This is a genomic window from Sphingomonas sp. (assembly GCF_029239295.1).
Classification (GTDB): Bacteria; Pseudomonadota; Alphaproteobacteria; order Sphingomonadales; family Sphingomonadaceae; genus Sphingomonas.
Genome location: NZ_JAQZBC010000008.1, coordinates 56,728 through 113,415 on the forward strand (window position 1 = coordinate 56,728; position 56,688 = coordinate 113,415).

The 56,688-nt window shown below is 65.9% G+C and carries 52 protein-coding genes (2 of these 52 cut by a window edge); 18 read left to right on the forward strand and 34 right to left on the reverse strand.

Features of this window, described 5'->3' with window-relative positions; translation table 11 throughout:
- The 3 genes from secD to K0S66_RS09780 form a co-directional block, all read left to right on the forward strand.
- Positions 1-1,396, forward strand: the 3' portion of a protein-coding gene (gene secD / locus K0S66_RS09770) for a protein translocase subunit SecD (RefSeq protein ID WP_301075172.1). Its footprint begins 209 nt before the window's first position; only the last 1,396 of its 1,605 coding nucleotides appear in the window; the start codon falls outside the window, past its left edge; its stop codon occupies positions 1,394-1,396.
- A 101-nt stretch (positions 1,397-1,497) separates the two neighbouring features.
- Positions 1,498-2,481: a protein translocase subunit SecF gene (gene secF, locus K0S66_RS09775; protein ID WP_301075174.1), complete on the forward strand. Its 984-nt coding sequence runs from the start codon at positions 1,498-1,500 to the stop codon at positions 2,479-2,481.
- A 7-nt stretch (positions 2,482-2,488) separates the two neighbouring features.
- Positions 2,489-2,875: an Mth938-like domain-containing protein gene (locus K0S66_RS09780; protein ID WP_366520809.1), complete on the forward strand. Its 387-nt coding sequence runs from the start codon at positions 2,489-2,491 to the stop codon at positions 2,873-2,875.
- A gap of 161 nt (positions 2,876-3,036) precedes the next feature.
- Here K0S66_RS09780 and K0S66_RS09785 read toward each other — a convergent pair whose 3' ends face one another.
- Together K0S66_RS09785 and K0S66_RS09790 are read right to left on the reverse strand one after the other, a co-directional pair.
- Entirely contained in the window at positions 3,037-4,341 is a 1,305-nt protein-coding gene (locus K0S66_RS09785) for a sugar MFS transporter (RefSeq protein ID WP_301075175.1), read from the reverse strand.
- 67 nt (positions 4,342-4,408) lie between these two features.
- The gene (locus K0S66_RS09790) at positions 4,409-5,155 is read right to left on the reverse strand and encodes a TIGR02117 family protein (RefSeq protein ID WP_301075176.1); all 747 of its coding nucleotides are present in this window, start codon (positions 5,153-5,155) and stop codon (positions 4,409-4,411) included.
- 72 nt (positions 5,156-5,227) lie between these two features.
- Here K0S66_RS09790 and K0S66_RS09795 point away from each other — a divergent pair, with 72 nt between their 5' ends.
- Complete coding sequence (locus tag K0S66_RS09795) at positions 5,228-6,253, forward strand: AI-2E family transporter (RefSeq protein ID WP_301075177.1); 1,026 nt, start codon at positions 5,228-5,230, stop codon at positions 6,251-6,253.
- Between the two features lie 56 nt (positions 6,254-6,309).
- Here K0S66_RS09795 and K0S66_RS09800 read toward each other — a convergent pair whose 3' ends face one another.
- The 8 genes from K0S66_RS09800 to K0S66_RS09835 all read right to left on the reverse strand — a co-directional run bounded on the left by K0S66_RS09800 (position 6,310) and on the right by K0S66_RS09835 (position 12,810).
- Complete coding sequence (locus K0S66_RS09800; protein ID WP_301075178.1) at positions 6,310-6,960, reverse strand: hypothetical protein; 651 nt, start codon at positions 6,958-6,960, stop codon at positions 6,310-6,312.
- Positions 6,953-7,447: an ATPase gene (locus K0S66_RS09805; RefSeq protein ID WP_301075179.1), complete on the reverse strand. Its 495-nt coding sequence runs from the start codon at positions 7,445-7,447 to the stop codon at positions 6,953-6,955. Before K0S66_RS09805 ends, K0S66_RS09800 begins: the two co-directional genes overlap by 8 nt.
- Positions 7,448-7,501: 54 nt before the next feature.
- A complete protein-coding gene (locus K0S66_RS09810; protein WP_046409264.1) occupies positions 7,502-7,729 on the reverse strand; it encodes a F0F1 ATP synthase subunit C in 228 nt (75 codons plus the stop codon).
- A gap of 50 nt (positions 7,730-7,779) precedes the next feature.
- Positions 7,780-8,568: a F0F1 ATP synthase subunit A gene (locus K0S66_RS09815; RefSeq protein ID WP_301075180.1), complete on the reverse strand. Its 789-nt coding sequence runs from the start codon at positions 8,566-8,568 to the stop codon at positions 7,780-7,782.
- Positions 8,569-8,600: 32 nt separating this feature from the next.
- On the reverse strand, positions 8,601-8,918 hold the full coding sequence (locus K0S66_RS09820; protein ID WP_301075181.1) for an AtpZ/AtpI family protein: 318 nt from the start codon (positions 8,916-8,918) through the stop codon (positions 8,601-8,603).
- Positions 8,919-9,087: 169 nt separating this feature from the next.
- On the reverse strand, positions 9,088-9,468 hold the full coding sequence (locus K0S66_RS09825; RefSeq protein WP_301075182.1) for a YdbL family protein: 381 nt from the start codon (positions 9,466-9,468) through the stop codon (positions 9,088-9,090).
- 1 nt (position 9,469) lies between these two features.
- Positions 9,470-9,691 carry a YnbE family lipoprotein gene (locus tag K0S66_RS09830; protein ID WP_301075184.1) on the reverse strand — a complete coding sequence of 74 codons (222 nt, stop codon included), beginning with the start codon at positions 9,689-9,691 and terminating at the stop codon, positions 9,470-9,472.
- Positions 9,688-12,810, reverse strand: coding sequence for a YdbH domain-containing protein (locus K0S66_RS09835; RefSeq protein WP_301075185.1), 3,123 nt, complete (start codon positions 12,808-12,810; stop codon positions 9,688-9,690). The genes K0S66_RS09830 and K0S66_RS09835 overlap by 4 nt, the downstream gene beginning before the upstream one ends.
- Positions 12,811-13,020: 210 nt before the next feature.
- Here K0S66_RS09835 and radC point away from each other — a divergent pair, with 210 nt between their 5' ends.
- Positions 13,021-13,713, forward strand: a complete 693-nt coding sequence (gene radC, locus K0S66_RS09840; RefSeq protein ID WP_301075186.1) for a DNA repair protein RadC — start codon at positions 13,021-13,023, stop codon at positions 13,711-13,713.
- A 15-nt stretch (positions 13,714-13,728) separates the two neighbouring features.
- Here radC and K0S66_RS09845 read toward each other — a convergent pair whose 3' ends face one another.
- Positions 13,729-13,908: a hypothetical protein gene (locus tag K0S66_RS09845; RefSeq protein WP_301075188.1), complete on the reverse strand. Its 180-nt coding sequence runs from the start codon at positions 13,906-13,908 to the stop codon at positions 13,729-13,731.
- Positions 13,909-13,961: 53 nt separating this feature from the next.
- Positions 13,962-15,881 (reverse strand): excinuclease ABC subunit UvrC, encoded by a 1,920-nt coding sequence (gene uvrC / locus K0S66_RS09850; RefSeq protein WP_301075189.1) that lies wholly within the window; start codon positions 15,879-15,881, stop codon positions 13,962-13,964.
- Between the two features lie 111 nt (positions 15,882-15,992).
- Here uvrC and K0S66_RS09855 point away from each other — a divergent pair, with 111 nt between their 5' ends.
- A complete protein-coding gene (locus K0S66_RS09855) occupies positions 15,993-16,331 on the forward strand; it encodes a hypothetical protein (protein WP_301075190.1) in 339 nt (112 codons plus the stop codon).
- 72 nt (positions 16,332-16,403) lie between these two features.
- On the opposite strand, the gene K0S66_RS09860 is transcribed toward K0S66_RS09855, so the two are convergent.
- Positions 16,404-18,110 (reverse strand): amidohydrolase family protein, encoded by a 1,707-nt coding sequence (locus tag K0S66_RS09860; RefSeq protein ID WP_301075191.1) that lies wholly within the window; start codon positions 18,108-18,110, stop codon positions 16,404-16,406.
- Entirely contained in the window at positions 18,107-18,946 is an 840-nt protein-coding gene (locus K0S66_RS09865) for an NAD(P)-dependent oxidoreductase (protein ID WP_301075192.1), read from the reverse strand. The genes K0S66_RS09860 and K0S66_RS09865 overlap by 4 nt, the downstream gene beginning before the upstream one ends.
- A gap of 177 nt (positions 18,947-19,123) precedes the next feature.
- Between K0S66_RS09865 and K0S66_RS09870 the strand changes: the two genes are divergently transcribed.
- A complete protein-coding gene (locus K0S66_RS09870) occupies positions 19,124-20,368 on the forward strand; it encodes a threonine ammonia-lyase (protein WP_301075193.1) in 1,245 nt (414 codons plus the stop codon).
- A 182-nt stretch (positions 20,369-20,550) separates the two neighbouring features.
- Entirely contained in the window at positions 20,551-21,318 is a 768-nt protein-coding gene (locus K0S66_RS09875; RefSeq protein ID WP_301075194.1) for an arginyltransferase, read from the forward strand.
- 32 nt (positions 21,319-21,350) lie between these two features.
- Here the strand turns inward: K0S66_RS09875 and K0S66_RS09880 are convergent, their stop codons facing one another.
- From K0S66_RS09880 to K0S66_RS09900, 5 genes are all read right to left on the reverse strand, one after another.
- The gene (locus K0S66_RS09880) at positions 21,351-22,148 is read right to left on the reverse strand and encodes a transglutaminase family protein (protein WP_301075195.1); all 798 of its coding nucleotides are present in this window, start codon (positions 22,146-22,148) and stop codon (positions 21,351-21,353) included.
- On the reverse strand, positions 22,148-23,083 hold the full coding sequence (locus K0S66_RS09885) for an alpha-E domain-containing protein (RefSeq protein ID WP_301075196.1): 936 nt from the start codon (positions 23,081-23,083) through the stop codon (positions 22,148-22,150). The genes K0S66_RS09880 and K0S66_RS09885 overlap by 1 nt, the downstream gene beginning before the upstream one ends.
- A gap of 37 nt (positions 23,084-23,120) precedes the next feature.
- Positions 23,121-24,596, reverse strand: a complete 1,476-nt coding sequence (locus tag K0S66_RS09890) for a circularly permuted type 2 ATP-grasp protein (RefSeq protein ID WP_301075197.1) — start codon at positions 24,594-24,596, stop codon at positions 23,121-23,123.
- 121 nt (positions 24,597-24,717) lie between these two features.
- Entirely contained in the window at positions 24,718-25,317 is a 600-nt protein-coding gene (locus tag K0S66_RS09895; protein ID WP_301075198.1) for a thioredoxin family protein, read from the reverse strand.
- Between the two features lie 11 nt (positions 25,318-25,328).
- On the reverse strand, positions 25,329-27,320 hold the full coding sequence (locus tag K0S66_RS09900) for a thioredoxin family protein (RefSeq protein WP_301075199.1): 1,992 nt from the start codon (positions 27,318-27,320) through the stop codon (positions 25,329-25,331).
- Between the two features lie 83 nt (positions 27,321-27,403).
- Here K0S66_RS09900 and K0S66_RS09905 point away from each other — a divergent pair, with 83 nt between their 5' ends.
- Complete coding sequence (locus K0S66_RS09905) at positions 27,404-29,056, forward strand: alkaline phosphatase family protein (RefSeq protein WP_301075276.1); 1,653 nt, start codon at positions 27,404-27,406, stop codon at positions 29,054-29,056.
- A gap of 56 nt (positions 29,057-29,112) precedes the next feature.
- On the opposite strand, the gene K0S66_RS09910 is transcribed toward K0S66_RS09905, so the two are convergent.
- Positions 29,113-30,048 (reverse strand): right-handed parallel beta-helix repeat-containing protein, encoded by a 936-nt coding sequence (locus K0S66_RS09910; RefSeq protein WP_301075200.1) that lies wholly within the window; start codon positions 30,046-30,048, stop codon positions 29,113-29,115.
- Positions 30,049-30,270: 222 nt separating this feature from the next.
- On the opposite strand from K0S66_RS09910, the gene K0S66_RS09915 reads away from it, so the two are divergent.
- Positions 30,271-31,701: an aldehyde dehydrogenase family protein gene (locus K0S66_RS09915; RefSeq protein ID WP_301075201.1), complete on the forward strand. Its 1,431-nt coding sequence runs from the start codon at positions 30,271-30,273 to the stop codon at positions 31,699-31,701.
- A gap of 62 nt (positions 31,702-31,763) precedes the next feature.
- A complete protein-coding gene (locus tag K0S66_RS09920) occupies positions 31,764-32,060 on the forward strand; it encodes an EthD family reductase (protein ID WP_046409244.1) in 297 nt (98 codons plus the stop codon).
- A gap of 293 nt (positions 32,061-32,353) precedes the next feature.
- Here the strand turns inward: K0S66_RS09920 and K0S66_RS09925 are convergent, their stop codons facing one another.
- Positions 32,354-32,935 (reverse strand): FKBP-type peptidyl-prolyl cis-trans isomerase, encoded by a 582-nt coding sequence (locus K0S66_RS09925; protein WP_301075203.1) that lies wholly within the window; start codon positions 32,933-32,935, stop codon positions 32,354-32,356.
- 98 nt (positions 32,936-33,033) lie between these two features.
- The gene (rpsU, locus tag K0S66_RS09930; RefSeq protein WP_007404630.1) at positions 33,034-33,240 is read right to left on the reverse strand and encodes a 30S ribosomal protein S21; all 207 of its coding nucleotides are present in this window, start codon (positions 33,238-33,240) and stop codon (positions 33,034-33,036) included.
- 197 nt (positions 33,241-33,437) lie between these two features.
- Here rpsU and cysS point away from each other — a divergent pair, with 197 nt between their 5' ends.
- A complete protein-coding gene (cysS, locus tag K0S66_RS09935) occupies positions 33,438-34,868 on the forward strand; it encodes a cysteine--tRNA ligase (protein ID WP_301075204.1) in 1,431 nt (476 codons plus the stop codon).
- A 37-nt stretch (positions 34,869-34,905) separates the two neighbouring features.
- Here cysS and K0S66_RS09940 read toward each other — a convergent pair whose 3' ends face one another.
- On the reverse strand, positions 34,906-35,859 hold the full coding sequence (locus K0S66_RS09940; protein WP_301075205.1) for a M48 family metalloprotease: 954 nt from the start codon (positions 35,857-35,859) through the stop codon (positions 34,906-34,908).
- A gap of 47 nt (positions 35,860-35,906) precedes the next feature.
- On the opposite strand from K0S66_RS09940, the gene K0S66_RS09945 reads away from it, so the two are divergent.
- A complete protein-coding gene (locus K0S66_RS09945; RefSeq protein ID WP_301075207.1) occupies positions 35,907-36,845 on the forward strand; it encodes a D-2-hydroxyacid dehydrogenase in 939 nt (312 codons plus the stop codon).
- 19 nt (positions 36,846-36,864) lie between these two features.
- Here K0S66_RS09945 and K0S66_RS09950 read toward each other — a convergent pair whose 3' ends face one another.
- The 4 genes from K0S66_RS09950 to K0S66_RS09965 all read right to left on the reverse strand — a co-directional run bounded on the left by K0S66_RS09950 (position 36,865) and on the right by K0S66_RS09965 (position 42,461).
- Positions 36,865-37,251 carry a response regulator gene (locus K0S66_RS09950; RefSeq protein ID WP_301075209.1) on the reverse strand — a complete coding sequence of 129 codons (387 nt, stop codon included), beginning with the start codon at positions 37,249-37,251 and terminating at the stop codon, positions 36,865-36,867.
- A 54-nt stretch (positions 37,252-37,305) separates the two neighbouring features.
- Positions 37,306-39,711 carry an ATP-binding protein gene (locus tag K0S66_RS09955; RefSeq protein WP_301075211.1) on the reverse strand — a complete coding sequence of 802 codons (2,406 nt, stop codon included), beginning with the start codon at positions 39,709-39,711 and terminating at the stop codon, positions 37,306-37,308.
- Entirely contained in the window at positions 39,711-41,033 is a 1,323-nt protein-coding gene (locus tag K0S66_RS09960; protein WP_301075212.1) for an EAL domain-containing protein, read from the reverse strand. The genes K0S66_RS09955 and K0S66_RS09960 overlap by 1 nt, the downstream gene beginning before the upstream one ends.
- A gap of 543 nt (positions 41,034-41,576) precedes the next feature.
- Positions 41,577-42,461, reverse strand: coding sequence for a tyrosine-type recombinase/integrase (locus K0S66_RS09965; protein ID WP_301075213.1), 885 nt, complete (start codon positions 42,459-42,461; stop codon positions 41,577-41,579).
- A 58-nt stretch (positions 42,462-42,519) separates the two neighbouring features.
- Between K0S66_RS09965 and K0S66_RS09970 the strand changes: the two genes are divergently transcribed.
- Positions 42,520-44,688 (forward strand): primosomal protein N', encoded by a 2,169-nt coding sequence (locus K0S66_RS09970; RefSeq protein WP_301075214.1) that lies wholly within the window; start codon positions 42,520-42,522, stop codon positions 44,686-44,688.
- A 9-nt stretch (positions 44,689-44,697) separates the two neighbouring features.
- Here K0S66_RS09970 and K0S66_RS09975 read toward each other — a convergent pair whose 3' ends face one another.
- The 3 genes from K0S66_RS09975 to K0S66_RS09985 are packed head-to-tail and all read right to left on the reverse strand — an operon-like array spanning position 44,698 to position 47,124.
- The gene (locus K0S66_RS09975) at positions 44,698-45,195 is read right to left on the reverse strand and encodes a Smr/MutS family protein (protein ID WP_301075277.1); all 498 of its coding nucleotides are present in this window, start codon (positions 45,193-45,195) and stop codon (positions 44,698-44,700) included.
- Positions 45,196-45,226: 31 nt separating this feature from the next.
- A complete protein-coding gene (locus tag K0S66_RS09980) occupies positions 45,227-46,480 on the reverse strand; it encodes an MltA domain-containing protein (protein ID WP_301075278.1) in 1,254 nt (417 codons plus the stop codon).
- A complete protein-coding gene (locus tag K0S66_RS09985; protein WP_301075215.1) occupies positions 46,480-47,124 on the reverse strand; it encodes a Tim44/TimA family putative adaptor protein in 645 nt (214 codons plus the stop codon). Before K0S66_RS09985 ends, K0S66_RS09980 begins: the two co-directional genes overlap by 1 nt.
- 181 nt (positions 47,125-47,305) lie before the next feature.
- Here K0S66_RS09985 and secB point away from each other — a divergent pair, with 181 nt between their 5' ends.
- The 3 genes from secB (at position 47,306) to trpS (ending at position 50,549) form a co-directional block, all read left to right on the forward strand.
- Complete coding sequence (secB, locus tag K0S66_RS09990) at positions 47,306-47,833, forward strand: protein-export chaperone SecB (RefSeq protein WP_301075216.1); 528 nt, start codon at positions 47,306-47,308, stop codon at positions 47,831-47,833.
- A gap of 136 nt (positions 47,834-47,969) precedes the next feature.
- A complete protein-coding gene (gene murJ / locus K0S66_RS09995; protein ID WP_301075217.1) occupies positions 47,970-49,529 on the forward strand; it encodes a murein biosynthesis integral membrane protein MurJ in 1,560 nt (519 codons plus the stop codon).
- Positions 49,530-49,541: 12 nt separating this feature from the next.
- Entirely contained in the window at positions 49,542-50,549 is a 1,008-nt protein-coding gene (trpS, locus tag K0S66_RS10000; RefSeq protein ID WP_301075218.1) for a tryptophan--tRNA ligase, read from the forward strand.
- A 28-nt stretch (positions 50,550-50,577) separates the two neighbouring features.
- Here the strand turns inward: trpS and K0S66_RS10005 are convergent, their stop codons facing one another.
- Positions 50,578-50,811 carry a hypothetical protein gene (locus K0S66_RS10005; RefSeq protein WP_301075219.1) on the reverse strand — a complete coding sequence of 78 codons (234 nt, stop codon included), beginning with the start codon at positions 50,809-50,811 and terminating at the stop codon, positions 50,578-50,580.
- A gap of 250 nt (positions 50,812-51,061) precedes the next feature.
- On the opposite strand from K0S66_RS10005, the gene K0S66_RS10010 reads away from it, so the two are divergent.
- A complete protein-coding gene (locus tag K0S66_RS10010) occupies positions 51,062-52,489 on the forward strand; it encodes a sugar transferase (RefSeq protein WP_301075220.1) in 1,428 nt (475 codons plus the stop codon).
- 1,227 nt (positions 52,490-53,716) lie between these two features.
- Here the strand turns inward: K0S66_RS10010 and K0S66_RS10015 are convergent.
- The 3 genes in view from K0S66_RS10015 to K0S66_RS10025 are tightly spaced (at most 8 nt apart) and all read right to left on the reverse strand, a layout consistent with a single transcriptional unit that may run on beyond the window.
- Positions 53,717-55,039 carry a polysaccharide biosynthesis tyrosine autokinase gene (locus tag K0S66_RS10015; protein ID WP_301075221.1) on the reverse strand — a complete coding sequence of 441 codons (1,323 nt, stop codon included), beginning with the start codon at positions 55,037-55,039 and terminating at the stop codon, positions 53,717-53,719.
- Positions 55,036-55,869 (reverse strand): hypothetical protein, encoded by an 834-nt coding sequence (locus K0S66_RS10020; protein WP_301075222.1) that lies wholly within the window; start codon positions 55,867-55,869, stop codon positions 55,036-55,038. Before K0S66_RS10020 ends, K0S66_RS10015 begins: the two co-directional genes overlap by 4 nt.
- An 8-nt stretch (positions 55,870-55,877) precedes the next feature.
- Positions 55,878-56,688, reverse strand: the 3' portion of a protein-coding gene (locus K0S66_RS10025) for an outer membrane beta-barrel protein (protein WP_301075223.1). It continues 470 nt past the right edge of the window; the window shows 811 of its 1,281 coding nt (coding positions 471-1,281); its start codon lies beyond the right edge, outside the window; it ends in the stop codon at positions 55,878-55,880.

The following is a 56,688-nucleotide window of genomic DNA, read 5'->3' on the forward strand; positions in this document are numbered from 1 at the left end:
CGAGGCGATGCGCGAGCAGGTGCAGACCGAGATGCGGCGCCAGCGGCCCCGCATCGAGATCGGCGATATCTCCACCCGCGGCGGTCGCCTGTCGTTCCTGCTGCGCGATCCGAGCCAGGTCGATGCCGCGCGCGAGCGGCTGACCCAGATCGCCGGCACCGGCGTTGGCCTGACCGGCCAGCGCGAATGGGACATCCAGGTCGTCGATTCCAGCCGCATCGTGCTGACACCGACGCAGGCCGGGCTGACACAGGCGATCGACACCGCGATGGGCGATGCGACCGAAGTGGTCCGCCGCCGTATCGACGAGCTCGGCACGCGCGAGCCGACGATCATCCGTCAGGGATCGAACCGTATTGTCGTTCAGGTGCCGGGATTGCAGAACCCGCAGGCGCTGAAGGACCTGCTGGGCAAGACCGCGAAGCTTGAGTTCAAGCTGGTCGATGAAAGCGCGACTCCGCAGCAGCTGGCCAGCGGACAGGCGCCCGCTGGCAGCCAGATCCTGCCGTATCCGAACAATCCCACCGGCCTTCCGGTGATCGCGGTCAAGCGGTCGGCGATCCTTACCGGTGACCAGCTGACCGACGCGCGGCAGGAATTCAGCCAGCAGACCAACGAGCCGCAGGTCGCCATCACCTTTGACAGCCAGGGCGGCCGCAAGTTCGCTCAGGTGACGCGCGAGAACGTGAACAAGCCGTTCGCGATCATCCTCGACAATCAGGTGATCTCGGCCCCGAACATCAACGAACCGATCCTGGGCGGCCGCGCGCAGGTGTCCGGCAGCTTCACGACCGAAAGCGCCAATGCGCTGGCGATCGCGCTACGGTCGGGCAAGCTGCCGGTGACGCTGAAGGTGGTCGAGGAATCGACCGTGGGGCCGGATCTGGGCGCCGAGTCGATCCGCGCCGGCATCCTCGCCTCCGCGGTTGCGGTGGCGCTGGTCGTCGCCTTCATGCTCATCACCTACGGGCGGTTCGGCGTCTATGCGAACCTCGCGGTGGTCATCAACGTGTTCGTCATCGTCGGCGTCCTGGCGCTGATCGGCGGCACGCTGACGCTGCCAGGTATCGCCGGCTTCGTGCTGACCATCGGCACTGCCGTGGACGCGAACGTGCTGATCAACGAACGCATCCGCGAAGAGCGGCGGCGCGGACGATCGGTGGTCCAATCGGTCGAGCTGGGGTACAAGGAAGCCAGCCGCACGATTTTCGAGGCGAACATGACCCACGCCATTTCGGGCATTATCATGTTCCTGCTGGGCTCCGGCCCGGTGAAGGGCTTCGCCGTCGTGCTGCTGATAGGCATTGCCACCAGCGTGTTCACCGCCGTGCTGTTCACGCGCATGCTGACCGCACAGTGGCTGCGTCGCGCCAAGCCGAAGACGATCAACATATGACAAGGGACCGTCGCCCCGGCGCAGGCCGGGGTCTCGTGCCGCAGGGGCACGTACTAGCAACAAGGAGGCCCCAGCTGCGGCTGGGGTGACGGGTTGAGACTATGAAACTGCTGAAACTCGTCCCCGACGACACGAATTTTGATTTCGTCCGCCTGCGTGGCTGGGCGTTCGGCCTGACGCTGATCCTGTCGGTGCTGGCGATCGGCATGACGTTCACCAAGGGCCTGAACTTCGGCGTCGATTTCGAAGGCGGCCTGATGATCGAGGAGCGTTTCGCGACGCCGCCCGATCTGGACAAGCTGCGCGCCGTGGTGGACGCCCAGGGCCTGGGCGAGGCATCGCTGCAGCAGTTCGGTGATCCGCGCACGCTGACCATCCGCCTGCCCGTGCAGGAAGGCGCCGACGAAGGCGCCACCAACGCGGCGGTGAAGAAGGTCGAAGTCGCGATTGCCGAGGCATTCCCCGGCGCGACGTTCAACCGCTATTCGACCATTTCGGGCAAGGTGTCGGGCGAGTTGATCCGCAAGGGCGTGCTCGCCGTCGTGCTGTCGATCCTGGGCATCGGCCTGTTCGCGATCGTCCGCTTCGAATGGCAGTTCGGCGTTTCGACGATCGCGGCAATCGTCCACGATCTACTGATGACGCTCGGCTTCTTCGCGCTCACCCAGTTCGAATTCGACCTCAACATCGTCGCGGCGGTGCTGACGATCGTCGGTTATTCGATCAACGACAAGATCGTGATCGACGACCGTATTCGCGAGAACATGCGCCGCTATCGCAAGATGGACATGCGCGAGATCGTGAACCTGTCGGTCAACGAGACGCTGCCGCGTACCGTGATGACGTCGGTCACCATCCTGCTGGCGCTCGGCGCGCTGCTGTTCCTGGGCGGACATGTGCTGCGCGGCTTCACCGCGGCGATGATCCTGGGCATCGTGGTCGGCACCTATTCGTCGATCTACGTGTCGTCGTCGCTGCTGATCACGCTGGGCCTGCGCTCCGACCCGACCATCGAGCGCGCACCGCGCGGTGGCGGGATCGAGAATGCCGAGCGGATCGCCCCGCGCGAGCCGCGCGCCGAGTGATCGTCGCATGAAGATGAACCGCGACCGTGACGCCGGCGGCCCGATCGTCCGCGGCTTCACGGCCTCGGGATTTCGCCTCGACGAGGCCACCGTGCTGCGCGCCGCGCTGCTGACGGTGCGTGCCGCCACCGAGTGGTCGCCGCCAGCGCTCGCCGACCTGTCAGAAGAGGCGCTGGGGCCGATCCTGGCGGACGGGCCCGAGTTCATCCTGATCGGGACCGGCGCCACACTCGCCCGCCCTCCCCGGGCGCTCACAGCAGCGCTTGAGGCGCGGGGCATCGGGGTGGAGCCGATGGACAGCCGCGCTGCGGCACGCGCGTGGGGTATTCTTCGCGGTGAAGGTCGGCAGATCGGTGCCGCGTTCTACCCCATCGGCGAGGACCATCAGGGCTGACGCGTATCTCAACGCGGCGCCACGCAAGGGTGGGGCTGCATCGACCATGAAAAAGGCGCCCGGCGGATCGGCCGGACGCCTTTTTTGTTGCGTGATCGCGATGCTAGCGCACCATTCACAAGCCCGTTCGGGAGGAGCGCACCGCGCCCCTCCCCAAGCGATCAGATCGCAGCCGGGCGGCGGGCAAACACGCCAAAGCCGGTGATCACAGCATAACAAGCGACCGGCAGGACCAGCGCGAACGCCAGGCTACCCGATACGTCCGCCACGGTGCCGTACAGCGGCGGGATGACCGCGCCGCCCACGATCGCGGTGGCGATCACGCCCGACCCTTCCGCCGCGCGCTTGCCGAGCCCTTCCGAGGCCAGGCTGAAGATGGTGGGGAACATGATCGAGTTGCTGAGCCCGACCGCGATCAGCGCCCATCCGGCTGCCGTACCGGTGCTGTTGGCCGAGAAGGCGAGCAGCGCGATTGCTGCCGTACCTGCGACTGCCAATACCTTCCCCGGCGACACCACGCGCAGGACAGCGGAGCCGATGAACCGGCCGATCAATGCGCCGCCCCAATAGAAGGGGACGTAATTACCCGCGACGTTCAGCGGCACGTTCCAGACATCAGGCTGCGCCAGATAGACCACCAGGTTGGAACCGATCGCCACTTCGGCGCCGACGTAGAGGAAGATGCACATCACGCCGAGCGCGAAGCGCGGACGCGACAGCAGCGTCAGCGGGTGGAAGATCGAGCCGGTCTGCTCTTGCTCCTCCTGCAGCCGATTGCGCCGCGTCCAGACGACGCCCGCGATCACCAGCAACGCGACGGCCAGGCCGATATAGGTATGGACGATCGTGCGCGACGCCTCGATCCGATAGGCGTCGAGCGCGGGGCCGCTGAGCGTTGCGGCGCTGACGCCGGCCAGGCCGCCAAGGATCAGCGTGGAGCCGATCCGCGGGAAGATGGTGGTGCCGAGCGAGTTGAACGCCTGCGCAAACGTCAGACGGCTGTGCGCGGTGCGCGCGGGACCCAGCAGCGAGATTAGCGGGTTTGCGACGACCTGGATCACCGTGATGCCTGCGCCGAGCACGAATAGCGCGAGCAGAAACATGCCAAAGGTCGCCGAGCTCGACGCCGGGATGAACAACAGGCAGCCGACCGTCATGGTGACGAGGCCGATCGATGCGGTGCGCATGTAACCAGCGCGCCGAACGATCGCGGCGGCAGGAAGCGAAAACAGCAGATAGGCCAGGAAGAAGGCCGAATTGACGAGGTTCGCCTGCGCATGGCTGAGCGTGAACAGCTCCTGCAGCTTGGGCATCACGATGTCGTTGAGGCTGGTGATGCCGCCAAAGATGAAGAACAGCGCAAAGACAAACCAGCGCAGATCCGGCGCGTCGACGTGCGCGCCGTCGCCATCTTCGGGCAACGGATCGGCGCTGTTACTCGTCGTCGCGCCGTGAGCGAAAGCCATGAAAAATCCCCTCCGAGAACATGTAACCGTTTACCGCGAAAATTCGGGACTACAATCCGGGCCTTCCTCAGTCGTGCCGGGGGAACCAGCGCAGCACCGAGCCGGGGAATGGCGTCCATCGGCCGACCCGCACACCGGCAAAGCGAAGTGCGTCGCCGATCCAGTCGTTGCAGGTGTGGAAAGCGTCATAGCGGCCACGCGCCTGATAGAAGGCGTCGTTGCCCAAATAGCCGGGCTGCCGCGTACCGTCTGGCACCAGCGATGCCTGGATAAAGGCCGCTAATCGCCGATATTCGGCCGGGCGCACGACCACCTGGCGTACGTCACCGCCGGGCTTTGGCGCGGGGAGATGGTCGACATGGACGAGCGTGCGGTTGCTGCCGATCGCCGCCGCCAGGATCACGCCGGGCCTGAGATCGGCCCAGGTTGGCGTTTGAAGATAGAAATCGCGCTCGCCCCAGCCCACCGACACATGGTCATAAGCTGCGTAGCGTGGATCCCGCAGATCGCGCGCCGGGAAGGTCGATCGCCAGTCCACGCCCGCCGCCACCTTCGGCATGATGATGCCGGTATGGAGGCCATTTGACTCGATGTAGAGCGTGACGCCGGTGGGCGGCGGTGACCAGTTGGCGTTGCTAGGCAGCAAACTCCCGACGAATGCGGCCAACGGATAGGCCAGCACAAGCAGCGCCAGGGCGGAAAGGATCAGGACGGAGCGGCGGCGCATCGCGGCGATCATACCGGCACCGCGTTCTTCAGCCACCCCGTAGACGACGGTGGCAACGTCAGCCCGCCCGCCGCGTTGACCGATCATGAACTTGACGCCCCCCTTGCCGATCGATCGTTTCGGCCGCTGCTGCGTCGTCGCGCCGGAATGAGATCGACGATGCAGATCGACCGCGAGGCAATCGCCCAATTCGCGCTGAAGACGACGGTGGCGATCGCGCTGATCGCCTTCGCTCTCCTGATCTGGAAGCTGCACGACGCCGTGCTGCTGCTGTTCGCCGCGGTCATTACCGCGGTTATCCTGCGCGCATCAGCGCAAGCGCTTCAGCGCATCCTTCCGGTTGGCGATGGGGTGGCGCTGAGCCTCGCCACCGCGCTGATCGCGGCGTTGGTGATCGGCGCGATCGGGCTGTTCGGCCAAGAGGTCTCGAGCCAGGTCAGCGAGTTGACGGCGATGTTGCCGGGCGCGTGGGATACGCTGGTCGATACCGTCGGAGCCGAGCGCGTCGAACATCTGGTGGAGCGCTTCATGCCGGAGGGAGCGACGATCGCCTCGATCGCACAGACGGTGATCGGCTTGGTCACCAGCGCCGCGACTGGGCTCGCGCTGGCGGTTCTGGGGGGTGTGTATCTGGCGCTGTCGCCTGACACTTACCGCCGCGGGGCGCTCCGGCTGCTGCCGGACAGTGCCAAGGAGCGCGTCGCGCGCGCATTCGACCAGACAGGCGATTCACTGCGCGCGTGGCTGCTGGGCCAGATCTTCCTGATGCTGCTCGTCGGCGTCGTTACGGGCGTCGGCCTGTGGATCATCGGCGTGCCGTCCGCCTTTGCGCTGGGGCTGATCGCCGGGTTGCTGGAGTTCGTGCCGTTGATCGGCCCGATCGCAGCGGCGATCCCCGGTGTGCTGATCGCGCTGACCATGGGGCTGGAAACCGCCGCGCTGACGGCTGGCTTCTACTTTGTCGTGCAGCAGTCGGAGGGGAATATCCTGGAGCCGCTGGTCATGCGTAAATCGGTCTCGATCCCGCCGGCCGTGACGCTGTTCGCCATCTTCCTGTTCGGCGGGCTGTTTGGGCCGATCGGCGTGCTGCTGGGCGGGCCGCTAACGGTTGCCGCATTCGTTCTGGTGCAGGTGCTGTGGCTGAATGATGATCTTCGTGCCGAGAAGAGGCAAAGTGCCACATAGCAAAACGGCCGCATCCAGGGGATGCGGCCGCTTGCCTGTCCAATGCGGGAGATCGCTCAGTTCGGGCGACCGATCCCGGCAATCGTGCGGTTGATCAACGTGCGATCAGCGTCAGGGCCGTGCCGGTCGGCAATCAGCGTGGCTGCTGCCTCCGCCGCGGCCGTTGCGGCGCGCGCGCGCACCTCATTGATCGCTGAACGCTCCGCGGCGGCGATCTTGTCCTGCGCCATCTTCGCGCGACGACCGACCAGCTCGTCCGCATCGACACGCGCCTGAGCGACGATCGCCTCCGCCTCGTGACTGGCCTGCGCGGCCATGTCAGCGGCGGACTTCTCCGCATCGGCGATCTTGCGGGCATATTCGTCGCGCAGCGCCTCAGCCTCAGCGCGGAGCGTCTTGGCCTCCTCAAGCTGCTGACGGATGCCAGCGATCTGGCGATCAAGCCCGCCCATCAGCATGGCCGGCACCTTCTTCACCAGCATGATGATGATGAGCACCAGCATCGCCAGCGACACGATCACCGTGCCATTGGCGAAGCCGAACAGCGACGGATCGACGTGATGGTCGGGGCCGCCCTCGGCAATCGAGGTGCTGAGCGCCTCGGTACCCTCGGCGGTCATGCCTTCAGCCTCTGCCGCATGGGCGAGGTTTTCGGCGACCTGGGCAGATCCGCCGGTGGCGGCGGTCAGGATGATGAACTCAGCCATTCGCCATCGACGCCTTCACAGCGCCCCTCGCTTCGTCGGTCGACACCTGAATGCCGGACACGCGCGCCACGATGTCCTGCGCTGCCTCGGCGGCGATTGTCTCGATCTCGCCCAGAGCGCGGTCAGTGGCCGCCTTGATATCTGCCTCAGCTGCGGCAATCTGCTGCGCCTGATCGGCAGCAGCGATCGACAGCCGTTCCTCGGTCGCCTTGGCAGCAGCCTGGCGCGCCTCGGCGACGAGCGCCTGCGCCTTTTCGCGATTGGCCTGGTCGCGAATGCGCCAGTCGGCCTCCACCTTATCGGCAGCGTCACGCGCGGCCGAAGCGGCAGCGAGATCAGCGGCGATCGAGCGGTCACGCGAATCGATCGTCTTCTGCACCTTGGGCAGCATACCGCGGCCCACGACGAAAAAGACGATGCCAAAGGTAATCACCAGCCAGAAGAGCTGGGACGCCCATGTCGCGGCAAGTTGGGAAATCTGAGGCATCGAAAATCCTGCCTGAACAGGGCCGGCTAAACGCCGGCCCCGTCAAGGATCATGTTAGGCGACGAACACCAGGATCATCGCCACGACGAACGACAGCAGACCGAGAAGTTCCGCACCGGCGAAGCCGATGAACAGACGGCCCTGCTGTGCGTCAGCCGCACCCGGGTTGCGCAGCGCGCCCTCGAGGAACTTGCCGAACACGTTGCCCACGCCGAGCGAGGCGAGACCAGCACCAACGGCCGCGAGACCGGCGCCGAGCAGCTTTGCGGCTTCTGCGTCCATTTTAGTAACTCCCTATCAAGATCAAAAGGTTGGAAAAAACGGGTGAAAACTTAGTGCAGGTTGACCGCATCGTTGAGATACAGCGAGGTCAACAGCGCAAAAACATAAGCCTGGATGCCGGCGACGAGCAGTTCGAGCGCCGAGATGCCGACCATCAGGCCGAAGCTGGGGATGCCGACCAACAGGCCGACGCCGAGCCCGGCGTTACCGGCGTTGACGACGAACCCGGCCAGCACCTTCAGAAGGATGTGCCCGGCGGTCATCGCGACGAACAGTCGCAGGCCGAGGCTGAAGGGACGCACCATGAATGAGACGAACTCGATCAGCGGGATCACCGGCAGCAACCACCACGGCGTACCGTGCGGCACGAACAGGCTGAAGAAGTGAAGTCCGTGACGATAGAAACCAACCACCAGCACGATCGCGAACGACAGGATCGCGAGGATCCCGGTGATCGTGAAGTGGCTGGTGAAGGTGAAGGGGTGAACGCCGATCACGCCGAGCGGCAGCAGGCCGAGGACGTTGGCGAACAGGATGAACATGAACAGCGAGAAGACGTAGGGAACGTAGCGCTTCCCTTCGGGCCCGATGTTCTGTGCCAGCATGTTGTCGATGAAGCGCACCGCGCCCTCGACCATCATCTGGCCGCGCGTCGGCACAACCTTGCCCTTCGTACCGAGCGACATGAAGCCGATCAGTACGACCGTTGCCACGGCCATCCACATGGCCGAGTTCGTAAAGGCAATATTGTATCCGGCAATCTGCCAGTTCTGGGTGCCGAACAACGGCTCCACCAGAAACTGGTGCATCGGATCGATCTTGCCGCCGCCTTCCGCCACGCCTGTATTTCCCTAACGAAAGCGCCCGATCGTCACTTCGGGCGCTTGGTCGAAATCCGAATGATGTTTCTGAACGCAGCGATCGTCCCGAGGGCGAGCATCACGAGCAGACCCCAGGGCTGCGTGCCCGCAAATCGGTCGATCACCCAACCGATTAGCGCGCCGCCGACCATCCCCCCGGTCAATTCGGCGAGCACGCGGTTGCCGAGGCGATAGCCGCCGTCGGATTCCACCTTGCCCGCCTTTGTCCGGCTCGCCTCGTCCGCCTGTGCCGCCTTCAACCGCTCGTCGAGCGAGGTGAGACGTGCATCGGTGCCGAGGGAGTCTGGTCCGGGCTCGTTTTCGACCATTCGCGCGCTCCCCAATATTCGTTGGGCAGGCGCCAAGAAGCCAAGTGGCGAGCCCGCCAAGGCGCCGTCCGGTTAGCCGGGGGGTCGGGGGGTGTCAACCGTTGCACACCCCCTCGCCCGCCGGCGTCAGCACCTTATCACCCCGTTTGGCGGTGCTTTTCGGCGCGACTCAGATGCAGCGCGGATCGCGGGTCGGCGCCCCGGCGCCACGAGTCTCCCACGTGCCGTCCGGCGTGCGGTACTTCTCGCCCGACTGGGTCTGCTGGATCAGGTTGCACCCGCTGGTGAACGCCAATTGCTCCACCGTCGCGCCCGATGCCTGCGCCTTCTGGGTATAGGCAGCCTTGCGCTGGATGTTGATCGCATTGACCAGCGCGCGCAGCTCCGCGCTGCCGGCACCGACCACGCCGAGATAGCCGTCGGGCTGCTCGCCAACCTGCCCCGCCGCGCGCGCTGCCGCATAAGCGGGATCACGCTGCGCAAAGGCAACGGTCGATACGCCGGTGAGCGCCAGCGCCCCCGCAACCATCCACATTACCTTCTTCGTCATCTCAAAAGATCCCCGGGTTCTGCTTGATCAGCGATTTGGCTTCGCTGTCGAGGCGGTACACCACCTCCTGCGTCACACTGATGTTCAGGTTGATGACGATCGGCTTGTCCGGCGCAGAGACGTTTACGCACGCTCCGGTTGCCAGCACCAATCCGGTCAAGACCTTCCCTTTCAGCACGGCAGAGATCGTGCGCCCTCCACCAATGTTCAACGTTTCGTTCATGGCATCATCTCGCTTGCGGAGGGCTGAATGGCTGGAGGCTGAGTGTTGGACGGCGGGGCGGCGGGTAACGTGACCGCCGGCGGCTGAACGCGGCGGTTCTGTTCTTCGATGAGGGCGGGCAGATTACGGTCGATCAGCCGTTTGGGATCGTAGAAGCTGGCAACCGAATCGATCAAGCCGCGGAATGGCGCGGTGATGCGGATGTTGAACACGAACGGCAGCTTCTGCAGGCGGCGAACGAGGAAGTTCGACTTTGCGCCCTCCCCCTGGCTGATCCCGGCGAACTTGACCTCGGTCACCATCTCCCCGGCGAGAGGGCCGTTCATCACCAGCTCCAGGTTGCGGTAGCGCAGCGAACGGAGCGCCTGGAACGCGATGTTGCCCCAGGTGCCGAGATCCTCTTCGGTCAGTTCGCCCAGATAGGCGATGCTGCCGCCGCCCTCGCGCATTACCAGCCGGCCGTTTTCGATCCGGCCGCCGCTCTGGTCGAAGATCATCGGCAGCACGCCATCGGCGACGCCGGTGGCATCGAGATTCTTGAAATCGAACTTCTGCAGGAAGTGCCGCGCCTCCATCCGCTCGATCAGGAACGTCATGCGGCGCTCCTGCGGTGAGGAGAAATCAAGCAGCGTGGGCTGCAGGGTGAGGATGCCCGACGCGAACGGCCAGACCGCGCCGTTCACCTTTACGCGCAGATCGCGCAGCAGCTGATAATCGACGGTGCCATCCGTGACGGCGACCCCGGGGTTGATCTCCGCCACGGTGGCTTTCTGATTCGGCGCCGATTCCAGGGCGAGAAGATCGGTAAAGCGAAGATCGCCCTTGATTCCCGAGACCGGACCGAAGGCGGCGGCAAGATCGAGCTTGTCGGTGGAGAACAGCCCCGTCGATGTCACCCCATCGGGTGACCAGCTGATGTCGCCGGTGCCGCGCACGCTGCCCCGGACATCCGCGATGACGCCAAAGGTCAGTGGGGTCAGCTCCTCCGGCTGGAAACCGTCGCCAAAGGTGATCCCGGTAACGCCCAGCCGCGCCGTACCGCGTCCGCTGGACAACAGATGGCGGATCGCCACATCCGCGACCTTCACGTTCTTCGCTGGCTCGAACAACGTGCCATCGGCAGTGATGACGTTGTTCGCGAGCCGGAGCGTGACGGCGCGCGCGGCGAGCGGGCGGAAACGCGCGCTGTCAGCCGTGTCGCTGACCGACAAGTCGCCGTCGAGCGTCAGCACCGAGTCACGGAACCGCCAGCGACCCGCCGCATCCGCCAGCCTGAGCGGCACGGCGCCGATCCGTCCCGACCCGCCGGCGAAGGTGCCGAGGATATCGCCCGACGCAACCCGCCCGACCAGCGTCCCGAAATCCAGCTTCGTTTGCGCATCGGCCCTTCCGATCCATGTCTCGACGCCGTCGAGCGCGAACGAGGCGCCCGCATGGCGCCACTCGGCGCGGCGGGCGCGTGCCTGAAGCGGCGATCCCCCCAGCGTGCCGGTCAGCCGCGGCTCCGAGACGGCGATGCCCCCGCCGACACCATCGCGCCCCATGCGGAACATGGCGCCGTCGAGCGGACATAGCGAAACGCGCATATTGCGCAGCGTAAGGCCCGACAGCGTCAGCCGAGTGAACGCTGCGTCCGTGCAGGAGCGGTTTAGAGCGATCGCGCCGCGCTGATCGAGCGCGGCGGACAGCGGGATGCGCAATTCCTCGACCGCCCCGCCGCTGAGCGGGCCAGACAAGGTTGCGATGGTCTGCAGGGTTGTCCGGCCATCGGGTGCAGCGCTGAATCGCGCCGGTGTCAGTTCAAGGCGTGCGCCGCCCGCCGCATAGGGGGCAATGGTTGCGCCGCCCGTGATCGGGCCGCCTGCATGTCGTTGCGCGACCTGCACCGTTCCCTCGGGCAGGCCGCCGCCGCCGACGCGCAGCGTACCGTTGGCGCGAAGGCCGGCCGGGTCACCGATCACCACCTCCCCGCCCTCTCCGAACGCAAAGGTGGCCCCGGTTGCGGCTCGGATTGTCAGTTCGCGCACGCTGGCGAGTGGACGACCGACGGCAGTGCCCACTGCCGCCTCCCCGGCCAGTGAGAAGTCCGACCCGGCCCGCGCCAGCGCGTTCCCCGCGGCCGTCGCGAGCGGGGCGAGTGGTGTGCCGGCCGCAGCATTGCCGCCGGCGGCGAGTTGGCCCCGCAACGACGGAGCCAGCGCTACCCCTTGCCCGTCAAAGCGTCCGGCAAGGATGGCGCGCCCGGCAGCCAGGCGCCAGGTCCCAGCAAAGCCGGCCAAGCGGCTGCTGATGCCGGCTACGCTTACGCGCTCGCCGCGGAACTGGGCGCGCCCCTGGGTGCGCGCGGCGTCGCCCGCGAAGTTGATCTGGCCGCCGAGCGTTGCCACCTTGGCACCGCTCGCCGCCACCGCCTGCGTCTGAAGCGACGCGGCACCATCCCAGTGCGTGAGTGCGGCGTTCAGGCCAACGTCCAGGCGCGCGGCGGGCGCGCTGACCTGAACACCGCCACAGGACACCGCCACGGCGCGCAGCGGCCCGGACAGTTTCGGCGCGGCATCCCGCACCTCAACCGCCATGAAAGCAGTCGGTCGTTGGACGCGGCAGTCGGCAAGCTTCATCGACGGCGCGACCGCCGCCAGCGTGCCGCGAAAGTTTTCGTTCAGCCGACCCCGCCCTGACAAACGCACCCCGATGACACCCAGCGGCGTTTCGAGCCGCATCCTGGCATCGGCAACCTCAAGGCCGAGCGCGGGCAAGGCAAATGGCTGACCCGAAGGTGCCGGCATCAGCCGGTCGATCGCACCAAGCGACAGGCGCCCGTCGACCAACCTGCCGCGAAGACGCATCCGTCCCGCGCGGACCGAATCGAGTTGCGGACGGCCGCCGCTGACCGACAGACGAGTCTCGATCCAGTCCGCGACCAGATCGGGGTTCGCGGGATCACCGATCACCACATTGGTCAGACGCTGGCGGCGAAGCCCCAGATTGTCGATCCGGTAGCTCGCCGGGACATTGCTGGCGGCAAAGGTGCGGTCGATCACCCCCGACGCGATCGGCACGCGCGACAGCCATAGCGCGGCGACGCCCAGCAGCAGCAAAAACAGGAGGACAAGCAGCAATCGCGCGATCGTGCGACGGCGTGTCCTCCCGGCCCCCTCGGCTGTCACCTTGCCCCTTCTCGATCCGCGAACAAACCGCACCTCTACGGATTGATCATCGCGGTTGGAAGCGGCACCGCACCGCGCGGTCGGCCATCGCAGTGCCAGCCGAGATCAGCGCCGCCGCCGCGCGATTGCATGGCCCTGCCGCGCAGCTTAGCCTCCGCAACCATGGCCGACGACGAACCCGCCGCATCAGACAATCACGGCCACCGTGCCCGGCTGCGCAGCCGCTTGCTGGCCGGCGGCGGGGAGGCGTTGCTCGACCATGAGCTGATCGAATATCTGCTGGCACTCGCGATCCCGCGGCGGGACACCAAGCCGCTCGCGAAGGCGCTGCTGCGGGAGTTCGGTGGGATCGGCGGGCTCCTGACAGCTGACTCCGTAGCCCTCACGCGGGTTTCCGGCATGGGAGAGACCAGCGCTGCCGCGATCAAGATCGCGCAGGCGGCGGCGCTGCGCCTGCTTCAGACCGAGGCCGCGGCACGGCCGATGCTGGGAAACTGGCAGGCGCTGCTGGATTACCTCCACGCCGACATGGCGCATCACGTGATCGAGCGGGTGCGCGTGCTTCATCTCAACAGCCGCAACATGCTGATCCGTGACGAGGTGATGAGCGAAGGGTCGATCGATCAGGCGCAGGTCCATGTGCGCGAGGTCATCCGCCGCGCGATCGACCTGGGGTCCGCAGCGATCATCCTGGTGCACAACCACCCGTCGGGCGACCCATCCCCCAGCCGTGCCGACATCGAGATCACACGAGCGATCGTCGATGCCGGAAAAGGGCTGGGCATTGCGGTGCACGATCACCTGATCATCGGCACCAGCGGCCATGTCAGCCTGCGCGCCAAGGGGCTGATGTAGCCCCTGAGCGTCGCATCAATGGCCGGCGTTCTTCTCGGCCTTTTCCTCAGCCGCCGTCTTCGGCTCGGCCATCTGCGGCGGTTCCGACGTCAGCATCGATCCTTCAAGCGCAATGTCGAGCTTCGCATCTTCATCGAGCGGATTGCCGTCGGCGTCCGTCTTGGCGAGCGGGTCGGTCTGAGCGGGATTGGGCATGTTGGTCTCCTTCCCACATCAACGGGTCAGCGGCCACGCGCGTTCCGCGCCGGTCATTTGGCGTGGTAGAAGTCGTACACCTGCTGCGCGACGCCGGCACTGACGCCCGGTGCCTTCTGCAGATCCGCCAGGCTGGCATTGCGCACTGCTCGCGCGGTGCCGAAATGCATCAACAGCGCCTTCTTTCGGGCGGGACCGATGCCGGGGACTTCGTCCAGCGGGCTCGCGCCCATCGCCTTCGCACGCTTGTCGCGGTGCGCGCCGATAACGAAGCGGTGCACCTCGTCGCGTAGCCGCTGGAGGTAGAACAGCACCGGCGAATTCACCGGCAGCGTCAGTTCGCGCCCGTCCATCAGGTGGAACACTTCGCGCCCCTCACGGCCGTGATGCGGGCCCTTGGCGACACCGACCAGGCAGATGTCCTCGATGCCGAGATCCTCGAGCACTGCCTTTGCCGCATTCAGTTGACCCCGGCCGCCGTCGAGCAGCACCAGATCAGGCCAGGTATCGCCGTCGCGATCGGGATCCTCCTCGATCGCACGGGCGAAGCGGCGGGTGAGCACTTCGCGCATCATGGCGAAATCGTCATCGGTCGCCGCCTGCTTGATGTTGAACTTGCGATACTGGCCCTTGCGGAAGCCTTCCGGGCCCGCGACCACCATCGCGCCAACGGCATTGGTGCCCTGGATATGGCTGTTGTCGTACACTTCGATACGCTGCGGCGGCTCGGCGAGGCCGAACAGGTCCGCCACCTCGCGGTTGAGCTTGGCCTGCGTGGTGCTTTCCGCCAGCCGGCGCTCCAGCGCCTCCGTGGCATTGCGGCAGGCCTGTTCCATCAGCCGCTTGCGCGTGCCCCGCTGCGGCACCTCGATCGACACCTTGCGCCCCGCCTGCGTGGTCAGCGCCTCGGCCAGCAGTTCCGCCTCGGGCAATACGCGATCGACCAGCACCGCCTTCACCGGTGGCACCTCCTCGTAGAATTGCATGAGGAACTGGGTCATCACCTCGTCCTCTGTCACGTCGGCGGTATGCGACGGGAAGAAGCTGCGGTGGCCCCAATTCTGCCCGCCGCGGATGAAGAACGCCTGGATGCCGATCACGCCCTCATGGCTGGCGAGCGCGAAGATGTCCGCATCCCCCACCCCCTCGGCGTTGATGAACTGCGAGCCCTGGATGAAGGTGAGCGCGCGCAGCCGGTCACGCAGCACGGCGGCAAGCTCGAAATCCATTGCCGCCGCCGCCGCTTCCATCTGAGCGCCAAGCTTCGCCTGTACGTCGGTCGCCTTGCCGGCCAGGAACTTCTTCGAATCGGCGACCAGCTCGTCATAGCCGGCCTTGTCGATCCGCCCGACGCACGGCGCGGAGCAGCGCTTGATCTGGTACAGCAGGCATGGCCGGTCGCGCGTCTTGAAGAAGCCGTCGGTACAGCTTCGCAGCAGGAACAGTTTCTGCAGCGCGTTCAGCGTGTTGTTGACGCTGCCGGCGCTAGCGAACGGGCCGTAGTAATCACCCTTTGCCCGGCGCGCGCCGCGATGCTTCTGGATGCGCGGAAACTCGTGATCGGCGCGCAGCAGGATGAACGGGAAGCTCTTATCGTCGCGCAGCAGCACGTTGTACGGCGGACGATAGCGCTTGATCAGCTGCGCCTCGAGCAGCAGCGCCTCGGCCTCGTTATTGGTCGTGACGATCGTCATCGACCGCGTCTGCGACACCATCCGCTGGAGCCGCTTCGACAGGTTGTTGATCTGGGTATAGTTGGTGACGCGGTTCTTCAGCGCGCGCGCCTTGCCGACGTACAGCACGTCGCCGCGCGCATCCTGCATTCGGTACACCCCCGGCCGCGACGGCAACGTGCGAACGACATTGCGGATCGCCGCCACGCCAGCCTCCAAATCGGGCTGGTCGCTGCCGCGGATCGCGAATGTCGCTTTCTCTTCGTTGAACCGGTCAGGCGGGCCGTAGGAACCTTGCATCACGTGCGATCTAGGGCCGATCAGCCGGTTTTTGAACCATGTAGCGCGTCACCCTCGGCCACGGGCAGTGCCGATGGGGAACGCACCGCTTGGCACGGGTGTTGAACGGGCATGACCCAGAAACGCGACAGCAGCGGCCGCTTCAAGGCCGATCATCACCAGCGCAATGTAGCTATCGGCGCTGCCACTGCGATCGGCGCGATCGCTACCGGCCTCGCCAGCGCGATCCATTTTGGCCTGTTCGACCGGTTCTTTACCCCGAAGGACGGCCACCCCGCCCCGGATCTGGAGGGCGATCACCATCCGGGCCCGAACGAGCGTGCGCCGGATCATTTTCGTCCGGATCCGACCGCGCCGGTACCCGCGTCGGAACGCGAGGCGCTGCGCCCGGCCACCGGCCCCGCGCCCGGCTTCGCTGCCAATAGCGGCGATCTGCGCAGCGAGCCGTAAACCCGCTTGGTTCCGGCAGGACGACGGCGGGCACCATATGGTGCCCGCCGTCGGCTGGCCGCCATTCGGCGCTTACTTGGCGGGCGTCTTCACGCCCTTCGCGCGATCAAACACCTTTTCGCCACCAACCCAGGTCTGTTCGACCTTGATGTTGCGCAGGCCCATCGCATCGACCGACAGTGGATCGCGGTCCACCACGATGAAGTCGGCTTTCTGCCCCGGCGCCAGATTGCCGAAGTTCTTTTCGGCAAAACCGGCATAGGCCGCGCCGCCAGTGAACGCCCACCATGCCTGTTCGCGCGACACCGCTTCTTCCGGGTGCCACCCGCCGGGCGGCTGGCCATTGGCGTCCTGCCGCGTGAAGGCCGCGGCCCAGCCGGCCCAGGGATCGGGCTTCTCGACCGGGAAGTCGGACCCGAACGCCAGCTTGCCGCCGTTATCCAGCACCGATTTCCAGGCATAGGCGCCCGACAGTCGCGTCGGCCCCAGCCGCGCCTCGGCCATGGTGCGGTCGCCCGTCTGGTGCGTCGGCTGCATCGAGGCGATCGTACCGTATTTGCCAAAGCTCTTGAGATCGGTCGGATCGACGATCTGGGCATGTTCGATCCGCCAGCGACGATCGCCGCCATAGGTCGCGTTCAGCACCTGAATAGCATCGAGTACCTGAGAATTGGCCTTGTCGCCGATCGCGTGCACAGCCAGCTGGAAGTTATCCATTGCCGCGCGGCTCATCTGGTTCTGCAGCTGCGTATCGGACAGGAAACTGAGCCCCTTCTCCCCGGCGGCGTCCGCATAGGGCGCTTTCAGCGCGGCGCCGCGCGAACCAAGCGCGCCGTCGAGATAGATCTTCACCCCGCCGAGACGCAGGTGATCGTCGTACAACCAGGGCGTCGGCCCCTTGCCGCCGATCTTGCTCGCCGTCTCGACGCCCGCCGCATAGCTCATGATCCGGACGCGCATGGCGCCGATATCCGCCATACGCCGGTAGCTGAGCCAGTCGTCGATGGTCGTGCCCATATCGGCAACCGCGGTGATGCCATTGGCAAGAAGCGCCTGCTGCGCCTCGAGAAACGCAGCGTCGCGCTCCTTCGGCAGTGGCTGCGGCACCGCGCGCTCGATCAGCTGCATCGCCGCATCGACGAAGACGCCGGCGGGAGCGTTGCCGCTCTTCTCGATCCGGCCACCTGCCGGAGACGCGGTAGAAGCGGTGACATTGGCCTCACGCATCGCGGCGCTGTTCGCCCAGCCGGCGTGGCCATCGGCACGCTCCAGCCACACGGCACGATCGCCGACGACCTGGTCAAGATCCGCCGCAGTGGGGAAACGGCCGAGGCCCCAGGCCTCCTGGTTCCAGCCACGCCCCGTGATCCACTTGCGGTTGGGATTGGCCTGCGCATAGGCGGCGACCATCGCTTTCGCCTCATCCAGCGAGCGAGCGCCCGACAGGTCGAGCGACAAGGCACCGAAACCCAGGCCCATGACATGGCCATGCGCGTCGATGAAGCCGGGCAGCACGGTCTTGCCGCCCATGTCGATGCGCCAGTCGTACAGCGGCTTGCCGGCGTTCTTCTTCAGCTCGCGGCGGCTGAGCTTGGGCGGTTCCTCGCCCGGGGGCACCAGCCGGGTGACGCGGCCCTGCTGGTCGATCAGCAGCGCCTTGAAGCGAACGACCTTGCCGTCGGCGGTCGGCGCGATGCCGTTGACGTTGTCGACGATGCCGTCGGCGCTTGCCGGAACCGCCATGATGGCCGTTGCGAGCAGGAGAAGGGCGCGCTTCATCGCGGCAGCCTCCGCATCAGCGCACTCGTATCCTGCCTGCCACCACCCATTTTCTGTACCTCGGCGTAGAATTGATCCACGAGTGCCGCCACCGGCAGCACCGCCCCGTTCCGCTTCGCTTCGTCGAGCGCAAGGCCAAGATCCTTGCGCATCCAGTCGACCGCGAAGCCGAAGTCGAATTCGTCGCGGGCCATCGTCGGCCAGCGGTTCACCATCTGCCAGCTTTGCGCCGCGCCGCCGGAGATCGCCTCGAACACCTTGTCGAGATCAAGCTCGCTCGCCTGGGCGAAACGCAGCGCCTCGGACAAGCCCTGCAGCACCCCGGCGATGCAGATCTGGTTGACCATCTTCGCCTGCTGCCCCGCGCCGGGCGCGCCGACATGGACGATCCGGGCCGCGTATGCCTCCATTACGGGGCGGGCGCGGTCGAAAGCGGCCTCGCTGGCGCCGCACATGATCGACAATTGGCCCTTTTCGGCGCCTGCCTGGCCGCCCGACACCGGTGCATCGACGCTGAGCGGTCGTGTCGCCGCCAGACGGCGGGCGATGTTGGCAGAGACGGTCGTGTGGTCGATGAATACGGCGTCATCGCCCATCGCGGCGAACGCCCCATCGGGACCCAAGGTGACGGCGGCGAGATCGTCGTCATTGCCGACGCAGGTGATCACCGCATCGGCGCCGGCAGCGGCGGCGGCCGGCGTATCGGCCACGGTCAGCCCCGTCGCCTCCGCCTTTGCCCGTGTCCGGTTGTAAACGGTGACCTGGTGACCGGCGCTAGCCAGATGCCCGGCCATGGGCGCACCCATGACGCCGGTGCCGATAAAAGCGATCCTCATGCCCGGCGGGATAGGGCCTGTTTGCACCGCGCGCCAGATGCTCCTACTGGCGACGTCTGCGAACCAGGATCAATGATCCCGTTCGGGCCGAGCCTGTCGAAGCCCCTGCCCTTCTTCTTCGAAGAAATGACAGCCCTTCAACACGTTCAGGGCGGACGGGCGGTAGGACCTTTGCGTATGGCGACTGCGGTGCACCCCACGACCGAAACCCTTCCCGTCAGCCTGGCGGACGTGCGCGCCGCTCATAGCCGAATTCGCGATTCGATCGTCCATACCCCGACGCTCGTCAGCAAGACGCTGTCCGCGCTGGCGGGAGCGACGATCTACCTCAAATTCGAGAATCTGCAGTTCACCGCAGCCTATAAGGAACGCGGCGCGCTCAACACGCTGCTGCTGCTCGACGACGACGCCAAGGCGCGTGGCGTGATCGCAGCATCGGCCGGCAACCATGCGCAAGGGCTGGCCTATCATGCCAATCGCCTGGGCGTGCCGGCCACGATCGTGATGCCGATGACGACCCCCATCGTGAAGATCGTCCAGACCGAAGGCCATGGCGCGACGGTGGTCTTGCACGGCAACACCTTCGACGAGGCCTATGCCCATGCCCGCGTGCTGGAGGCGGAGCGCGGCTACACCTTCGTCCATCCGTTCGACGACGCGCGCGTCATCGCCGGCCAGGGCACGGTGGCGATCGAGATGCTGGAGGAGATCCCGTCGCTCGACACGCTGGTGGTGCCGATCGGCGGCGGCGGGCTGATTTCGGGAATGGCGACCGTCGCCCGCGCGGCGGACCATCCCATCGAAGTGATCGGCGTTCAGGCCGAGCTGTTCCCGTCGATGTACAACAAGCTGCGCCACACCGACCTGCCGTGCGCCGGCGATACGCTGGCCGAGGGCATTGCGGTGAAGCAGCCGGGCGGCCTGACGGCGAAGATGGTCGAGGCGCTGGTCGACGACATCCTGCTGGTATCCGAGCGCAGCCTGGAGGAATCAGTCAGCCTGCTGCTGCAGATCGAGAAGACCGTGGTCGAGGGCGCCGGCGCCGCCGGCCTCGCCGCAGTGCTCGCCAACAAGGAGCGGTTCGCCGGCAAGACCGTGGGAATCGTGCTGTGCGGCGGCAACATCGACACGCGCCTGCTGGCGAACGTGCTGCTGCGCGATCTGGCACGATCCGGCCGGCTGGCGCGGCTGCGCATCCGCCTGCAGGATCAGCCGGGCGCGCTCTACAATGTCGCGCGCATCTTCGACCAGGAGCGGGTCAACATCCTCGAGCTGTCGCACCAGCGCATCTTCACCAACCTGCCGGCGAAGGGCCTGAGCCTGGACGTCGAATGCGAAACGCGCGATCGCGCGCATCTCGACCGGCTGCTCGCCGCGCTGGATGTGGCGCAATACCAAGTAAGCCTGATCGAACTTGCCTGATCGACCCTGCTGAACGCGTGCGCCGATATGCCCCACAATGGGTCAATTCGGCGCCGCGGTAGCAATTGGTTCATTCATCGACGGCAAAACGGCGGCGCGCCGGCTTTTCACTGGGCCGGCGTCTCTTCATATCGATCACGGCACGCGCGCCAGAGCCGCGTTCGACTGGAGTTCCGCCCGCGGTGACCGCCTCTTTCCGTTTCCCCCGCTTCTTCGTGACGAGTTCTGCCCCCTGCCCGTATCTGCCGGGTCGCGAGGAGCGGAAGGTGTTCACCGAGCTGTCGGGGTCGAACGCCGCGGAGCTCAACGACGCGTTGGGGCGCATCGGTTTTCGCCGCAGCCAATCGGTCGCCTACCGCCCGTCGTGCGTCGGCTGCGCCGCCTGTGTATCGGTACGGGTGCGCACCAAGGAATTCGTGCCCAATGGCAGCCAGCGAAAGCTGATCCGACGCAGCGCCGACCTGGACGTCACTGCATGCAAGCCCTGGGCGACCGACGAGCAGTTCCAGCTGCTCTCCCGCTACCTCGCGCATCGTCACCCCACCGGCGGCATGGCGGGGATGGACGAGCAGGATTACGCCGACATGGTGGAGCATTCCCCGGTTAACACCGTGATCGTGGAATATCGCGAACCTGCGACCGATGGGCGTCAGGGCAAACTGCTGGGTGCCTGCCTGACCGACCAGCAGGTCGACGGGCTGTCGATGATCTACAGCTTCTTCGATCCCGACATGCCGACGCGGCCCGGACTAGGCAATCTCATCATCCTCGACCACATCCTGCGCGCCGCGCGGGCCGGACTGCCCTATGTCTATCTGGGCTATTGGGTGAAGGGCGCCGAGCGGATGGCCTACAAGACGCGCTATCAACCGCTGGAAGCGCTGGGTCCACGCGGCTGGGCACTGATGCCGACCGAAGGCAAAGCGGCCGGCGTCGAACAGATCGCTTAGCGCCCGACCGGCGCCGCCGCGCCGCTAGGCGGTCAATCGGCGCCCTGAACCGTCACATCGACCTCCAGCGCCTCGCGGCCGTCGCCAAGCCGCGAGCCAGCGATCGGCGCCGCCTGCGCGGCGTCGAGCCCCACAGCAACGCGAACGTGATGTTCCTCTGGCGACTGACCCAACCAGGGATCGAAGCCGATCCAGCCAACACCCTCCTGCCACGCCTCCGCCCAGCCGTGCGGCGTGGGCCGGTGATCGCCCGCCAGATCGCAATAGCCCGAGACATAGCGCGCGGGCACGCCGATCGCCCGGGCGGCGGCGATGAACACCTGCGCCATGTCGCGCGCGGTGAGCGCCTCACGCCCAAATGCGTCCGTGGCGGGCAGCCCCGTTTCCGGCCGCCCGGCGTCGTCGGCGAAACGATCACGCACCGCATGGTTCAACCGGTGAAGCGCGGGGATATCCGTGCCGCGAGACGCGCTCGCCGCGAAGTCGGCAATCTCCGCCCCCGCTGCGGTGGTCGGTGTCGTGCGCAGGAAGAAGCGGGGCGGCAGAAGCTCATGCGCGCCGTGGAGCACGCCGGCGGACGGGCTGGTCACCACCTCCCCCGTCACCGTCAATTCGAGCTGATTAAGTGGCCCCTCGCAATATAACATCGTTGTCGCATTGCCGAAGCCGTCGTGATGATGGGTCATGCGCGCGTCGCAATCGACCGCGATGTGCCAGGAGGCGACCGTCTGGTCGTGCAGGTCGGCCGGCGTCAGGCGCAGCAGCTGGACGACGCGCCCCTGCGGTGCGGTGAAGGCGTAGAAGGTGCGGTGATCGATCGAGACGCGCATCAGGAAAACTTGAACTGGCGGCCGATCGCCGCGTGAAGTTGATCATTCTCGGCGATCAACGCCTCGAGATGCTGGTGCAGACCGGACAAGATCACGTCGCTGGTGCGCGTCTTGCTGACGCGCGCGTGGCGGGTGCGGGCCATGCGATCGGCCTCCCCATTGGTGCCGGTACGCTTGGCAAGCTGGGTCAGCACGTCTGTCACCTCCTCGATCGCGCCGGCAATGCTGCGCGGCAATTCGACGCGCGACAGCAGCAGATCGATCACATTGGCGGGAAGCAGCCCGTCATTGTAGATCCAGCGAAACGCGGTCACCGCCGACACCGTCTGCAGGATGGTGGTCCATTGATCGCGATCGACCGCGCCGCCGACCTCCTGCCCTTCCGGGAGGAGGATATGGTATTTGACGTCGAGCAGGCGGGCGGTGTTGTCGACCCGCTCTGTCGCTTGTCCGAGGCGGATGAACAGCGTCGTCTGGTTACGCAACATGCGATGCAGCGCGCCCTCGAAGCCGCGAGTCTCCGCCTTGACCGCGTCGACCAGCGCCAATGCGCGGTCGGGATCGAGCCGGCTGACGCGCTTGTCGAACACCAGCCAGGCGCCGTTGATCGCGGACCATGCCTCGCGCGTCAGCGCGGTGCGCACCGCTCGCGCGTTCATCCGCGCCATGTCGAGGCTGCGCATGAGCGAGCCGGGGTGCGAGGAATCGCTGGTGAGGAAGCGTGATACCGCCTCGCGCGTCAGGCTGGCACCAGTCGCCTTGAAGGCTGCCTCGGTATCGGTGACGGCGAGCGCGGACAGCCATGCTGCCTGGCCAGCGGGGCGCGCGGAAAGGACATCGAGGCGGATTGTCGCTTCCACCAGCCGGGCGATGAAATCAGCGCGCTCGACATAGCGGCCCAACCAGTAGAGCGAGCTGGCGGTACGGCTCAGCATCGCGCACCTCCCGGGCAGGCCGGGCGCAGCGCGGCGCTCACAGGCTCTGCTCCTGAACCATCGTGCCCATCGTCTGCGATTGCCGCCACTGATCGTCGAGCAGCACGAACGAATCCTTCGTTCCCCCGCCTTGCGACGAGTTGACCACCAGCGACCCTTCGCGCAGCGCGACGCGGGTGAGGCCGCCCGGCACCACCTGAACACCCTTCGACCCGGTGAGGACGAACGGGCGGAAATCGACGTGACGCGGCGCGACGCCCTGATCGACGAGCGTCGGCACGGTCGACAGTGCAAGCGTGGGCTGCGCGATGTAGCGGTGCGGCTCCGCCTCCACCACGGCACGGAAGGTGGCGATTTCGTCCCTGGTCGCGGTGGGACCGACCAGCATGCCGTAGCCGCCCGACCCGTCGACCAGCTTCACCACCAACTGGTCGAGATTGTCGAGCGTGTAGCGAAGCGCCTCCGGCTCGCGGCAGCGCCATGTTTCCACATTGGGCAAGTTGGCCTCGCTGCCGGAATAGAAGCGGACGATCTCCGGCATGTAGCTGTAGATCGCCTTGTCGTCGGCGATGCCGTTGCCGGGCGCGTTGATGATCGCGACGTTGCCGGCGGCATAAGCGGCGATCAGGCCCGGCACGCCGAGCAGCGAATCGGGACGGAACACCAGCGGATCGAGGAAATCGTCGTCGACGCGGCGGTAGATCACGTCGACCTTCACACGGCCTGCGATGGTCCGCATGTAGACCATGTCGTCATCGACCACGAGGTCAGCCGCCTCGACCAGCTCGATCCCCATCGAATCGGCAAGGAAGCTGTGTTCGTAGTAAGCTGAGTTGAAATGCCCCGGCGTCAGAACGACGCAGGTCGGGTTCTGCGCGCAGCCGCGCGGCGCGACCGAGCGCATCGTTTCGAGCAGGCGATCGGGATAGCTGTCGACGGCGGCGACGCGGAATTGCTCGAACAATTCGGGGCACAAGCGCACCATCGCCTCGCGGTTTTCCAGCATATAGCTGACCCCCGAGGGTGTGCGGGCATTGTCCTCCAGAACGTAGAATTCGTCCGCGCCGGTGCGGACCAGATCGATCCCGCAAATGTGCGCCCAAATCCCGTGCGGCGGACGAATGCCGAAGATCTCGGGCCGGAACTGCGGATTGTGGAAGATCAGATCCTCCGGCAGCACGCCGGCCTTCAGAATCTCCTGCGATCCATAGATGTCGTCGAGGAAGGCGTTGATTGCCTCGACCCGCTGGACCAACCCCTCCGACAGGCGCGCCCATTCGTCGGCCAAAAAGACACGGGGCACAATATCGAACGGGATGATCCGCTCGCTCGCGTCACTGTCACCATAGACGGCGAAGGTGATGCCTAATTGGCGAAAGGTGGTCTCTGCTGACTCCTGGCGCCGCCGCAGTTCGTCGGAGGGTGTTTCCTCCAGCCAGCGGACGAGTTCCGCCAATTCGGGGCGCGCCGTGTCGCCCAGCCCCATGATTTCGTCGAATGCCCGCGTCCCCATCCGACCGATAACGCTCCAATTTCGTTTCGGGTGCATGCTGCGCGAGAATGTTGCGCCGCACAAGAGCGCGGCGCACGGCGGGCGGAAATCACGGGCCGGCCAGCGGGCCTCCCGTCGGCGATCAGTCGGCGTATTTGACCGAACAGCCGTACGGACGCGCTTCGGCTACCGACACCTTCTTGCCCGCCTTCACATCGCCCAGTGCGGCGAGCAAGTGGTTGCGCGCACCGGCAATGTCAGCCTTGTCGGCGGTCGGCTTGTCGTCGATCCCGCCCTGGTAGACGAGCTTCCCCGACGCATCGATCAGATACATGTGCGGCGTCGTCTTGGCGCCATAGCCCTTGCCTACGCGACCCTGCGGATCGAGCAGATAGGCGGTCGGCTGCGCCTTTTGCGTCGCGACGAACGCCTTGGCCTGCGCCCCTGTCATATGGCCCTGCTTGCCCGGCGCGCCGGAGTTGATGGTGAGCCAGGCGGCGCCCATCGACTTGGCCTTGGCCTGCGCGGCCTGCATGTTGCCACTGTCATAGTGTTTCTGCACGAACGGGCAGCCGGGGTTATTCCATTCGAGCACCACCGGGCGGCCCTTGAACTGCGACAGGGTCACGGCCTTTCCATCGGCGTCCATCAGCCGGAAGTTGCCGGCGGGCTGGCCGATCGTCTGGTCAGCGGCGGCGGGGGTCGCGGCCAGGGCCACGATTGCAAAAGGAAGCAGGCGCATCATCGCTCTCCTCAACTCGTCCTGCCCCCCGGCAATGCCGCGAGCATGCCGCTGGTCAGCAGTTGCGGCAAGACCTGCGGACGATCAGCGCCCTTCGGGTACCAGAGATACAGCGGCACGCCGGCACGGTTGTGCGCCTCGATAAAGCGGCCGAGCGCCGGATCGCCATCGGTCCAGTCGCCCACCAGCACCGCGACATTGCCGTCGGCGAAGGCGCGCCGCGCGGCGTCGGTTTCGATCGCGGTCTTTTCATTGACCTTGCACGTCACGCACCAGTCCGCGGTGAAATAGGCGAACACCGGGCGCCCCTCGGCCCGCAAGGCGGCAAGCCGCTGCTCCGTGAAGGGCTCACTTCCCGCCATTGCGACGGCTGCCGACGGCGGCGCGGCACGGACGAGCAGCACTGTCACCAAGGCAAGGCCGAGCGCCGGAACGGCCGGCCACCAGACCCGATCGCGACCCGCGGCCTGCCGGCGCCCCGACCACCACAGGCCGAAGGCAGCGACAAGCGTTGCGGCCAGACCGATCGTCATCCCGTCCACCCCAGCCTGCCGCCCAAGCACCCAAGCCAGCGCGAGCGCGGTGAGGAACATCGGTACCGACAGAATACGACGCAGCCGTGCCATCCACGGCCCTGGTTTCGGCAGACAACGGCGCAACGCAGGAATGAAGCCAATGGCCAAGAACGGCAGGGCAATACCGAGGCCAAGTCCGGCGAACACCAGCATCGCGGCATGCGGTGGCAGCACCAGCGCCGCGCCCAGCGCCGCGCCCATGAACGGCCCGGTGCACGGCGTCGCGACAAAGGCGGCCAGCGCCCCGGTGGCGAAAGCGCCGCCGGTACCCGAGCGACTGGCGAAGCGCGGAGTCGGCAGCTCGAACAGGCCGGCCAAGTTGAGCGCGATCGCCATGACCAGCAGCAACAGCACGCCGATCACGCGCGGATCCTGCAACTGGAAGGCCCAGCCAACGCTCGCCCCGCCCGCGCGCAACGCGAGCAGCACGCCGCCCAGCGCCAGGCAGACCAGCACAACCCCGGCGGTATAGGCGAGCGCCTCGCGTCGGGCCGCGCTCTCTGTCTCGCCGGAGCGGGCCAGGCCAAGCGCCTTCAGACTGAGGATCGGGAACACGCACGGCATGATGTTGAGCAGCAAGCCGCCCAGCAGCGCGCCGGCGAAGGCAAGCAACGCGGGCATTAGCGCACTGTCGGTTGCCGCGGCGGTCGGTGCCGCAACCGTTCCGGGACCCGCGCTGATTGCAAAGCCCTGCCCGTCGCCCGTCGCGAGAACCCCCTCGATCGTGCCGCTGGCAGGCGACGATGGCGCCTTGGTCGCGATGATCAGCTGGTCGCCGTTGCGCGTGACCGTCTGCGGTGCGGCGTAGTCGATCGCCCCGGCGGCGAGCGGGTAGAAATAGGCGTCACGAAGCTGGGCATCGGCGGGGTAAGGCACTGCGAGGCGGAATTGCCCGTCGGCCATCTGCCACGTGCCGGTGGACCCCAGCGGCTTGGGCAGTTTCTGCCGCCATTGGTCGAAGCGGGCGCGCGTGGCTGGATCCACCGCGCCATCGCCAACGACGAGCTCGGTCGACAGCGTCTGGCTTTCGGGAACGCAGATCTCCTTCGTGCAGACCAGATAATCCGCCTTCACCGACACCGGCAGGCGCGTCCCTGCCGCCAGCCCGGCAGGGATCTTCAGGTCAACGAGCTGCGCGAACGGTGCCTCATAGACATAGTTCATCAGCCCGCCGACGATCAGCCGCTCGGGAACCGGATAGCGTAGCGTGCCCGCCGTCACGCCTTGCGGCAGCGTCCAGCCGAGCTGGGTCTCGATGCCGGCGTCACCTGGGTTCTGCCAATAACCATGCCATTCGGGCTCGGGACGCGAATCGAACGCCAGTGTCACGGTACTGCCGACGGCTGGGCGCGCGGTCTCTGGCACCAGCGTGATTGCCACATGCCGGGTCTGTGCCGCCGCTGTTTGTGCCAGCAGCGTCATGACCATGAAAAACAGGGTCGTTACCCAAGCTTGCCTAGCCGTCATGCCCGGCACATACCGCGCCTCGTCGCCAAGCACCAAGGTTCATGATGAAAGCTCTTCTCGCCGCGCTTCTTGCCTCGATCGCCCTGCCTGTTGCCGCGCAGGAAGCGGTTCTCGAATCCGCCCAGCCGCCAGCGCCGGTGAGCGCCGCCACCCCGCGCACGCCACCCAAGCTGATCGTCGCGATCTCGGTGGATCAATTCTCCGCCGATCTTTTTGCCCAGTATCGCAATCGCTTCACCGACGGATTTGCGAGGCTGTTGCAGGGCGCGGTATTTCCCTCGGGATATCAGAGCCACGCCGCGACCGAGACCTGCCCCGGCCATTCCACGATCCTGACCGGGATGCGGCCGGGCCGCACCGGCATCATCGCCAACAATTGGATCAACCAGGACGCGCCGCGCGAGGACAAGGAAGTTTACTGCTCCGAGGACGAGCGGATCCCCGGCACCGATCACCGCAACTACAAGGTCGCCGACCTGCACCTGAAGGTGCCGACGCTGGGCGAGATGATGAAGGCGGCGAACCCCGCCAGCCGCGTCGTCTCGGTAGCGGGCAAGGATCGCGCGGCGATCATGATGGGCGGCCACAAGGTCGATGAGCTTTGGTTCTGGGACGGCAAGGATTTCGTGTCCTACGATGGCCGCGCGGTCCCGCCCGCGGTGCAGCGCGGGCGCGAAGCCGTGGCCCGGTTGATCGCTCAGCCGCAGGAGCCGCTCGCCGTTCCCGCCTTCTGCCGGCCGCTGATGCAGCCGATCGAGGTGGGTGGGCAGACCATCGGCAACGGCCGCTTCGCCCGCGCCGCCGGCGACACACGCGCATTTCGCGCCTCTCCGGCGATGGACGGCGCGGTGTTCGCGATTGCCGCCGGCCTGATCCAGGACATGAAGCTTGGCAAAGGCAGCGCGCCCGACATCATTTCGATCGGCGCATCGGCGACCGACTATGTCGGCCATGGCTATGGCCCGGGCGGCGGCGAGATGTGCCTGCAGATGGCCGAGCTCGACAAGACGCTGGGCGGCTTCTTCGCGACGCTCGATTCGTGGGGCCTCGATTACGAGGTAGTGCTGACCGCCGATCATGGCGGCCATGACGCGACCGAACGGCAGCAGCAGCGCGCCATGCCGGGCGAAACCCGCGTGTCGCCCGCGCTGTCCGTGCAGGAAATCAGCACCGCGATCGGCAAGCAGATGGGCATCACCGGCCCGGTCCTGCTCGGGTCAGAAGGCGACGTCTATGTCGCGAAGACAGTGCCAGCAAACCGCCGCAAGGCCGTGATCGCCGAAGCCGTCAAGCGGATCAGCGCCTTTCCGCAGGTCGCCGCGGTCCTGACGCGTGAGCAGATTGCAGCAGCGACCATCCCCGCCACGCCGCCGGAAACCTGGACGCTGGAGCAGCGCGCCCATGCCTCGTTCGATCCGGAGCGTTCGGGCGATTTGCTGATCATGCTGAAGCCCCGCGTCACCGGCATTGCGAAGCCCGGTCCGGGCTATGTCGCGACGCACGGCAGCCCGTGGGATTATGATCGCCGCGTGCCCATCCTGTTCTGGCGCAAGGACATGGCCGGGTTCGAACAGCCGCAGTCGGTGGAAACGGTCGACATCGTCCCGACGCTGGCCGCGACGATCAACCTGCCGGTGAAGGGGCTGGATGGACGCTGCCTCGATCTGGACAGCGGCCCTAACGACACCTGCCGCTAAGCCTGGCATCAGCGCGGCGCCGGTCACCTGCGGGTGGCCGGCGCCGCACCGACCGATCAGGGCTGGCGCACCTCATAGGCGCGCACGCCCGCGCCCAGGCTGTTCGTGCCGATCGCCAGCCGGTCTCCGCTGACATTCGCGACAAAGGCCGGGCTCTTCTCCTGTCCTGGTGCCAGGCTGGCGACATTGTCGTGGATGGAAAGGCCGGCGGCGCTGTATTTGCGCTGTTCGGCCGAGACCACGATCATCCCGCCCCAGTTCTCCTTCCGCGGCCCCTGCACGAAGGTGTTGCGTGCAATCTCGCCGGTGCCGCCCTCGGGCAGATCGATCATGTAGTTGGTGCGGTTGCCGCCGCTATCGTCGAAACTGTTGTCGATGATGCGGACGCGAGGGGCGCGCAATTTCACATAATGGCCACCCTGCCCCCGCTCGAAACGCGAATTGGTGATCGTCACGCTGCCGCGATTTGCGAGGTAGATCGAATGCGCGCAATCCTCCGTCTCGTGGCATTGGCCAAGGCCGGAGAAGGTCGACCGATCGATTGTGACGCTTGCCTGATCGTCCGTCGCGCCCAGGATACCTTCCTGACTGTCGAGGAACATCGAATTGCGCACCACAAGGTCGCCGATCTCGATTCGGATTCCCGCGCCGTTCCCGTCCGGCACGCGGATGCCGCGAAAGACGATGCCGTCGATCGTCGATCCATTGCCGCGCAGGACCAGTGCCGCTTTCCCCTCACACGCGCCCTCGAAGATCGCGGTGCCGGGTTTCACCGCCTTGAAGGTGACCCGGCCAGCCTGCTGGATCGCGCACTCGCGATACGTGCCAGGCGCAATTAGAACGGTGAAGTCGCGGCCGCGGTTCGCCTGCAGCGCATCGTCAAGCGTGCCATAGATCTCGCCGGTCTCCGCAACGGTGAATGGCGCCGGACGCGGCTGGCTGGCGACGGGAGCGGCGATCAGTACCGCCAGGAGAATGGAGGCTGGGCGCAAGATTGGATCCTTCTGTCTGCCGCCGGCGCGGGGACGGACGGGGTCGGTCCATCCTTTTCTTCTGACCGCTTTACCCAAGCGCAGGCGCGACGCAGCCCATCACGGCGCAACGCCGTGTCCCGTCGCGGCACGGCAGCAGCGCGTCTCGTTTCCTGTTGCAACTGACTTAATCGCGCCCCACACATGGAGGGAAACGTCGGTTCCAAGAGACGGAGAGGCATCATGCAAAGCTATCTGAAACACTATATCGACGGCGCCTGGGTCGACAGCGATGGTGGCAAGCGCCACCAAGTGATCGATCCCGCGACCGAGCAGCCCACCACCGAAATCACGCTTGGCAGCGAAGCCGATGTGAACAAGGCGGTCGCCGCCGCCAAGAAGGCGTTCAAGACCTGGTCGCAGTCCACGGTGGAAGAGCGGATCGCGCTGATGGAGCGGATCATTGCCGGCTATAAGGCGCGCATTCCGGATCTGGCCGCCGCCACCAGCCGCGAAATGGGCGCGCCGATTTCCTTTGCCAATATGGCTCAGGCACCCGCCGGCCTTGGGCACTTCATGGGCACGCTGGCCGCGCTGAAGGAATTCAGCTTCTCCGAGCAGGCCGCCAAGGGTGCGCGTGTGGTTCACGAGCCGATCGGTGTCGTTGCCATGATCACGCCGTGGAACTGGCCGCTCAATCAGATCTGCGCGAAGGTCGCGCCGGCGCTGGCAGCGGGCAACACGATGGTCCTGAAGCCGTCGGAAGAAGCACCGACCAACGCGATGATTCTGGCCGAGATCCTGGAAGAGGCTGGCGTCCCGGCTGGCGTGTTCAACCTCGTCAATGGTGATGGGCCGACGGTCGGCGCCGCGCTGTCGGCGCACAAGGACGTCGACATGGTGAGCTTCACTGGCTCCACCCGCGCTGGCATCGCCGTCGCGACCGCCGCAGCCGCTACCGTGAAGCGCGTCCATCAGGAACTGGGCGGCAAGGCCCCCAACGTCGTGCTCGAGGGTGCGAAGCTGGGCGAAGTACTGCCCCCCACTCTGGCAGGCGTCATCGCCAACACCGGCCAGAGCTGCATCGCACCGACCCGCCTCCTGGTGCACAAGAGCCAGGTCAACGAGGCCGAAGAGGTCGTAAAGGCGATCATGGAAGCCACCCAGGTGGACAGCCCCGAGAAGCAGGGCGCCCACATCGGTCCGGTCGTCAACAAGGCCCAGTTCGAGAAGATCCAGGACCTGATTCAGTCCGCGCTGGACGAAGGCGCTCGGCTAGTCACCGGCGGCGTGGGTCGCCCCGACGGCCGCAACGCGGGCTATTACGTGAAGCCGACCGTGCTTGCCGACGTGACACCCGACATGCGCATTTACCGTGAGGAGACGTTCGGGCCTGTCGCAACGATCACGACCTACGAAGACAGCGAGCAGGCCGTCGAGATGGCGAACGACACCGATTACGGCCTGTCGGCGACGATCTCGGGCGATCCTGCGGAGGCTTCCAAGATCGCCGGCAAGCTGCGCGCCGGCCTGGTCACAATCAACGCCTGGGGGCCGAACGGCGCCACCCCGTTCGGCGGCTACAAATCGTCCGGCAACGGGCGTGAGGGCGGCAAATGGGGCCTGACCGACTTCATGGAAGTGAAGACCATCATCGGCGAAAACGCCGCCTGATCAAAAACAATCGCGGGCGTCCCCACACAAGGGGGCGCCCGTTTTCTTGAGGGGAGAGGAAAATGATCGTCAGTGTTCTGTACCCGAATCACGACGGGGCAAAGTTCGACGCGAGCTACTACAAGGCCAAGCATGCCGAGCTCGCGAAGGAGATCTGGCAGCCCGAGCGGGTCGAGCTGATCGAAGGCCAGGCGCCGGGCGGCGGCGCTGCCCCGTTCGCGCTGATCGCGCATTTCCATTTCGCTTCGCCGGAAAGCATGGGTCAGGCAATGGCCAACCCACGGATCGGCGAGCTTCAGGCCGACGTGCCGAACTTCACTGACATCACGCCTACCATCATGGTCGGCCGGGCGCTCTGAGCCCGATTGCCTCCGGTCGGTACGTGCCGGCCGGGGGCTTCTTATCTGCGCTGCGACGAGGCCATTCGTCAGGACAGCGTACAAATTCCCGCTCCGTCTGATCCGCAGGTCGGCCTCTACCATAATCTCTCCGGCAGTGGGTCTAGGCGATGACCGCAACACCCGCCGGTTCGTCGCTCGCCAGCAGCTTTCGCCTCGCTGCTCCGTCCTTGCCGTCGACCAGCGACACAAGAAAACACCGCCGCCGCTAAACGCGATGACGGTGCGAGAACCTCAACGATTGTGCATTAAGGTCAGCGACCCTGCGGCGGAGCCTCAGCGCCCGGCTGCGGGGCACCCGGCATCCCCGGCATTCCGGCAGCGCCACCCATCTGCTGCTGCTGAAGCTGGCGAATCACCGCCTCAGGCAGGAAATCGAGCAGCTCGACGTCGAACACGAGCGTCGAATTACCTGGGATCGGGCCCTTCGTCTCCGCACCATAACCAAGCTCAGGCTTGATCCAGAAGCGGTACTTCGCGCCCTTCGGCATCAGCTTCAGGCCTTCGGAGAAGCCCGGAACGACGCCGGTGACAGGAAATGGCGTCGGCTGCTGGGACTTGTCGAACGTGGTTCCGTCCAGCAGCTTGCCCTCGTACATCACCAGAGCGACGTCGGTGTCTGTCGGCTTGGGCCCCGAGCCCGGCTCGATCACCTGATACTGCAGCCCGGACGGGGTCGTCACGACACCCTTGGCGCGGGCATTGCGGGTGAGGAAATCATCCCCCTGCACCGCGAGTGCGGCGGCCGCCATGACAGCGGCCAGGATCCCCACAATCAACCAGACAACATAGCTGCGCTTCACCGGAGCGATCGGAACAGCAGTAACGGTCGACATGGCGATCCCCAGTCAAGGTCGAGCGCGGTTCACCGCGCCCGGTGGCAGCAATTTAGAAAGCGAGTCGAACCGCCGATGCGATTCATCCCCGCCGGTTGTTACCGGGCGCCGTCACGCTCCGCGCGCTTACGCTCCAGCTTACGCGCACGGCGGACAGCAGCTGCCCGCTCGCGAGCGCGCTTTTCCGACGGCTTTTCATAGTGCCGGCGCAGCTTCATCTCGCGGTACACGCCTTCACGCTGCAGCTTCTTCTTGAGCGCACGCAGGGCCTGATCGACGTTGTTGTCGCGAACAATGATCTGCATAAAACCGACACTTCTCCGAGATCTGAAACAACCCGATTCCGTCAAACGGAAACGGCGGCACCAAGCATAGCCTGCGCCGTGAACCCGCTGCGTCTACCACCGCCCCGCCACCCGCGCAAGTCGCTGGTCTGTGGCGATTACATCACAGCGTCAGCGCCGCCCTTTTCGCCCGCCAATCCCGGCGGTAGAGCGAACGCATGACGCCGTTATCGCTGTACGACAGCCTGTCACGCTCCTTGCGCGTGTTCGAACCGCTCGACCCGCAACGCGGCGTGCGAGTCTATTCCTGCGGTCCGACCGTCTACAATTATGCGCATATCGGCAATCTACGTGCCTATGTGTTCACCGACACGCTGTCGCGCACGCTGACATGGAAGGGCTATGACCTGACCCATGTCATCAACATCACTGACGTCGGCCATTTGACATCGGACGCTGATGCCGGCGACGACAAGATGGAAGCAGCGGCCAAGCGAGCGGGTCAGGACATCTGGGCGGTGGCGCGTCATTATACCGACGCGTTCAAGCGCAACTTGGCGGACCTCAATATTCGCGCGCCGACTCATCTACCGCTGGCGACCGATCACATTGCGGAGATGATCGACTTTGCCGCCGCGATCGAGGCAAAGCATTGCTACCGCCTGGAAAGCGGCCTCTATTTCGACGTAACGACGGTGCCGGACTATGGCCGGCTCGCGCGATTGAAGGACGACGCAGGAGAAAGCCGGATCGACCCGGTGGATGGCAAGCGTCACGCACAGGATTTCGCGATCTGGCGCACGTCAGCGCCCGGCGAGAACCGCCAGATGGAATGGGATTCGCCCTGGGGCCGGGGCGCCCCGGGCTGGCATCTCGAATGTTCGGTGATGAGCCAGAAGTATCTTGGCGAATCGTTCGATATCCACACCGGCGGGATCGATCATCGCGAGATCCACCATCCGAACGAGATCGCGCAGAACCAGGCCCATTGCGACTGCGCCGACAGCGGCGCCGCGTTCTGGATGCACAATAACTTCCTGGTCGAACGCGCCGGCAAGATGAGCAAATCCTCTGGCGAGTTCCTGACGCTGCAGGCCCTGGTGGACAGGGGATATCATCCGCTGTCGTATCGGATGCTGTGCCTTCAGGCGCATTACCGAAGCGAATTGGAGTTCAGCTGGGACAATCTGGCAGCGGCGCAGGTGCGGCTGAAGCGACTGGTCCAGGCGATCGAGGGATTGCGCGCCCGGACCGACGCGCCATCCAAGGGATCGCCAGCCGCGTATCGAGAGGCGCTGGATGCAGCGATCTCCGATGATCTCGCAACCCCGCGCGCGCTCCCGGTGCTGGACTCCTTGATCGGCGACAAGAAGGTGTCGCCCGCGGACCGGCTGGCCGCGCTGAGCGACTTTGTCGACGTGCTCGGCATTCCCCTCGACACCCTGCGGCGTGAGGATCTTCGCGTGCGTCCAGCGGCGGCGACCGTCACGCCGGATCAGATCGAGGCGCGGCTGGAGGAGCGGAAGGCTACCCGAGCAGCAAAGGACTTTGCCGCGTCCGACTCCATCCGCGATTCGCTGGCGGCGGCGGGAGTCGAGGTGATGGACGGCGATCCGCTCGGCTGGGACTGGCGCCTCCCGACCGCCTGAGGAGCGTAACGGCGCTCCTTCCCCGCTGACGCGGACGTTACTTCATCGGCTGGTCACGGCTGGCCAAGATAGGCGGTACGAACGGCCGTTGCTGTTCGCCCAAAGCGGCGGCAGCGGCCTCGATTGCAGCGACCCGCCGCTTCGTTGCCGGATGGGTTCGGCTGCGGAAAAGCCCGCCGTCGATGTCGCCACCGCGCTCGCGCCAGAAGCGGGCGGCCGATGCGGGATCGTAGCCAGCGTTGTAGAGTAGCGTCACGCCGAGCGTATCGGCCTCCAGCTCTGCTGCTTGGCCCAGACTGGCGTTGCGCCCCAGTTCGCCCAGCAGCCCGCCCTTCACGCCCGCCGCCTCCAGCCGGACACGGTGGCGCAAGATATTATGAGCCAGTTCGTGGGCGACGATCACAGCGACTTCATCGTCGCGGTATCGTTCAAAGAAGCGAACGCCGATCTGCACGACCTTGCCATCCGCCTGCGCAGTCATTTCTGGCCCGAGCAGGACTTCAAAGCGGCTGCGGCAGCCAAGCGGCGCGTTGATCGCGACCGCCTGAGTCCTTCCGCCGCGCGTGGTCGCGACGCGAATCGGTGTCGCCGCCCTCTCCAGCAAGGTCAGCGCGGAGTCGCGATCAACGCTCGACGGCGGGGCGGCAGCGGCGGTCAGCGGTCGTTCCCCGATCGACAGCACGCCATCGTTAGGGGCCACGCCGGCCGCCGCGGCGGGCGATCCTGGCACGACGGCCTCCACGCTGATCGGGGCGGTAAATCCGAACACCTGTCGCGCCGTCGGCTGCGTCTCCCGATCATATTGGTTGATAGCGTGCAGCACCATGCCGGTGGCGGGCGCCTGATCCCGGCACAATTGCGCATTGGCCGTAACAAGACGATGCGCGATGGTGGCAAGGCGAAGATCGATCGTCCGCAGCGCTTCGAGGCTGGCGGCGTCAAGGCCGGGAGGGGGAACTGGCGCCGCGGCGGCGAGGAGCAAGGCAATCACATGATGACGATAGGCGACCCCGGGATCACGCGCTATCACCCTTGTCCATGAAGGCAGTTCTTCCCGCGCTCGCCCGCCCGCTGCTGGAAACGCAGCTCCCCGCAGACATCGAGGTGGCGTGGTGGTCCAGCCCCGCAGAGGCCAAGACGATGATCGGCGATGCCCACATCGCGTGGGTCGACATGCAGCCGACCCGGTTGACGGAGGAGACGCTGCGCGCTGCAGGCCCTTCGCTACGCTGGGTGACGACGATCTACGCCGGGCTCGACGCTTTCCCGCTGGATACTCTACGCGAGAAGAAGGCCGTCCTGACCAATGGCGTGGGCATCAACGCCATCGCGGTGGCAGAGTATGCGGTGCTGGGCGTGCTGGCGGCCGCCAAGCGGTTCGACGAGGTGGTGCGCGCGCAGGACCGCGCCGAGTGGCTGCGCGATTCGCCCGGCAAGACGGAGCTTTCGGAAACGAAGGCGATCATCATCGGCTATGGCGCGATCGGCCGTCTGATCGGCGAGCGGCTGGCCGCGTTCGGCGTCGAGGTGACGGGTGTGACGCGGTCCGGCAGCAATGGGACGCTGACCCCCGATGCGTGGCGCGCCCGGCTAGGTGACTATGACTGGGTGATCCTGGCCGCCCCATCGACCAGTGAGACCAAGGCGATGATCGGCGCCGAGGAACTGGCAGCGATGAAGACGGGCGCCTGGCTGATCAACATCGCGCGCGGCGACATGATCGACGACGACGCATTATTGTCGGCGCTATCCAGCGGCGCGATCGGCGGTGCGTTCCTCGATCCGACGAACCCGGAGCCGCTGCCCGTCGACCATCCGCTGTGGACCGCACCCAACTGCATGATCACGATGCATCTGTCGGGACGTAGCCAGACCAAGATGTTCCAACGCGCTACTGCGATGTTCCTGCGAAACCTGGCGGCGTTTCGCGCCGGGCAGCCGATGGAGAATGTCGCGGATCTCGACCGCGGTTACTGACAAACGGCGGCGTGATCGCTCAGCCGATCATGCCGCCCTCGTTTGCGGCCAGCACCCGGCCCATGGCGTCGAACAGATTGTCCATCGCAACCGGTTTGAAGATGACATCGTCGGCGCCGGCGGCCAGGCACCGCTCGCGCAGGTCGACCGCCGTGTCCGCGGTGACCACGATGATGGGAACGCGCCCCTTCTGATCGGGACGCGCGCGAATGTGGCGAATGGCCGTGATGCCATCCATGCCTGGCATCCGCAGATCGACCAGCAGCATGTCAAAATCCTGCCCGTCGAGCAGGCGCAGCCCCTCTTCCGCGCTTTCCGCCTCGATCATATCGGCGCCGGCGACGTTGAGCATGTCGCGGACGACCCGACGATTCATCCTATCATCCTCGATGAAGAGGACGTTCATGGCCGTTTGCCACAAAGGCAGTCTGATTGTTCCATTACCGATACTATTATCGTCTCAAGCTGCCTTGGAGACAAGTCCACTTGCGTGCGGTTCAGCTCCGAAAAGCACGTTAACCAAGTTATCTTTCGCAATCGGCTTGGTGATGAACTGGGCAACGCCTGATGCGGCAAATGCAGCTTGGTCTTCTGCCGGCAGCGACGGCCCAAGTAGCGCAATCCGCGCATGCGGCGCCACCGCCACGATTTTCTGAATGCCTGCAATCACATCCTCACTGCCGCCGTGCAGCGTCGCGTGATCGATCAGCACCATCGCGGGCTGGCGTTCGGCCAGTATCTGCTCTGCCTCGGATGCGCCGGCCGCAAAGATCACGGTGCCGCCGCGCGGCTCCAGCAGCGCCTTGAACATCGCGCGGGTGATCGGATTGCGGTCGATCACGAGTACGCCGTCTCCCGTCGCACGAGTATCACCCGCCTCCACCAATTCCGCAGGATGGTACGGCAGTTCCAGCGTGAAGGTCGCGCCTTCGCCCTCGGCACTGGCAACGGTGACGTCGCCGCCCATGGCGCGCGACAGGTTTCGACAGATCGACAGGCCCAACCCCGTACCGCCGAACTGACGGGTCGTACCGGCGTCGGCCTGACGAAACGGTTCAAAGATGATCTCGTGCTTCTCGGGCGCGATACCGATCCCGGTATCGGCGACGATCAGGCGCCAGCGCTCGCCGACGATCTCGGCGCGCACGGTTACTGATCCTTCCGGTGTGAACTTCACGGCATTGGAGAGCAGGTTGAAGATGATCTGCCGCAGGCGCATGCCATCGACCAGCGCGCATTCCGGCCCGTTATCGATGGCAAGGGTGAACGCCAGTTTCTTCTCGCGCGCCGGCCCTTCCCATAATTGTCCGGCTTCCTTGAGGACCCGCTGAATATCGGTCGGCGCTTCCTCAAGCGTCATCTTACCGGTTTCGATCTTGGCGACATCGAGAATGTCGTCGACCAACGCCCGCATGGTGATGCCGGCGCCGTGCACGACCGACAGCCGTTCGCGTATCGCGCCATCCACCCGCTCGTCGGCCAGCATCACCTGCGTCATGCCAAGAATGCCGTTGAGCGGGGTGCGGATCTCGTGACTGGTCGTCGCTAGGAATTCGGTCTTGGCAGCCAGTGCCTTGCCCAGTGCGACGTTGGTGCGGGCGAGCGCATTGCGGCTGCGACGGATTGTGATCAGGCCAAATGCCAGCAGGCTGATGATGAGCAGCGTGGTCACGCCGACTCCGATCGTGATCCACTGCTGCGCCTGCGCCCGCGCGCGTTCGAACGCGACTGTCTTCTGCAGGTCGGCGGCCTTTAGCTGCGCAATCCGCAGTTCCTGATTCGCGAAATCGAACCGCGCCCCCGCGATCGCTGCACTGTTGGAGCGCGCGGTTTCGGTCGCTTGATCATCAAGGCGCTTCAGGGCGGCGAGGTGCTGCAAGGCGAGGTAGTTGCGGCCAGCCTTCGCGTAGATCTTATACGCGACATCATGCGCCTGCCGATCGGGCGACAGCGTTGCCGTAAGATCCTCACCCGCAAATCGCTGCGAGATGAGTTGCTCGGCACGCTGAAGGTCCCCACGACGAAAGGCCGAATCGGCGGCCAACGCGACGAAACTGGGATAATAGGCCGACGCGCCGGCCTGGCGGGTTAATGCCAACCCTTCGGCAATCACCTGATCGGCACCGGCGGCGTTTCCGCGATCGAGACGGACGTCGGCTACGTTCGTCAGGATCTGAGCGTAGACAACCTTGCTCTTCATCTCGCTGGCGTAGGAAAGTGCCTTTGCCAGCTCTGCTTCCGATTCGGGGAGGCGCTGGAGCTCCTTCAGGGCCAGTCCGCGTCCGTTGTGAATGGCAACAAGCAAACCCGGATCCGCGCGGTAGGCATCCAACGCCTGATCGAAGTAGCGCAGCGCAGTCGTATGATCCTTGCCATTCGTATGCACGACCGCAAGCATGATCAGCGCTTTCGCCCGGCCCCGCGTATCGTCCAGGTCGCGAAACATATGATGCGCGCGGCGCAGATCCTCGAGCGCCCGACCCACTTGCCCGGTGGCGTAGAGGACGCCCCCTTCCGAAAGAAGGATATCGGCGTTCAGCTGTGATCCCGGCGCGGCGCGCTCGACGAGCTTTCGTGCGGTCGCAAGATCCTGGGCGGCGGGCTGATACTGGACGATACGGCTTCTCGCCTCGCCCATCAGCCAGCGAGCGGTCGCCTCCATCAGCGGCGACTTCATTTGCCGCGCATAGTTCAATGCTGCGGTTGCCTGATCCACCGCCGCCGCGGGATCGGTCAGCATCTCTGCTTTGATGCCCGCGGCCATGACGTCAAATCGTGCATCTCGGCCGGGCGCCGTTGGAGCAGCGCCAGCCAGCAGCAACGGCGCCAAGGCAGCCATGAAGTACCGGCGCGTTCTCCGCGCCATCAGCCGCGCTTCCAGGCGGTCGCCAAACCGTTGAAGGACGCCCGTGTGTCACGCGACACGTGTTGGTGCTGATCTTCCTCAAGGAAGGCCAGCAAGGCTGGCAGCGCGACCGGACGGCTGATGAGGAAGCCTTGCACCATGTCACAACCCATGACCGTCAGCAGTGCAAGGGCGGAATGTGTTTCCACTCCCTCTGCCACCACCTCCATCTCCAGTGCGTGAGCGAGGTCGATCGTCGAGCGGACGATCAGCGGATCGCGATTGGAGCTAGTCAGTTGGGTGACGAACAGCTTGTCGATCTTCAGCTCCCGCGCAGGCAGTTGCTTCAGATAGGCAAGGCTCGACAACCCGGCGCCGTAATCGTCGATCGCGACGATGATCCCGATGTCGGCGAACCGCTGAAGGTTCGCAATCGCCGACTCAGGGTCGCGAATGACGGACGTTTCCGTGACTTCGAACCCGAGCTTCGCATCCGCCTCGATGACCAGGCGGCACGCCGCGTCGACAAAGTTCTGGTCGCCCAGAAGCTGTCCCGAAATGTTGATGAAGATCCGAAGATCGTGCCCTGCGGCCTGTAGGGTGCGCTGGTCATCAATCGCGCGGCGGATCGTCCATAGGGTCAGCAGGTCGATGACCTCGCCGTCTTCGGCAGCGCCGATGAAGTCCCCGGGCAGCACCAGCCCACGATCGGGATGGTTCCATCGAACCAGCGCCTCTGCGCTGCCGATTTCTTGCCGTCTGACGTGGATCTTCGGCTGATAGGCGAGAAAGAGCTGATCTTCCGTGATCGCGGCACGCAACTCATCCGACACGCGGCGGATATCCCGCGCTTCTGGGCCCGCGAGATCATGGCGCACGGGCGAATGAACCGAGCGCGCTTCCACCAGCGCAGCTTCGGCCTCTTCCACCAGCCTTACCTCGTCAGCCTGTGGCACGCGGCCAGCCGCCGCGCCAAAGACAAGCTCGATCTCGTGCAATTCGCCGTCCAGGTCGAACATCGGCTCGCATAGGTCCCGCAGCCGGTCGAGCGTCTCATCGAGATCGCCTGCGCGGTCCCCTTCAAACGCGATTTCGATGGTCGTTCTGCTGGTCGCTGCCAGCCGCAACGTCGGCAGCGCCGAGCCAATGCGTGACTGGACATCGGCGACCAGTAATTCGGCACGCGCGCAGCCCAGATGCCGCCGGATCTTCGCGAAGTTAGCGATCTCCCCAAGCACGAGGAATTGCCACGTGGGACGCTGCGCCGCGAGCGCGGACAGAGTCGCAAGTGCCTGCTCTCGCGATGCGGGAACGTCGACAGATTGTGAGCCGGGGCCAGCCATACCGTGCTGGAGCTACCGCCCGATGCCTAAACATACCTTTAATCACCGTCCAAAGTCGGAACGATAAGCATCGAGCAGCTAAATACCCTTGTGATATGGTAAACAAATCGTTAAATCATAGCACGCACCTTCTGGGGTGCTAAAAACTAGGGAGTTCGACATGATCGCTTTCATTATCGCGCTGATTTACGGCACCGACGTTAAGCCCTGGTAAGGGCTTTGTTTGGCTATTTTGCTCGGCAGAACTGCGGCTAGGCAGTAATCTTCCGCTCAATCGCCAAACTGGTTCGCTACAATGAACCAATTTATGTTAGATCTAGCCGTCCAGGCTAGTGAAGCGGGAAGCCCTCATCGCCAGCGATGGGGGCTTTTTTGCAGCTGATTCAGAACCCGGCTCGGGAAATGGCGCTCGCCTTTTCTAACCTGCACAGATTCGAGCGTGCCAGACACGACATAGCGCGGCCGCTACGCAGACGTTCGGCAAGGGCTGAGGGGACGCAAGCTTCGCGTACAGTCAGCCGTGAGCTTCGGGCGATGTGACGCTCACCCGCGTGGGTGGGCGTTTCGATATACGTCTAGGAGATGGGCCGCATCGACGGCGGTGTAGATTTGCGTCGAACTGAGGCTCGCGTGGCCAAGAAGCTCCTGCAGCGCGCGCAGGTCGGCCCCTCTGCCAAGCAGATGCGTGGCAAAGGAGTGGCGCAGCGCGTGCGGAGTCGTTCGGCTTGGCAGGTTCAACGCGCCGCGGGCGGCCCTTACCTTGGCGCGCACTACGCCCGGGGACAGCGGACCGCCCCTCACCCCGCGGAAAAGCGCGACGTCCGGCTCAGGCGACCACGGCGCCGCCGCCACATAAGCCTCCAGTGCGCTTCGTACCGGCGGGATCAAGGGCACGACACGCTGTTTGTCGCGCTTGCCCGTCACAAGAAGAGTTTCGCCGAGCGGTAAAGCGGCGCCGGTAAGCGTCAGGGCCTCTCCGATTCGGAGGCCGGCACCGTAAAGCAGGAGCAGCAAGGCCCAGTCCCGTTGACCGACCCACGGCTCCCTGGCTTCTTGTGCCACTTCTTCCGCCAACGCGACTGCTTCGTGGGGCGCGATGGCTCGCGGAACGCCCTTGCGAACCCGTGGCCCCTTCAGCCGAGGCGCACTGCCTTCGCCACCCGCCCACTCCAGAAACGCGCGTGCCGCAGACAATTCCCGCGCCGCTGAGGCATTCGACAGGCCGTCGCCGCGGCGCCGTGCCAGAAATGCGCGCAGATCTGCGGCAGTTATCTCCCTCAACTCGGATCGGCCCACTGCGCCGCCGAGATGATGCTGGAGAAAATTCACCAGCCGCTGTGCTGTCGCACGATAGGCTCTGACCGTGTGGATCGACCGACGCCGATCGCGGATCAGGTGTTCGGCATAGCGGGCGGGCAAGTCTTCCACGGCAATTCCGTATCACCTGCTTTCCTCCGAGTCGCCTGCGCCCCATATGCGCAGGCCAATGTCCCGTGCCCGTGTCCTCCTCCTCAATGCCGCTCTTGGTCCGCTCGACTACCGTGTGCCGCACGGCATGTCGGTCGAGCCTGGATCGATCGTCGTTGCCCCTCTTGGACCGCGGCAGTTGGTCGGCGTGGCGTGGGAACCGGAGCGGATGCCGTCCGACGCAGAGGTGGGCGACAATCGGCTACGCAACCTGCTGGCGGTTGCTGACGCGCCGCCGCTGCGCCCAGCACTTCGCCGGCTGATCGAATGGACAGCGAGCTATTATCTGGCGCCCCCTGCATCGGTGTTGCGGATGGCGCTGTCCTCCACCTCCGCGCTGGAGGGAACACGGCTGGCAACCGAATATCGTGCGACCGGCCAGCGCCCCGAGCGAATGACGCCGCAGCGCGAGCAAGCGCTTGAGCGAATTGGTGATCGGCAAGGCCTGATTCGTGAGCTCGCCGCGGTCGCGGACGTGTCCGACGGCGTCATTCGCGGGCTGGTGAAGCTGGGCGCGATTGAAAGCGTCGAAGTAGATATCGACACCCCCTTCCCGATCCCCGATCCTGATTTTGCCGCCCCGGTCTTGTCTGACGACCAGCGTGCAGCAGCCGAATCGCTGGTCGGCGATGTGGTGGCGGAGAGGTTTCGCCCTACCCTTCTCGATGGTGTCACGGGATCGGGCAAGACAGAGGTCTATTTCGAGGCTGTCGCTGAGGCGCTGCGGCGGGGGCGCCAGGTTCTGGTGTTGCTGCCTGAGATCGCGCTGACCGAGCCTTTTCTCCGGCGCTTCCACGACCGGTTCGGCTGTGAGCCGGTTCCGTGGCACTCGGGATTGCGGTCGACGCAGCGGCGCCGCGCCTGGCGCGCCATCGCCAGCGGCGAAGCCCGTGTCACCGTGGGCGCGCGATCGGCGTTGTTCCTGCCCTATGCAAACCTGGGACTGATCGTCGTCGACGAAGCGCATGAGACGAGCTTCAAGCAGGAAGACGGCGTCCATTATCACGCACGCGACGTCGCGGTGATGCGGGGCAAGTTCGAGGAATGTCCCGTCATCCTCGCCTCTGCCACGCCCGCGATCGAGACCAGGCAGCAGGTGACGCTGGGCAATTATGCCGAGGTGAAGCTGCCGGGCCGATTCGGTGCGGCGACGATGCCGAAGATCGAGGCGATCGATCTGCTGGAGCACAAGCCTGACCGCGGGCGCTGGATCGCGCCGCCGCTGGTGAAAGCGATCGAGGAAACGCTGGAGCGGGGTGAGCAGTCCCTGCTCTTCCTCAACCGGCGCGGCTATGCACCGCTGACACTTTGCCGCCATTGCGGGCACCGCTTCCAATGCCCGAACTGCACCGCTTGGATGGTAGAGCATCGTCTGACGCGGCGGCTGGCGTGCCATCATTGCGGCCACGTCGAGCCGATCCCCCGCGCCTGCCCGGAATGTGGGGAGGAGGACAGCCTGGTGGCCTGCGGCCCCGGTGTTGAACGCATCGCCGACGAGGCGACGGCGCTGTTTCCAGAGGCCCGCGTTGCCATCGTGACGTCCGACACGATCTGGTCACCGGCGAAGGCAGCGGAGTTCGTCGCCCGGATGGAGGCGGGCGCGATCGACATCGTGGTCGGCACGCAACTGGTGACGAAGGGCTATCATTTCCCCAATTTGACGCTGGTGGGGGTGATCGATGCCGACCTGGGCCTGGAGGGCGGCGACCTTCGGGCGGCGGAGCGGACCTTCCAGCAGATCCGGCAGGTGTCAGGCCGCGCCGGGCGCGGAGAGAAGCCGGGCCGCGTATTCATCCAGACCCATTCACCCGGCGCGCAAGTGATGCAGGCGCTGATCACCGGGGATGCCGATGCCTTCTACGCCGCCGAGATCGAGGCACGGCAGGATGCCGGGGCGCCGCCCTTCGGGCGCTATGCGGCGATCATCGTGTCGAGCGAGGATGCTCCCGCTGCGCAGGAAGTTGCCCGACTGATCGGGCGAAGCGCGCCCAAGGTGGAGGGCATGCACGTCTATGGCCCTGCCCCCGCGCCGCTGGCGATGCTGCGCGGGCGGCATCGGTTTCGCCTGCTGGTCCATGCGCGGCGCACGCTGGATGTGCAGGATGTCATTCGCGAGTGGCTGGGGTCGCTGGACTGGCCGAGCAAGGTGCGGGTCGCGGTGGATGTCGATCCCTACAGCTTTCTCTAGCGCCGCACGCTAGGAGCGGGGGCGGCGCAGGACGATGTAGAGCGCGCCCTGCCCCCCGTGGCGCGGATGGGCGTTGCGGACGGCGGCGATGGCAGCGGCGTGGCGCGAGCCAGCGAGCCAGTCGCCGATCGCAGCTCGGATCGCACCGCGAGCATGGGGGCGCTCACTCTCCGGACGGGGCGGTTTTCCGGTGACGAGGAGAACCACGCGGTCGCCGCGCGCAACCGAGCGGGCGAGCGCACCGTCGAGCATGTCATAAGCGGAATGGAGCGTGTGGCCGTGGAGGTCGATCGTCGCGTCGGGGCTGACCAGCCCGCGCGACAGGCGCTTGTCCCAGCCGCCATCCAGGGTCACGCCCGGCCCCGGACGTGCGGGCGGCGGAGTCTTCACGGGGGTAATCGGCCTGTTTGCGGCGACTTTTGGCCGCCGATCAGCCGGTGGCGGCTCCGGCGCCGGACGCGGGACGATCGTCACCGCGGCCGCGCGCAGCGGACGGACGGTTGCCATCACCCGCGCCCAGAGCGCGGCCTCGTCAGGATCAAGGGCGCGCGACACCGAGCCGGGCCAGCGTGCCGACCGGCACGAGCAGGAAGGCGGTGCCCCGCGCGCTCATCCCGCCAGCGATGGCGCGGGCCTCGTCGCCAGCGCCCCAGAAGGTGTCGAAGCGATTGGTGCCCTTGATCGCGCCGCCGGTATCCTGCGCCACCCACAGGCCGGTGGCGGCGGTGCGGTCCATCGACAGGAACACCGGCGCGCCGAGCGGCACGAAGCGGACGTCCGCGGCCACGGTGGCCTGATCCGACACCGGAAGGCCCATCGCGCCGAGCGGCGGGCCGTCGAGTTCGCGGAAGAACACGTAGCTCTTGTTCTCGCGCATGATCTCGCGCCCCTGCGCCGGATTGGCGTGGAGCCAGGCGACGATGCCCTGCATGCTCGCCTCACCACGGCCGATCAGCCCGCGATCGAGCATCAGCTTGCCGATGCCGGTATAATCGCGGCCGTTCTGCGTCTCATAACCAATCCGCAGCACCTGCCCGTCGGGCATGCGGACGAGACCCGAACCCTGCACCTGGAGGAAGAACAGCTCCACCGGATCGACCGCATAGCCAAGGATGCGGGCCTTGCCGGACAGGGCGCCTTCCTCGATCATCGTGCGATCGTAATAGGGCACGAAATTGGTGCCTTCGACCCGGCCGCGGATCTTCTTGCCCTTCAGCGCCTCGGAGAACTGACCGAGGTCGACGTCGACGAGATCATTCGGGCGGCCGTAGATCGGGGCATAGCCGGGGCGGTGCGAGCGCGAGCCGGCGATTTCGGGAATGTAATAGCCGGTGGCGAACGCCTTGCCGTCGCCGACCTGCACGGTTTCGAACCAGCGCGTGAAGAATTCGCGTGGGTCGCCGCCGCGTGACGCGGCGTCACAGGCCGGCTTCCAATCGGCACCGCGCGTCAGCCCGGTGGGATCGGTGCGGCGGACAAGCGATGGGCAGCTGATACGGAACGCGGCAAGCGCGCGGTCGGCCGCCTCGCGGGTGATCGGAAGACTGGCCACCGACGGCCCGCGGGCGAGGCCGGCGGCGACGGCGGTGGTCGCCGCAGGATTGCTGACGCCGGGCAGCGGCGCCATCGGCGTGGCGGGCGTCGGCTGACGCACGGGCCCGCTGGTGCGCGGTGGTTGTTGCTGTGACGAGCCGCGCGGCGGCGCTGAACCTGGCGTTGGCGGCACCACGCCGCCGACACAGGCCGACAGCGCCAGCGCCGCGGCCAGCGTAATCCCCCCCCGAAGATGCATCACGCTTCGTCGGTGTCCGACAGTTTCCAGTTCGGATCGCTGCTGCGCAGGGTGCGCGCAAACGTCCAGACATCGTGCGTTTCGAGCGCGTCGCTGGTCGAGCCGGCGATCACGTTGCCCTCGCCGTCGCGGGTCACCGCGGCGATCAGCGCGTCGAAGCGCACGGTAATGCGCGCATCCTTGCCCTGCAGCGAGGCGCCGGTGATCGTTGCCTTGTCGATCGACACCAGCCGATTGTCGAGGACCTGCCCGGCGGCCTGACGTGCTGCGATCGCGTCGCCGAACGCACGACCCACGTCGGGCGACACCAGGTCGCGCAAGGTTTCCTCGTCACCCTTCCAGAAGGCCTCGAGGATCATGCGATAGGCCGCCTGCGCGCCATCGACGAAGCGATTGACGTCAAACCCCTGTTCCGCCGCAATAATCGCGCGAATACCAGGTTCCGCAGTTCCCTCAAACGGCTTCACCACCGGCTCACGCGGTTCGGCGGTCGTTTCCACGGCGCGCGGCAAGGCACTGGCCACGACGCGGTCCTCCGCCGGTTTGGGCAATGGCTGCTCATGTCCTGTACGCTTGCCCAGCACCGAATAGAGCCGGAGCGCAAGGAATGCCGCAACCATCGCAAGAAGGACTATGTAGAACACCCGACCTCCGATACGCTAAGGTTCCAACATAGGGCGCAACGCGCCATGTTTCAAATGGGTGCTGCGGTTGTCACGAAGATGGTCGAATGGGGCCGCCGTTGAAACGCTGCTGCCCCCCTGCTAGGCGCGACCGCCATACGCGCGGGAGGCCGCGCGCCCATCATCCTCAAGGAAGAAGCACATGGACGAGCAGGACAACGGCGCCGGGATCGGCAACCAGACCGGCCAGGACGGCGCGCTGCCTAATGGCGCGGACAATGCCCCGGCGGTCGGCCTGCTGTCGCAATATGTGAAGGACCTGTCGTTCGAGAACCCGAATGCGCCGGCGGTTTTCCAGGATGCGCAGGGCCCGGAAATCAACGTCCAGTTCGACATCGCCGCCAACCAGGTGGCCGATGACGCGCATGAAGTGACGCTGAAGGTCGAGGTTCGCGCCGAGACGCAGGGCCGCGTCACCTTCCTCGTCGAGCTGGCTTATGCCGGCCTGTTCGGCGTGCGCAACGTGCCGATGGACGCGCTGCAGCCGTTCCTGCTGGGCGAAGCACCGCGCCTGCTGTTCCCGTTTGCCCGCCGCGTCGTGGCCGACACGATCCGCGACGGCGGCTTCCCGCCACTGCTGCTGGAGCCGATCGACTTCAACTCGCTGTACATGCAGCAGGCCGAGCAGCGCGACGCGCAGCTGGCATCGGGCAATTTCGGCCAGGCCTGAACCCGGCCACGCGATCAGCCGCCGGTCGGCGCGGGAACGCGCCGGCCAGCGATTGATCGCCCGACCGATCCGCCCGCGGCCGGTCGGCAAAAGATAAGCGGGCGCCTTTGATGTCCGTCGAGCGGGACGTAGCAAGATGAACCTGACGCGCGCGCTTGGCTCGGTTGGCGGGCTGACCCTGGCCAGCCGCATCCTGGGGCTGGTGCGCGATTCGCTGTTCGCGCGCTTCGTCGGCGCGGGGTTCGCCTCCGACGCGTTCCTGATCGCGTTTCGCCTGCCGAACATGTTTCGCGCGCTGTTCGCGGAAGGCGCCTTTTCCGCTGCCTTCATCCCGATGTTCAATCGCAAGGTGGCCGACAAGGACGGCAAGGGGATGACGGACGGGATCGGGTTCGCCAGCGACACGCTGTCGATCCTGCTGCCGGTCCTGATCATCTTCACCATCATCATGGAACTGGCCGCGTGGCCGGTGACATGGCTGTTGTCGGGCGGGTTCAACGACGCCGGGCGCGAGGAATTCGCCTTTGCCGTTGAACTGTCCCGGCTGACCTTTCCCTATCTGATGCTGATCAGCCTGGTGTCGCTGCTGGGCGGTATCCTCAATTCGCTGCACCGTTTCTGGGTCGCGGCGGCGGCGCCGATCCTGCTCAACCTGACGCTGATCGCGGCGCTGCTGTTCTTCCACCATCAGGACAATCTGATGACCGCGCGCAACCAGGCAATCGCGGTGACGATTTCGGGTGCGCTCCAGCTGCTGTGGCTGATCTGGGCGTGCCGCAAGGCGGGCGTGGTGCTGAAGCTGAAGCGGCCGACGCTGACGCCGGACGTGAAACGGTTGATGTCGCTGATCTGGCCGACCGCCGCCGGTGCGGGCGCGGTGCAGATCAACCTGGTCATCTCCACCGCGCTGGCGGCGAGCCTGCTGTCCGCCGGGTCGGTCAGCTATATCTATTATGCCGACCGGCTGAACCAATTGCCGCTGGGCCTGATCGGCATCGGGCTGGGCACCGTGCTGTTGCCGACGATCTCGGCGCAGCTGGGCCGCGGCGAGGATGCTGCAGCGATGGAAACGCAGAACCGCGGCATGGAGCTGGCGCTGTTCCTGACATTGCCGGCGACCGCGGCACTGATCGTGTGCGGCCAGCCGATCGTCGCCGCGCTGTTCCAGCATGGCGCCTTCACCCCCGCCGATACGGCGGCGACCGCCCAGTCGCTTGCGGCGTTTTCGGTTGGCCTGCCGGCGTACATCCTGGTGAAGGTGCTGACCCCCGGCTTCTACGCGCGGCAGGATACGCGCACCCCGGTGCGCTATGCCACGGCGTCGATGGTGGTGAATCTGGTGCTCAACCTCGCCTTCATCTACCCGCTGGGCCATATGGGGCCGCCGCTGGCGACGGCGCTTGCCTCCACCGTCAACGTCGTCCTGCTGTGGCGGGCGCTAGTGGCGCGCGGGCATTTCGTGGTGGATGCGCAGCTGAAGCGGCGGGCATGGCGGCTGGTGCTTGCCGCGCTGCTGATGGGCGTGGTCATGTGGTTCGCCAACGACCTGTTCCGCCCCTACACCACCGGGCCGAGCCTGCACCGCTGGGGCGCGATGCTGGTGCTGGTCAGCGCGGGTGCGCTGGTCTATTTCGCCGCCACCTTCCTGTTCGGCGCCTTTCGGATGGCCGACGTCAGAAGGCTTGTTCGTCGATAGGATTTGTCCCCCATGCGCGTCGTTTCCGGCATCAAGCCCACCGGTAACCTTCATCTCGGCAATTACCTGGGTGCGGTGAAGCAGTGGGTGGCGATGCAGGACGAGATCCAGGCGCAGGGCGGGGAGACGATGTATTTCATCGCCGACCTGCATGGCCTGACCGAGTGGATCACGCCCGCCGAGTTAACCGCCAACACGATCGAGATGACCGCTACGCTGGTCGCCGCCGGGATCGACCCCGAGCGGTCGATCCTGTTCAACCAGACGCGCGTGCCGGCGCACAGCGAGCTGGCGTGGCTGCTGAACAATGTCGCGCGGGTCGGATGGCTCAATCGCATGACGCAGTTCAAGGACAAGGCGGGCAAGAACCGTGAGGGCGCGAGCGTCGGCCTGTACGACTATCCGGTGCTGATGGCGGCCGACGTGCTGCTGTACAACGCGACGCACGTGCCGGTGGGCGAGGATCAGAAGCAACATCTGGAGCTGGCGCGCGACATCGCGACCAAGTTCAACCAGGATTATGAGACCGAGCTGTTCACCCTGCCCGCGCCGCTGATCAGCAAGGCCGCGCCGCGGATCATGAGCCTGCGCGATGCATCGGCCAAGATGTCCAAGTCCAACCCGTCGGCGCAGTCGGTGGTGAAGCTGATCGATACCGACAGCGAGATTGCCGACAAGTTCCGCAAGGCGAAGACCGATCCCGAGGCGCTGCCCGATACGTGGGACGCGCTCGCCGAGCGGCCGGAGGCACGCAACCTGGTGACGATCTTCGCCGCGCTGGCGGATCGTACGCCGGAGGACGTGGTGACTGAGTTTGCGGGCCAGGGCTTCGGGCAGTTCAAGCCGGCGCTGGCCGATCTGGCGGTAGCGAAGCTCGGCCCGATCCGCGACGAGATGGTCCGCCTGCTCGACGATCGCGGCGCGATCGACGCGATCCTGGCGCGGGGTGCGGAGAAGGCACGCGACCTGGCGGCGCCGGTGCTGGCGACGGCGCAGCGGGCGATGGGCCTGCTCGCTTAAGCCCCCGCCGGCGCGCCGCTGCCGACCATCAGAGCAGCAACAGTGCCAGCGCGATCAGCGACCAGAGCAGCGTCGACAGCGCGATCCAAGTGCCGAGCGAGACCGGGTCGATCGTGCGCGCCGCGGTGACCTTGTCGTCGGCGGCCTGCCTGTAGTGGGCAGGCGTCGCGCCGCCGCTGCCCTCGTCCGTCGGCTGGGCGAGCATGCTGCTGTCGAAATACACCTCAGCGACCATCGGCTCATCCATCCGTTTCGAAGCCATTCCTGCTGGAGCCGGCATCGCGCGGGCGAGTAAAGAACAAGATAACGTGGGATCCCACGGCACCTCATCTGGACGAATACTTTCCCCATAATGGATACATCGTCCGTTCTTCATTCAGAATAATGCTTGACCCATAATCACCCCTCAAGGCACCAGTTTCGACAAGATAAGACGCAATGCTACGGGGAATCAGCTGTAGTAGCAGCGGGGTCTCCGCTTCGTTTTCGTGCATCGCCAGGCATGAAACATCATGATCCTGGCCATCCAGAGGGGGGCGCAGGTGACGATGTTGTCCGAATTCCCTCTGACGCGGGACTGGCTGACGCCAGTTGGTACCATTAGCGCGCCGACCGATGGCAAGCGGGCATTGCGGCTGCGCTTATATGTGGCGTTGCTGGCGTGCGACATCCTGTCGCCATTGTTCGGTTTCGGAATGGGGCGGTTGATAGCGGCGCTGCGCGGCCTGCCGATGAGCAACCTGGCGCTGCTCGCCGCGATCCTGCCGATCTACCTGTTGCTGGGCACACGCACGTACAGCGCACCGACGCTGGAACGCTGGCGCGCGGCGGCGTGGTTCGCCTTCGCCAACCTGCTGACCGCCTTTCTCCTCACGATCTTCGTCGCGTTCCTGTTGCAGGAAGTGTCGCCGATCTCGCGGGTGAGTGCGATGGTCACGTTCTTCTGTTCCGCCGCAATGCTGCTGCTGGGGCGGAGCATCATCGGCCTGTGGAGCGATCGGGTGTTCGGTGGGTCGGCGCTGAGCCGCATGTTGATCCTCGAGGGGGTGGACGTGCCGCTGCCGCGCGGGCTGAAGATCGTGGCGAGCGAGCCGCTGGATACCACCGCGACCACCATCCATCCGCTGGCGCTGGACCGGCTGGCGCGGCAATTGCGCGGCGTGGACGAGGTGTTCGTCGCCTGCCCACCATCGCGCCGCGCCACCTGGTCCACCGTGCTGAAGGGCAGCAACGTCACCGCCCGGCTGCTGATCCCCGAACTGGACACGATCGGGGTGATCGGCCACCGGCATTTCAACGGGATCGCATGCGTCCTGGTATCAGCCGGCGGGCTGCAGTTGCGCGATCGCCTGCTCAAACGCGCGCTCGACCTCGCAATTGCCATTCCGACGATCCTGTTCCTGGCGCCGCTGCTGATCACCGTCGCGGTGCTGGTGAAGATCGACAGCAAGGGGCCGGCGTTGTTCATCCAGACGCGTGTCGGAAAGGGAAACCGGCTGTTCGCGATGTACAAGTTTCGCAGCATGCGCCTGTCGGCCTGTGATGGCGACGGCGGGGTTTCGACGGCGCGCGACGATGCGCGGGTCACCCGGATCGGCCGGTTCATCCGCGCCACCAGCATCGACGAGCTGCCGCAGCTGTTCAACATCCTGCGCGGCGACATGAGCTTCGTCGGCCCACGCCCCCATGCGATCGGATCGCTGGCTGGGGATCAGCTGTTCTGGGAAGTGGATCAGCGCTACCATCACCGCCACGTCTGCAAGCCAGGGCTGACCGGGCTGGCGCAGGTTCGCGGCTTTCGCGGGGCCACGCACCGGCGGGAGGATCTTATCAATCGCCTGCGCGCCGACCTCGAATATGTGAACGGCTGGAGCCTGATGCGCGACATCATGATCCTGGTGGCGACGCTGAAAGTCGTCGTGCATCGGAACGCCTATTGACGCGATGGTCGGACCCGCGTGTCGGTTACGACAGGTTCCCCTGCTTCATCATCATCCCGCGGCGCATCTTCCGCGGCACATCTTTCGACGCGACGTACGACAGCCTTGGATCGCTTCACAGACGGCCGGCACCTAGTCCCTGGCAGATGTCGTCGATCCTCTTCACGTCACGGTCGGGCAACGCCGACACACTCCTCAACGCCGTAATGCGGGAGGTTAACTGTGAACGCGGGCGCCTGCCGTGCCGAAATGCTCCTAAAACGGGCCGCCGGGAAATTGGCGATAGAGCTTCACGGTAGGGATCAACACGCCGGGGCCGGCGCGGCCGGGGGTGTTGATGAGGGCCAAAGCGATCGAACGCCTGTTGGCAACTGCGACCTCTCACCGGCTGGTGAGTAGTCGTGACGCCGGGCGTTCATGACAACGATGGCTGACTCGAAAAATAGTTGCGCGTTCCGATCGCGGGGCTCTCGTCGAAGCAGCGGCGAGTGTCTGCTGCGAGCGTGACTTGCGCGCTGTTGGGCTGCACGGGAGCGGGCAAGGTTTTCCCGGAGGATGATCCGAATGGCTCCTTCTCAGCGGAGCAATAGCGTTGCTCCGTCCGGATACGCTTCGTCGATGTTCGTTTCGTCTTCCGTCGGTTCTTCGCCCATCAGGTGGGTCAGCCTAGTTCGTGGACAAATGTGCCCGAGGCTGCCGGTCGATCCGTCCTGTCTTGCGTGGCGTGCGGCGGTCGAGCTTTCCGCGAGGGTGCGACGCAGGGTGTAAGCGCCCCGATCGCACACCGAAAAACCGGCTACCGGCGGCGTAGGTAGATACCTGTCTAAGCAGGCATCATGCATTGCGTGCCGGCAGTGCTGTCTTCAGGTAGGTCGAGAGCGGGCTGATAAGGCTGCTCCATTCCGCGAGGCGACGCTTGACCACCTCGAGACGGGACGGCGGCACTTCGGATCACTTGCTGTTGGGCGTACGCTTCGCTGACATTGCAATTACGCGCGGCCGGTGAGTTGAGCAGCAGTATGTAAGCCGGACGCCGTTTGCGCTGAGGATTACAAGCGCCGGCTCAACCATTCGCACGGCGACCGAACGACGGCTGCCCTCGTTGCCGCGCAAGACTTCTGTTCGAGCGCTCAGGCTCACTGCATGCCGGCGCTTCCACACCGTCGGCAATCGTCAGCCACAGCGGCTCGGGATATCTCCCCTCTCCCGCTGCACCGACCCGCAGTATCAATCCGCCGGGTAATAGCTGGCGTAGCGTTTGGCGTAGTGATGCATGCCGCCAGCAGCGCGGGCGGTGGGGTCGACCTGGGTGAAGAGGATGCCGATCGGATTGCTGCCGTCGCGGCGCAGCCATTCCACCGCCGAAAGCGCGGCCGGCACTGGCGTGCTGTTCCACTTCACCACCAGCAACGTGGCGTCGGCGAGCGCGGCGAGGAAGCGGCCGTCGGCCAGTCCCATAAGCGGCGGGAGATCGAGCACGACATGATCATAGCGCCCACGCAGCACCGCGAGCAGTTGCTCCATCCGGCCATTGCCGAAGAGATCACCAGCCGCCGTCGACGGGCGCGCCACCAGCAGGTGATCGAGGCCGGCAACATCGCCGGGCTGGATCGCGTCGTCCAACCGGACCTTGTCGCGCAGCACCTCGACCAGCCCGGCCCCCGGCGTCCGCGCGCGGACCATCTGCCGCACGCTGGCGCGCCGGGTATCGCAATCCACCAGCAGCGTCCGTGCGCCTGACAGTGCCATCGTGCGGGCCAACGCAATCGCCGACGTGGATTTGCCTTCTGCTGGCAGGGAGGAGGCAAGCGCGAGGACCTGTGGGGCAACATCGCTGTTCGTCGCGGTGCCGTCATCGCTGCTCGCCCTGCTGCCGGCCCCGCTGCCCGCATTACCGAGGGCAGCCCATGCGACGCGGAAGCTTTCCGCGAACATCACGGTCGGCCGCTCCAGCATCAGATCGAGCGGATTCAGCCCGCGGGCCACCGATGGCACGATAGCTAGAACCGGCAGGCCAAGCCGCCTTTGCACCTGTTCGACCGAGGCGAAGCCGCCGCTGATCATGTCCAGCGCGAGGATCGTGACCGAGCCGGCGACCAACCCGCCGAATAGCGCCAGAGCGTAGAGCAATGGCTTGTCCGGGGCGCTCGGTGGTTCGGCGCGTTCGATCACCTCTGCCTGGGCCATCGAGAGGCGCGCGTTCTGCATGCTGTCCAGCGAGAGCTGCGACATGCGGTCGTAGAGCGCGCGCTTGGCGGCTGCCTCACGCTCCAGGGCCGCCGCCGCGACCGAATCGCGCGTGCTGCGCGCGCGTTCGCTTTCCAACCGGCCGAGCGCGCTACGAAGACTGCCGGCGCGCGCATCGGCCGCAGCGGCGGTCGCTTGAAGCGCGCCGACGACGCGGCGGGATTCGGCCTCAAGCTGGCTATCGAGCGAAGCCAGTTGATCGCGGACGCGAATGCTTTCGGGGTGTCGCTCGCCGTAGCGGGCGTCGACTTCGCCCCGGCTACGCAAGGTCTCGGCGCGTTGACGCCGCAGATCGGCGATCACTGCCGAGCCGAGTACCTCGGAAACCGCGTCCAGCCCGCCATGCGCGACCTGGATGCGCGCGGCGGCGAGATTCGATCGCGCAGCCGCCGCGTCGGATTCCGCACCGGCCAGACTGCTGGCGAGTGGGGCGACCTGCTGATCGTTGATCGTGCCGAGCCCACCGCCCGAGCGGCTTTCGAGGATACCTGCCGCGGCGCGGAACTCCGCAGCGCGCGCCTCTGCCGCAGCGGCCTCGCCACCGAGTTCCTCCAGCCGCTGCTGAACCAGGCGCTTTGCCGTGCCGCTGTGCCGAGCTTCCCGTTGGTGCGCCGATCGATGTATCCATCGGCGAAAGCGTTCGCGAGCGTCGCCGCCTTCACCGGATCAGCCGAGGTGAAGCGGACCGAGAGGACGAAGGCAAGCGCCTCCCGGTCGACGGTGAGGTGCGACAGCACGGACGCGGGAACCGCAAGCGAGCGGGTGGCCGCGGGATCGAGCGACCCGGTGAATTCAGGATCCGCGAACAGTCCGGATGACCGAGCAATGCCCGTTGCCAGTTCGAGCGAGCGGATACCGCTGACCTCGGTCTCGATCGCCTCTGGCGTCAGCTCTGTGCGTTGCGCCTGGGGGTTGCCGGCCAGGGGACTGCGCGATGGGTCAAGGCGGATACGCGCCGTGGACGTGTAGCTGGGAGTGAGGCGTGCGACCGCCATGGCACCGATCGCAGCAACGAGCATCGCCACCATCAGCAGCATCGGCCAACGCCGGTTCAGGGCATCGCGCGCGTAACCCAACGTGTCGGCGAGCGGCGCGTCATCGTCATCGGGCTTGGTTCTGGCAGGCATGCGCATGTCCGATGTCAGAGGTGATAGGTAAGGCCCGCCTCGGCGCGCATCTCACGCGCGGCGGTGGCGGGATCGTCGCGGTCGTAACGGCGGGCGACATGGCTGATCGCGCCGTCCAGCGTGACCCGGCGGGACACGAGGTAGCGGGCGCTGGCGGCGAGGCGGTCGGCGGTGCCGCGACGGCCCGACGCAATCTCGCGCTGGCGGGCCAGGTCGGCCGTGGCCGAGAGGATCAGATTGGCGAGCAGCTCGTAATCCGCGCCGAGAGACAGACGCTCGTCCCAGAACGGCTGGGGCGCCCGATTGCCGTAGGTCGCATCCTCGAGCGAGCGCCGGGCGCGGACCACCAGCGTCAGCCGCTGCGTCGGAAACGCCTCCCCCTGCGCCTCCGCCACGAGGCCGCGCTCATGCGTGCCGTTTCGGTAGCGGCGGTCGGCGTAACCGACCGATGCGGTGCCGCGTGCGCGCCCGGCGAGATCGAAGTTGAGGCCGGCCGCGGCGCGGACCATGTCGGAGCCGATCGCGGCTCGGCCGGTGGTGTCGAAGCGCGTGCTGATATGCCCTGCCTGAACGAACAGGGAGACGCTGGGTGAGCGGGCATATTCGACCTGGCCTGTTATCCGCGTCACCTCGCGATCGCGGAAGCTTTGGTCGAAGCGGGTGCCGCCGGCGCGGCGGATCGGAGCAAAGCGGAAGGCCGCCGTATCAGCGATCGCAAAGGCACGGACGCGGCCGCCGACATAATGGACGCGGAGCGACAGCAGGTCGCGGCGGAAGCGCGAGACGGAGACCAAAGCGGGGGCCACCTCCCCCGACAGCGGCCCT

Bases quoted from the DNA above. Each gene is read 5' to 3' on its own strand.
- secF (WP_301075174.1), top strand. From the start codon at position 1,498: ATGAAACTGCTGAAACTCGTCCCCGACGACACGAATTTTGATTTCGTC.
- K0S66_RS09780 (WP_366520809.1), top strand. From the start codon at position 2,489: ATGAAGATGAACCGCGACCGTGACGCCGGCGGCCCGATCGTCCGCGGC.
- K0S66_RS09785 (WP_301075175.1), bottom strand. From the start codon at position 4,341: ATGGCTTTCGCTCACGGCGCGACGACGAGTAACAGCGCCGATCCGTTG.
- K0S66_RS09790 (WP_301075176.1), bottom strand. From the start codon at position 5,155: ATGATCGGTCAACGCGGCGGGCGGGCTGACGTTGCCACCGTCGTCTAC.
- K0S66_RS09795 (WP_301075177.1), top strand. From the start codon at position 5,228: ATGCAGATCGACCGCGAGGCAATCGCCCAATTCGCGCTGAAGACGACG.
- K0S66_RS09800 (WP_301075178.1), bottom strand. From the start codon at position 6,960: ATGGCTGAGTTCATCATCCTGACCGCCGCCACCGGCGGATCTGCCCAG.
- K0S66_RS09805 (WP_301075179.1), bottom strand. From the start codon at position 7,447: ATGCCTCAGATTTCCCAACTTGCCGCGACATGGGCGTCCCAGCTCTTC.
- K0S66_RS09810 (WP_046409264.1), bottom strand. From the start codon at position 7,729: ATGGACGCAGAAGCCGCAAAGCTGCTCGGCGCCGGTCTCGCGGCCGTT.
- K0S66_RS09820 (WP_301075181.1), bottom strand. From the start codon at position 8,918: ATGGTCGAAAACGAGCCCGGACCAGACTCCCTCGGCACCGATGCACGT.
- K0S66_RS09825 (WP_301075182.1), bottom strand. From the start codon at position 9,468: ATGACGAAGAAGGTAATGTGGATGGTTGCGGGGGCGCTGGCGCTCACC.
- K0S66_RS09830 (WP_301075184.1), bottom strand. From the start codon at position 9,691: ATGAACGAAACGTTGAACATTGGTGGAGGGCGCACGATCTCTGCCGTG.
- radC (WP_301075186.1), top strand. From the start codon at position 13,021: ATGGCCGACGACGAACCCGCCGCATCAGACAATCACGGCCACCGTGCC.
- K0S66_RS09845 (WP_301075188.1), bottom strand. From the start codon at position 13,908: ATGCCCAATCCCGCTCAGACCGACCCGCTCGCCAAGACGGACGCCGAC.
- uvrC (WP_301075189.1), bottom strand. From the start codon at position 15,881: ATGCAAGGTTCCTACGGCCCGCCTGACCGGTTCAACGAAGAGAAAGCG.
- K0S66_RS09855 (WP_301075190.1), top strand. From the start codon at position 15,993: ATGACCCAGAAACGCGACAGCAGCGGCCGCTTCAAGGCCGATCATCAC.
- K0S66_RS09860 (WP_301075191.1), bottom strand. From the start codon at position 18,110: ATGAAGCGCGCCCTTCTCCTGCTCGCAACGGCCATCATGGCGGTTCCG.
- K0S66_RS09865 (WP_301075192.1), bottom strand. From the start codon at position 18,946: ATGAGGATCGCTTTTATCGGCACCGGCGTCATGGGTGCGCCCATGGCC.
- K0S66_RS09870 (WP_301075193.1), top strand. From the start codon at position 19,124: ATGGCGACTGCGGTGCACCCCACGACCGAAACCCTTCCCGTCAGCCTG.
- K0S66_RS09880 (WP_301075195.1), bottom strand. From the start codon at position 22,148: ATGCGCGTCTCGATCGATCACCGCACCTTCTACGCCTTCACCGCACCG.
- K0S66_RS09885 (WP_301075196.1), bottom strand. From the start codon at position 23,083: ATGCTGAGCCGTACCGCCAGCTCGCTCTACTGGTTGGGCCGCTATGTC.
- K0S66_RS09890 (WP_301075197.1), bottom strand. From the start codon at position 24,596: ATGGGGACGCGGGCATTCGACGAAATCATGGGGCTGGGCGACACGGCG.
- K0S66_RS09895 (WP_301075198.1), bottom strand. From the start codon at position 25,317: ATGCGCCTGCTTCCTTTTGCAATCGTGGCCCTGGCCGCGACCCCCGCC.
- K0S66_RS09900 (WP_301075199.1), bottom strand. From the start codon at position 27,320: ATGGTCATGACGCTGCTGGCACAAACAGCGGCGGCACAGACCCGGCAT.
- K0S66_RS09905 (WP_301075276.1), top strand. From the start codon at position 27,404: ATGAAAGCTCTTCTCGCCGCGCTTCTTGCCTCGATCGCCCTGCCTGTT.
- K0S66_RS09915 (WP_301075201.1), top strand. From the start codon at position 30,271: ATGCAAAGCTATCTGAAACACTATATCGACGGCGCCTGGGTCGACAGC.
- K0S66_RS09920 (WP_046409244.1), top strand. From the start codon at position 31,764: ATGATCGTCAGTGTTCTGTACCCGAATCACGACGGGGCAAAGTTCGAC.
- K0S66_RS09925 (WP_301075203.1), bottom strand. From the start codon at position 32,935: ATGTCGACCGTTACTGCTGTTCCGATCGCTCCGGTGAAGCGCAGCTAT.
- rpsU (WP_007404630.1), bottom strand. From the start codon at position 33,240: ATGCAGATCATTGTTCGCGACAACAACGTCGATCAGGCCCTGCGTGCG.
- cysS (WP_301075204.1), top strand. From the start codon at position 33,438: ATGACGCCGTTATCGCTGTACGACAGCCTGTCACGCTCCTTGCGCGTG.
- K0S66_RS09945 (WP_301075207.1), top strand. From the start codon at position 35,907: ATGAAGGCAGTTCTTCCCGCGCTCGCCCGCCCGCTGCTGGAAACGCAG.
- K0S66_RS09950 (WP_301075209.1), bottom strand. From the start codon at position 37,251: ATGAACGTCCTCTTCATCGAGGATGATAGGATGAATCGTCGGGTCGTC.
- K0S66_RS09955 (WP_301075211.1), bottom strand. From the start codon at position 39,711: ATGGCGCGGAGAACGCGCCGGTACTTCATGGCTGCCTTGGCGCCGTTG.
- K0S66_RS09960 (WP_301075212.1), bottom strand. From the start codon at position 41,033: ATGGCTGGCCCCGGCTCACAATCTGTCGACGTTCCCGCATCGCGAGAG.
- K0S66_RS09970 (WP_301075214.1), top strand. From the start codon at position 42,520: ATGTCCCGTGCCCGTGTCCTCCTCCTCAATGCCGCTCTTGGTCCGCTC.
- K0S66_RS09975 (WP_301075277.1), bottom strand. From the start codon at position 45,195: ATGGCAACCGTCCGTCCGCTGCGCGCGGCCGCGGTGACGATCGTCCCG.
- K0S66_RS09980 (WP_301075278.1), bottom strand. From the start codon at position 46,480: ATGCATCTTCGGGGGGGGATTACGCTGGCCGCGGCGCTGGCGCTGTCG.
- secB (WP_301075216.1), top strand. From the start codon at position 47,306: ATGGACGAGCAGGACAACGGCGCCGGGATCGGCAACCAGACCGGCCAG.
- murJ (WP_301075217.1), top strand. From the start codon at position 47,970: ATGAACCTGACGCGCGCGCTTGGCTCGGTTGGCGGGCTGACCCTGGCC.
- trpS (WP_301075218.1), top strand. From the start codon at position 49,542: ATGCGCGTCGTTTCCGGCATCAAGCCCACCGGTAACCTTCATCTCGGC.
- K0S66_RS10005 (WP_301075219.1), bottom strand. From the start codon at position 50,811: ATGGCTTCGAAACGGATGGATGAGCCGATGGTCGCTGAGGTGTATTTC.
- K0S66_RS10010 (WP_301075220.1), top strand. From the start codon at position 51,062: ATGATCCTGGCCATCCAGAGGGGGGCGCAGGTGACGATGTTGTCCGAA.
- K0S66_RS10020 (WP_301075222.1), bottom strand. From the start codon at position 55,869: ATGCGCATGCCTGCCAGAACCAAGCCCGATGACGATGACGCGCCGCTC.